50 protein-coding genes and 1 riboswitch are annotated in these 57,024 nt (G+C 63.0%); of the genes, 21 read left to right on the plus strand and 29 right to left on the minus strand.

What is annotated here, in order from left to right; genetic code table 11:
- Positions 1–472: 472 nt before the first annotated feature.
- The 5 genes from FCL40_RS15725 to efpL all read right to left on the minus strand — a co-directional run bounded on the left by FCL40_RS15725 (position 473) and on the right by efpL (position 3,238).
- The gene (locus FCL40_RS15725; protein ID WP_136854255.1) at positions 473–760 is read right to left on the minus strand and encodes an encapsulin-associated ferritin-like protein; all 288 of its coding nucleotides are present in this window, start codon (positions 758–760) and stop codon (positions 473–475) included.
- Positions 761–937: 177 nt separating this feature from the next.
- Positions 938–1,315, minus strand: a complete 378-nt coding sequence (locus FCL40_RS15730; RefSeq protein ID WP_136854256.1) for a TonB-dependent receptor — start codon at positions 1,313–1,315, stop codon at positions 938–940.
- Positions 1,316–1,409: 94 nt separating this feature from the next.
- The gene (locus tag FCL40_RS15735) at positions 1,410–1,688 is read right to left on the minus strand and encodes a hypothetical protein (protein WP_136854257.1); all 279 of its coding nucleotides are present in this window, start codon (positions 1,686–1,688) and stop codon (positions 1,410–1,412) included.
- Positions 1,689–1,798: 110 nt separating this feature from the next.
- Complete coding sequence (locus FCL40_RS15740) at positions 1,799–2,176, minus strand: cupin domain-containing protein (RefSeq protein WP_136854258.1); 378 nt, start codon at positions 2,174–2,176, stop codon at positions 1,799–1,801.
- 486 nt (positions 2,177–2,662) lie between these two features.
- Positions 2,663–3,238, minus strand: coding sequence for an elongation factor P-like protein EfpL (gene efpL / locus FCL40_RS15745; RefSeq protein WP_136854259.1), 576 nt, complete (start codon positions 3,236–3,238; stop codon positions 2,663–2,665).
- A gap of 357 nt (positions 3,239–3,595) precedes the next feature.
- Between efpL and FCL40_RS15750 the strand changes: the two genes are divergently transcribed.
- The 6 genes from FCL40_RS15750 (at position 3,596) to FCL40_RS15775 (ending at position 12,866) form a co-directional block, all read left to right on the plus strand.
- Entirely contained in the window at positions 3,596–5,191 is a 1,596-nt protein-coding gene (locus FCL40_RS15750) for an FAD-binding oxidoreductase (RefSeq protein WP_136854260.1), read from the plus strand.
- The gene (locus FCL40_RS15755; protein ID WP_136854261.1) at positions 5,188–6,675 is read left to right on the plus strand and encodes an FAD-dependent oxidoreductase; all 1,488 of its coding nucleotides are present in this window, start codon (positions 5,188–5,190) and stop codon (positions 6,673–6,675) included. The genes FCL40_RS15750 and FCL40_RS15755 overlap by 4 nt, the downstream gene beginning before the upstream one ends.
- On the plus strand, positions 6,668–8,221 hold the full coding sequence (locus FCL40_RS15760; protein ID WP_136854262.1) for an FGGY-family carbohydrate kinase: 1,554 nt from the start codon (positions 6,668–6,670) through the stop codon (positions 8,219–8,221). Before FCL40_RS15755 ends, FCL40_RS15760 begins: the two co-directional genes overlap by 8 nt.
- A gap of 161 nt (positions 8,222–8,382) precedes the next feature.
- Entirely contained in the window at positions 8,383–8,940 is a 558-nt protein-coding gene (locus tag FCL40_RS15765; protein ID WP_136854263.1) for a porin family protein, read from the plus strand.
- Between the two features lie 119 nt (positions 8,941–9,059).
- Complete coding sequence (locus FCL40_RS15770) at positions 9,060–9,617, plus strand: histidine phosphatase family protein (RefSeq protein ID WP_169307160.1); 558 nt, start codon at positions 9,060–9,062, stop codon at positions 9,615–9,617.
- Positions 9,618–10,052: 435 nt separating this feature from the next.
- Positions 10,053–12,866: an FAD-binding and (Fe-S)-binding domain-containing protein gene (locus FCL40_RS15775; protein ID WP_136854265.1), complete on the plus strand. Its 2,814-nt coding sequence runs from the start codon at positions 10,053–10,055 to the stop codon at positions 12,864–12,866.
- 56 nt (positions 12,867–12,922) lie between these two features.
- Here the strand turns inward: FCL40_RS15775 and FCL40_RS15780 are convergent, their stop codons facing one another.
- From FCL40_RS15780 to FCL40_RS15790, 3 genes are all read right to left on the minus strand, one after another.
- Positions 12,923–13,300, minus strand: coding sequence for a hypothetical protein (locus FCL40_RS15780; RefSeq protein WP_136854266.1), 378 nt, complete (start codon positions 13,298–13,300; stop codon positions 12,923–12,925).
- A 7-nt stretch (positions 13,301–13,307) separates the two neighbouring features.
- Positions 13,308–14,477: a Na+/H+ antiporter NhaA gene (gene nhaA / locus FCL40_RS15785; RefSeq protein WP_136854267.1), complete on the minus strand. Its 1,170-nt coding sequence runs from the start codon at positions 14,475–14,477 to the stop codon at positions 13,308–13,310.
- Positions 14,478–14,703: 226 nt separating this feature from the next.
- On the minus strand, positions 14,704–15,843 hold the full coding sequence (locus FCL40_RS15790; RefSeq protein ID WP_136854268.1) for a hypothetical protein: 1,140 nt from the start codon (positions 15,841–15,843) through the stop codon (positions 14,704–14,706).
- A 243-nt stretch (positions 15,844–16,086) separates the two neighbouring features.
- Between FCL40_RS15790 and FCL40_RS15795 the strand changes: the two genes are divergently transcribed.
- The gene (locus FCL40_RS15795; RefSeq protein ID WP_205729150.1) at positions 16,087–16,293 is read left to right on the plus strand and encodes a DUF3955 domain-containing protein; all 207 of its coding nucleotides are present in this window, start codon (positions 16,087–16,089) and stop codon (positions 16,291–16,293) included.
- Positions 16,294–16,335: 42 nt separating this feature from the next.
- On the opposite strand, the gene FCL40_RS15800 is transcribed toward FCL40_RS15795, so the two are convergent.
- From FCL40_RS15800 to recC, 9 genes are all read right to left on the minus strand, one after another.
- Positions 16,336–17,571, minus strand: coding sequence for an ABC transporter permease (locus FCL40_RS15800; protein ID WP_136854269.1), 1,236 nt, complete (start codon positions 17,569–17,571; stop codon positions 16,336–16,338).
- Positions 17,568–18,755 carry an efflux RND transporter periplasmic adaptor subunit gene (locus FCL40_RS15805; protein ID WP_136854270.1) on the minus strand — a complete coding sequence of 396 codons (1,188 nt, stop codon included), beginning with the start codon at positions 18,753–18,755 and terminating at the stop codon, positions 17,568–17,570. The genes FCL40_RS15800 and FCL40_RS15805 overlap by 4 nt, the downstream gene beginning before the upstream one ends.
- Positions 18,752–19,729, minus strand: coding sequence for an HlyD family secretion protein (locus FCL40_RS15810; protein ID WP_136854271.1), 978 nt, complete (start codon positions 19,727–19,729; stop codon positions 18,752–18,754). Before FCL40_RS15810 ends, FCL40_RS15805 begins: the two co-directional genes overlap by 4 nt.
- Complete coding sequence (locus FCL40_RS15815; RefSeq protein WP_136854272.1) at positions 19,726–20,682, minus strand: HlyD family secretion protein; 957 nt, start codon at positions 20,680–20,682, stop codon at positions 19,726–19,728. Before FCL40_RS15815 ends, FCL40_RS15810 begins: the two co-directional genes overlap by 4 nt.
- A complete protein-coding gene (locus tag FCL40_RS15820; protein WP_136854273.1) occupies positions 20,672–21,367 on the minus strand; it encodes an ABC transporter ATP-binding protein in 696 nt (231 codons plus the stop codon). Before FCL40_RS15820 ends, FCL40_RS15815 begins: the two co-directional genes overlap by 11 nt.
- Positions 21,368–21,530: 163 nt before the next feature.
- Complete coding sequence (locus FCL40_RS15825; protein WP_136854274.1) at positions 21,531–21,935, minus strand: VanZ family protein; 405 nt, start codon at positions 21,933–21,935, stop codon at positions 21,531–21,533.
- A complete protein-coding gene (gene recD, locus FCL40_RS15830; RefSeq protein ID WP_136854275.1) occupies positions 21,932–23,980 on the minus strand; it encodes an exodeoxyribonuclease V subunit alpha in 2,049 nt (682 codons plus the stop codon). Before recD ends, FCL40_RS15825 begins: the two co-directional genes overlap by 4 nt.
- Complete coding sequence (gene recB, locus FCL40_RS15835) at positions 23,977–27,564, minus strand: exodeoxyribonuclease V subunit beta (protein WP_136854276.1); 3,588 nt, start codon at positions 27,562–27,564, stop codon at positions 23,977–23,979. The genes recD and recB overlap by 4 nt, the downstream gene beginning before the upstream one ends.
- Positions 27,565–30,969: an exodeoxyribonuclease V subunit gamma gene (gene recC / locus FCL40_RS15840; RefSeq protein ID WP_136854277.1), complete on the minus strand. Its 3,405-nt coding sequence runs from the start codon at positions 30,967–30,969 to the stop codon at positions 27,565–27,567.
- 179 nt (positions 30,970–31,148) lie between these two features.
- Between recC and FCL40_RS15845 the strand changes: the two genes are divergently transcribed.
- The 9 genes from FCL40_RS15845 to FCL40_RS15885 all read left to right on the plus strand — a co-directional run bounded on the left by FCL40_RS15845 (position 31,149) and on the right by FCL40_RS15885 (position 38,098).
- Positions 31,149–31,877 carry a hypothetical protein gene (locus FCL40_RS15845; RefSeq protein ID WP_136854278.1) on the plus strand — a complete coding sequence of 243 codons (729 nt, stop codon included), beginning with the start codon at positions 31,149–31,151 and terminating at the stop codon, positions 31,875–31,877.
- Positions 31,874–32,518 carry a glutathione S-transferase gene (locus FCL40_RS15850; protein WP_136854279.1) on the plus strand — a complete coding sequence of 215 codons (645 nt, stop codon included), beginning with the start codon at positions 31,874–31,876 and terminating at the stop codon, positions 32,516–32,518. Before FCL40_RS15845 ends, FCL40_RS15850 begins: the two co-directional genes overlap by 4 nt.
- 98 nt (positions 32,519–32,616) lie before the next feature.
- Positions 32,617–33,465 (plus strand): putative selenate ABC transporter substrate-binding protein, encoded by an 849-nt coding sequence (locus tag FCL40_RS15855; RefSeq protein ID WP_136854280.1) that lies wholly within the window; start codon positions 32,617–32,619, stop codon positions 33,463–33,465.
- Positions 33,466–33,472: 7 nt separating this feature from the next.
- On the plus strand, positions 33,473–34,159 hold the full coding sequence (locus tag FCL40_RS15860) for an ATP-binding cassette domain-containing protein (protein WP_136854281.1): 687 nt from the start codon (positions 33,473–33,475) through the stop codon (positions 34,157–34,159).
- Positions 34,152–35,669 (plus strand): PhnE/PtxC family ABC transporter permease, encoded by a 1,518-nt coding sequence (locus FCL40_RS15865; RefSeq protein ID WP_229360356.1) that lies wholly within the window; start codon positions 34,152–34,154, stop codon positions 35,667–35,669. Before FCL40_RS15860 ends, FCL40_RS15865 begins: the two co-directional genes overlap by 8 nt.
- A gap of 300 nt (positions 35,670–35,969) precedes the next feature.
- On the plus strand, positions 35,970–36,551 hold the full coding sequence (locus FCL40_RS15870; RefSeq protein ID WP_136854282.1) for a DUF2589 domain-containing protein: 582 nt from the start codon (positions 35,970–35,972) through the stop codon (positions 36,549–36,551).
- Between the two features lie 3 nt (positions 36,552–36,554).
- Positions 36,555–37,091 (plus strand): DUF2589 domain-containing protein, encoded by a 537-nt coding sequence (locus FCL40_RS15875; RefSeq protein WP_136854283.1) that lies wholly within the window; start codon positions 36,555–36,557, stop codon positions 37,089–37,091.
- 21 nt (positions 37,092–37,112) lie between these two features.
- Positions 37,113–37,721, plus strand: coding sequence for a DUF2589 domain-containing protein (locus FCL40_RS15880; protein WP_136854284.1), 609 nt, complete (start codon positions 37,113–37,115; stop codon positions 37,719–37,721).
- Between the two features lie 20 nt (positions 37,722–37,741).
- Positions 37,742–38,098, plus strand: coding sequence for a hypothetical protein (locus tag FCL40_RS15885; protein WP_205729151.1), 357 nt, complete (start codon positions 37,742–37,744; stop codon positions 38,096–38,098).
- Here FCL40_RS15885 and FCL40_RS15890 read toward each other — a convergent pair.
- The 4 genes from FCL40_RS15890 to FCL40_RS15905 form a co-directional block, all read right to left on the minus strand.
- Complete coding sequence (locus FCL40_RS15890; protein WP_136854285.1) at positions 38,095–38,400, minus strand: hypothetical protein; 306 nt, start codon at positions 38,398–38,400, stop codon at positions 38,095–38,097. The genes FCL40_RS15885 and FCL40_RS15890 overlap by 4 nt on opposite strands.
- Before the next feature lie 432 nt (positions 38,401–38,832).
- On the minus strand, positions 38,833–41,877 hold the full coding sequence (locus FCL40_RS15895) for a molybdopterin dinucleotide binding domain-containing protein (RefSeq protein WP_136854286.1): 3,045 nt from the start codon (positions 41,875–41,877) through the stop codon (positions 38,833–38,835).
- The gene (locus tag FCL40_RS15900) at positions 41,865–42,560 is read right to left on the minus strand and encodes a 4Fe-4S dicluster domain-containing protein (protein ID WP_136854287.1); all 696 of its coding nucleotides are present in this window, start codon (positions 42,558–42,560) and stop codon (positions 41,865–41,867) included. Before FCL40_RS15900 ends, FCL40_RS15895 begins: the two co-directional genes overlap by 13 nt.
- 523 nt (positions 42,561–43,083) lie before the next feature.
- Positions 43,084–43,431: a hypothetical protein gene (locus FCL40_RS15905; protein WP_136854288.1), complete on the minus strand. Its 348-nt coding sequence runs from the start codon at positions 43,429–43,431 to the stop codon at positions 43,084–43,086.
- A 262-nt stretch (positions 43,432–43,693) separates the two neighbouring features.
- Here FCL40_RS15905 and FCL40_RS15910 point away from each other — a divergent pair, with 262 nt between their 5' ends.
- On the plus strand, positions 43,694–44,944 hold the full coding sequence (locus FCL40_RS15910) for a YeeE/YedE family protein (RefSeq protein WP_136854289.1): 1,251 nt from the start codon (positions 43,694–43,696) through the stop codon (positions 44,942–44,944).
- A gap of 24 nt (positions 44,945–44,968) precedes the next feature.
- On the opposite strand, the gene FCL40_RS15915 is transcribed toward FCL40_RS15910, so the two are convergent.
- The 3 genes from FCL40_RS15915 to FCL40_RS15925 are packed head-to-tail and all read right to left on the minus strand — an operon-like array spanning position 44,969 to position 48,282.
- Positions 44,969–46,081: an AI-2E family transporter gene (locus FCL40_RS15915; RefSeq protein WP_136854290.1), complete on the minus strand. Its 1,113-nt coding sequence runs from the start codon at positions 46,079–46,081 to the stop codon at positions 44,969–44,971.
- Between the two features lie 55 nt (positions 46,082–46,136).
- Positions 46,137–47,165, minus strand: a complete 1,029-nt coding sequence (locus FCL40_RS15920) for a DUF2955 domain-containing protein (RefSeq protein WP_136854291.1) — start codon at positions 47,163–47,165, stop codon at positions 46,137–46,139.
- Positions 47,155–48,282, minus strand: a complete 1,128-nt coding sequence (locus tag FCL40_RS15925) for an HlyD family secretion protein (RefSeq protein WP_136854292.1) — start codon at positions 48,280–48,282, stop codon at positions 47,155–47,157. The genes FCL40_RS15920 and FCL40_RS15925 overlap by 11 nt, the downstream gene beginning before the upstream one ends.
- 156 nt (positions 48,283–48,438) lie before the next feature.
- Between FCL40_RS15925 and FCL40_RS15930 the strand changes: the two genes are divergently transcribed.
- Entirely contained in the window at positions 48,439–49,545 is a 1,107-nt protein-coding gene (locus tag FCL40_RS15930) for a M20/M25/M40 family metallo-hydrolase (RefSeq protein WP_136854293.1), read from the plus strand.
- A 204-nt stretch (positions 49,546–49,749) separates the two neighbouring features.
- Here FCL40_RS15930 and FCL40_RS15935 read toward each other — a convergent pair whose 3' ends face one another.
- The 3 genes from FCL40_RS15935 to FCL40_RS15945 form a co-directional block, all read right to left on the minus strand.
- Entirely contained in the window at positions 49,750–50,154 is a 405-nt protein-coding gene (locus tag FCL40_RS15935) for a GFA family protein (protein WP_136854294.1), read from the minus strand.
- A 79-nt stretch (positions 50,155–50,233) separates the two neighbouring features.
- Entirely contained in the window at positions 50,234–50,596 is a 363-nt protein-coding gene (locus FCL40_RS15940) for a nuclear transport factor 2 family protein (protein ID WP_136854295.1), read from the minus strand.
- Between the two features lie 99 nt (positions 50,597–50,695).
- Positions 50,696–51,163: a hypothetical protein gene (locus tag FCL40_RS15945; RefSeq protein WP_136854296.1), complete on the minus strand. Its 468-nt coding sequence runs from the start codon at positions 51,161–51,163 to the stop codon at positions 50,696–50,698.
- A gap of 275 nt (positions 51,164–51,438) precedes the next feature.
- Here FCL40_RS15945 and FCL40_RS18620 point away from each other — a divergent pair, with 275 nt between their 5' ends.
- Positions 51,439–51,600, plus strand: coding sequence for a hypothetical protein (locus FCL40_RS18620; RefSeq protein ID WP_169307161.1), 162 nt, complete (start codon positions 51,439–51,441; stop codon positions 51,598–51,600).
- Between the two features lie 21 nt (positions 51,601–51,621).
- Here FCL40_RS18620 and FCL40_RS15950 read toward each other — a convergent pair whose 3' ends face one another.
- The gene (locus FCL40_RS15950; RefSeq protein WP_136854297.1) at positions 51,622–52,230 is read right to left on the minus strand and encodes a LysE/ArgO family amino acid transporter; all 609 of its coding nucleotides are present in this window, start codon (positions 52,228–52,230) and stop codon (positions 51,622–51,624) included.
- Positions 52,231–52,567: 337 nt separating this feature from the next.
- On the opposite strand from FCL40_RS15950, the gene FCL40_RS15955 reads away from it, so the two are divergent.
- Positions 52,568–53,800 (plus strand): HD domain-containing phosphohydrolase, encoded by a 1,233-nt coding sequence (locus FCL40_RS15955; protein WP_229360358.1) that lies wholly within the window; start codon positions 52,568–52,570, stop codon positions 53,798–53,800.
- 106 nt (positions 53,801–53,906) lie between these two features.
- Here the strand turns inward: FCL40_RS15955 and FCL40_RS15960 are convergent, their stop codons facing one another.
- Positions 53,907–55,325 carry an MFS transporter gene (locus tag FCL40_RS15960; RefSeq protein ID WP_229360359.1) on the minus strand — a complete coding sequence of 473 codons (1,419 nt, stop codon included), beginning with the start codon at positions 55,323–55,325 and terminating at the stop codon, positions 53,907–53,909.
- A 286-nt stretch (positions 55,326–55,611) separates the two neighbouring features.
- A riboswitch (purine riboswitch) is annotated at positions 55,612–55,711 on the plus strand.
- 23 nt (positions 55,712–55,734) lie between these two features.
- Between FCL40_RS15960 and add the strand changes: the two genes are divergently transcribed.
- Entirely contained in the window at positions 55,735–56,730 is a 996-nt protein-coding gene (gene add, locus FCL40_RS15965) for an adenosine deaminase (protein ID WP_136854300.1), read from the plus strand.
- Positions 56,731–57,024 lie beyond the last annotated feature (294 nt).

Here is a 57,024-nt window from a genome sequence, read left to right on the forward strand (position 1 = left end):
ACCAGGCATGCGGCTTCCAGTTTGAACTCCGCAGTGAATGAGCGACGCTTTCTTGTCATTGAACACCTCTTGTTACGGTGGCGACTTTACCACCTAAAGCGGTGTCCGGGATCATTAAACCACCACATCGCCAAGGCAATATCATAAATGATGGTGGCCGAGCCGCACACCGGCCCCAGGTTCAGTATGACCTCCTCCCCCTTAAGTTCTGCATTCACACCTCGACCGTTCAAGCTCTTAACTATTGTCTCCAATATCGTCCCCTCCTAGACCTTCTCTACAGACATTCTGGCCATAGAAATAATTGTGCTTCGAAGGGGAACATCACTCGCTCCCCTTTACCTGTTTCTGCCGCGCTCCGATGACTCCCTGACTCACCCTTAACCTCGCGACTGTCATCGAATGCCCGGGCTGACCGGCACAGGCAACGGCCCGGCCTAAGCCGGACCGTTGCCTGTTGAATCGGAAATGGTCAGCTATGGGCTATGGGTTTGTCGGAGAAAAGGTACTCCTTGAGCTCCTTGTCGAAGCTGGGATCCCGACGTCGAATCCACTCCAACACCATGGCGGCATGCTCCTTCTCCTCGTCACGATTGTGTTGGAGTATTGCCTTTAACTCCTTGTCTTTACAGGCATCTACACGCTGATTATACCAATCGACCGCCTCGAGTTCCTCCATCAGGGAAACGATGGCCCTGTGCATGTCGCGGGTCTCATCCGTCAATTCGCCGATCGGCTCATGGTACCCTTCGTTTGACATCGTCATCTCCTCATCGTGTGTCAATGTGTCCGTCGTCAATCGCTCCGTGGTGCATCCAATATCCTCATGGTGTTCCCCTTGGTCGGCACTTATTCCCCCGGAGACAAGTCAAAAAAGCGACTCTGGCTGAGCCGGTGGTGTGAGGGGGCCGGCAGCCGTTGATGATCTGGGGCAGGGTTATTTTCTCTTCGAGCTGATGACAAATTCAATGTTCATCAACATCACGCCGATCAGCACGGTCACCGAGGCCGAGGCAAGCACCGGATCGATGGTTTCCAGTGTTACAAATTTCCCGTAAAACAGGAACAACCCCAGCAGCAGTACCGCCGCCCCGAGTTGATGGACATAAAACTGCACCCTTGCCAATGTCGAGGTGGAGTTATTCAGCCACAGCCTGTGGCACAGTCCATAGACAAACGAAAGCAGAAACCCCACCAACATGATGTGCGCATGGGTCACATACTGGCCTTTATCCTTGGTGGCCGCCATGAATATGCCCAGAATCAAGCCGAGTATCGCGTAGCCAAAAGCGGTCAGTATGAATTTGCGATCCATAGACTCCCCCTCCGAATGCAGATGGCTCCAGAGAGTGTAGACCAGATACCTGCGCGTCCAGTCCGATGGCAGACGCCTGATAGCTGTGTTGCCATCATCTCCTTGATCGCGCCTTTGCCTGTCGCAGCGCCTTACGCTCTTTCTTGTTCGCTATGTTTTCTCGGGTATCCAACACGGCCTTGAGGTCACCGTATGCCCGTTTCCATTCAGGCGTGTCCTTGTACTGGATCACACCCGCTTTAGGGAGTGCGGCGTCGCCAGACGGCTCGAAGGATTCAGCACACTTGAGTAACGCCCTTCTTCGACTCATCAACGAGCCTGTGTGCATGGCTTCCAACTCGGCCAAGGTTTTGGGCTCTACCCTGTTTGCCATACCCCAGCCTCCATACCCAGCGCCTGGCATCCTCGGCCAACGGCGCCTGAAGCGCGCCTTGGTCCGGCCGCATCCGCGTCCCAGGCCGGGTCCGGACAGCCGCTAAACGTCTAAGACTCTTTATCCCACTCGATGTTGGCCTTGGTGCGATCAAAGTGGGGGGCGAACACCGAAAGGGCCGCGAAGCTTTGCCCCTGCTTTAACATGGGGCCGTGAAGAGTCGCTTTGGGAATGAACACCAGATCCCCCCTTTTTACCCTCTTTATCTCCTCACCAACCTTAAACTCCACATCGCCTTCAATAATGACCAGCAGTTCATCATGAGCTTTCTGTATGTGGAGGGCATTGCCACTGTCGCTGACCACCCCAACATTCGCTGTCAGGTGCTCTCCGTCGAACACAAACGTTCTCTTGATGGGATCGCCCTTGGTAGATTCATCGGCCTCCAGGGATGCAACGATTTGATCCAGGTTGTGAAAATGGGTCATGCTTGATTACCTCATCGCTGCGAGGATCTATTTCACTGCCTAACCCATAAGTATGGGGCAGGTCGCCGCATTCCACTAAAAAATCGTTGCCCTCCCTTGCACGCCTGACTCGATACCAACCCATATTCCCTGACCAATTCCACGAGTTGACCAACCATGGATAGCGTTGATCTATCAAAAAAGCGAGGGAGTGGCGGCACCGGCATCGGCGGAGATCTGCCCGGTTGATTTGCATCTGCTCCACCGGAAGATGTAAGTGAACGCTCTCGCGTAACGCCATGACCTGATTGAGATTAATCTTAATGATGATGACCAGCAACGCAGGCTCCGCCCTCGGCGCCAGCCGCTGATCACCGAGATCCACCTATCAGGCTGATTGATGGCTTTTTCTAACCTAACGACTTTTTCTGTCCATGGGTAGCGATTCATGCCGCCGCCACAAAAAAGCCCGGCATCTGTGCCGGGCTTGATAAGGCAGTGGCTGACCTACTTACCGTCGGCACGGCTCATAAACTTGCCTTCGGCGGTGTTCACCTTGATCTTTTCACCGCTGCTGATGTACTCGGGCACCTGCACCACCAGGCCGGTGGTCAGCTTGGCGGGCTTGGTGCGTGAGGTGGCCGAGGCCCCCTTGATGGAGGGATCGGTCTCCACGATCTCCAGGTCAACACTGGTGGGCAGCTCCAGGGCGACCGGGTTGCCGTCTACCGCCAGCACCTGCAGACCCTGAGTCTCCTCGTTGAAGTAGAGCAGCTCCTCTTCAATGGTTTCCTTGCGGAAGTTGAAGGGGGTGTAGTCTTCGTTGTCCATGAAGACATACTCGTCACCGTCGATGTAGGAGAAACTCACCTGATGACGGCTGAAGTCGGCCAGGTTCAGGATCTCGTCGGCCTTGAAGCTCTCATCGATCTTGGCGCCGGTGGCCACATCGTACATGCGCATGCGGTACAGGCTGTTGCCTGCACGGCCGCTGGGGGTCAGCTTGGCAATCTCTTTTACGGAATACACCTTGCCGTTGTATTCAACCACGGCATTTTTCTTGATTTCACTGGCCTTTGGCATTGTTACAAGTCTCTATTAACGTGCGTGGGTGCAAATTACCATCTAGGGAATATTAGGCAAGCTTTTACACCGGGTCAGGCACGGTTTCATGGCGTTCACGGCCATTTTTGCCAGGGCACTTCCCGGTAGGCTATCGAACCGCGATGCGCCGCCACCTGGGCCATTCAGGCTGGCCGGAATGTCAGTGTTCCCTGCCGGTAAGACGTCTACCGGCCCGCTATTAGCCTGGTAAACTCGGCTCGGACCAGCATTCCTCGCCGTTCATCCGCCAATGCATTTCAAACACTTGTATAAACAGAGAAAATCCGTGACCCTAGGACGACAAACAAAAATTTAACAACATGAACAGGATGTCTCATGGAAAAGGTATGGAACAGTTGGGGAGACGAGGCGAAGCAACGCCCCCTGCCCGAAGTCGCCAAGACGGTGCTGACCTCACTCCTTGGCCCGGGTAACCCGCTGGGTGAAGCCACACTGGAGCAGACCGCCAGTCAACTGCCTCCAAGCCGGTTGGGTTCCCACGACCTCTACTGTGTCGAACCCGGGGTTCGGGCCCGCTATGCCCGGGGCCAGAGCCTGGCGGACTGGCTGGCGTTCAAACAGGGAAAGCTGGGCTGCGCCCCGGATGCGGTCGCCTTCCCCGAAAGCCGTGATCAGCTTGAGGCGCTGCTGAACCTTGCCCGGGAACACAACTGGGTGGTGATCCCATACGGGGGCGGCACCAGCGTAGCGGGCCACATCAACCCGCGCGAGGGTGAACGCCCGGTGATCACCCTGTCGATGGAGCGGATGAACCGGTTGTTGCACCTGGATCCCATCAGTCAGTTGGCCCGTTTCGAAGCCGGTGTCCGCGGTCCGGACCTGGAAGCCCAGTTGAACGCCCGTGGCTACACCCTGGGCCACTTCCCCCAATCCTTCGAGTACTCCACTCTGGGAGGCTGGATCGCCAGCCGCAGTTCCGGCCAACAATCCCTGCGCTACGGTCGTATAGAGCAACTGTTTGCCGGTGGCCTGGTGCACACCCCCAGGGGGGAGATCAGCCTGCCGGCACTGCCCGCCAGCGCCGCCGGCCCGGACTGGCGCGAGGTGATCCTCGGCTCCGAGGGACGCATCGGCATCATCAGCGAGGCGGAGATGCGGGTGCAGCCCCTGCCGCAGAAGGAGCAGTTCTATGTCTCCTTCTTTCCGGGCTGGCAGCAGGGGCTGGAGGCGGTGCGCGCCATCGCCCAGGCTGGGATCCCCGCCAGCATGATGCGCCTGAGCCACCCCACCGAAACCAACACTCAGCTGCAGCTGGCGCTTTCGCAAGAGAAGCATCGCAGACTGGTGAAGCTGTTCCGTCTGCTCGGCGTCGGCGATTCCCCCGCCATGCTCACCTGGGGCGTCACCGGCGACCGCGGCCAGGTACGTCACAGCACCCGGGCCATTCGCCGCCTGCTCCACAGCCACGACGGCAGGCTGGCGCTCAAGGGTCTGGGCCAGCACTGGAAGCAGAACCGCTACGGTGCCCCCTACCTACGTCAGAGCCTGTGGGAGCACGGTTACCTGGTGGACACCTTTGAAACTGCGGCCAACTGGGACCGCATCGAGGCGCTGCAACAGCAGATGGAGCTCAGCCTCAAAGCGGTGGCAGGTGATACCCCGCTGCTGAGCTATACCCACCTTAGTCACGTCTACAAACAGGGCTGCAGCCTCTACACCACCTATCTGTTCCCGGCCAAGGAGGGGTTTGACGCCAGCCTGGCACAGTGGCGCAAATTCAAGGACGCCGCCAGTCGCGCGGTCGTGGAGGGCGGCGGCACCATCAGCCACCAGCACGGCGTCGGCGAAGACCACCGCCCCTACCTGTCGGTGGAGAAGGACGCCCTGACCCGCTCCGGCATCCAGGCGGTGCTGGAACACTACGATCCACAGGGACAGATGAATCCGGGTAAGTTGCTGGAGACGCCATGACGGATCTGACCACCAGGGTGGCGGACAGCCGCGCCCGCCTCAACCGGGGAGAGCGGGCCTACGACATCATCGTCGTGGGCGGTGGCATCAACGGCGCCGCCGTGGCCTGGCTGGCCTGTCACAACGGGCTCAAGACCCTGCTGCTGGAGGCGGAGGACTTCAGCTCCGGCACCTCCAGCCGCTCCTCCAAGATGATCCATGGCGGCCTGCGCTACCTGGCCAAGGGTGACTGGCGCCTGACCCGCGAGGCGGCCCGCGCCCGTGACGCCCTGATGGCCCACCACCCCGACCTGGTGCAGCCGCTGCCGTTCTGGTTTATGCACCCGCCCGCCAGCAAGCCCAAACCCTGGCAGGTGCAGGTGGCGCTGCAGATCTACCGCGCCTTTGCACCGGGATGCCGTCCCGGCTGGCTCTCCCCTGAGCAGTTGCACGACGCGCTGCCCTATCCCCTTCATGACATCCAGGGAGCCAGCTGCTACTTCGATGCGATCAGCGACGACTGCGGCCTGATCACCTGGCTGCTGCAGGAGGCGGTGCGGGAGGGGCTGGACCTGTGCCACTACAGCCCGGTGGACAGCCTGCTGGAGAAGCATGGCCGCTGCACCGGTGTCCAGGCCCGCATCGACGGCTGTAGCACCCCCATTCACGCCGCCTGCGTCATCAACTGCGCCGGGGCCTGGTGCGATCGGCTAACCCCGCTGCCGGGAAACCAGGTGATCCGCCCGCTCAGGGGCAGCCACTTGGTGCTGCCCGCCTGGCGCTATCCGGCTCCGGCGGCCCTCACCTTCGCCCACCCGGAAGATGGCCGACCGGTGTACCTCTATCCCTGGATGGGTACCTCCATCATGGGTACCACCGATCTGGATCACCAGGCGCCCCTGAAGCAGGATGTGGCCATGAGCCGGGAGGAGTTTGACTACCTGTGGCAGGCACTCCACACCCTGGATCCCGACGCCCGCGAGGAGGATATCATCGCCAGTTGGAGCGGGGTGCGGCCGGTGGTCTGCTCCGCCGCGGAGCACTCCGCGCCGTCCGACGCCAGCCGGGAACACCTCATCTGGCAGGAGCCTGGTCTGGTCAACCTCACCGGCGGCAAATTGACCACTTTCCTGGAGACCGGCCAGCAAGTGCTGGAATACGCCGCCGCCATGATCGACGCACCGCTGCGCAAGCCGGAGCTGCCGCCGGTCAGCCACGCTCCCCACAATGACCAACCCATCGGCGCGGCAGTGATCGGCTGGCACCGCTTGGAGGACGCCATAGCCCACCAGGCGATCACCCACCTGGATGACCTGCTGCTGAGGCGCACCCGCCTGGGCCTGCTGCTCGGGCGCACCCTGCACCACTATCAGGCGCCCATCGACCTTCTGTGCCGGCGGCACCTCGGGTGGAGCGAGGCGCAGTGCCAGCAGGAGTGGGACAGGTACTGGCGCATCTGGGAGCGGTTCTACAGCCCGCAGCCCTTCAGGAGTCGCCATGACTGACGCCATCCTTGCCATCGACAACGGAACCCAGAGCCTGCGCGCCCTGCTGTTCGACGCCGAGGGCACCTTGCTGGATAAGAGCCAGGTGCACTTCTCTCCGCCCTACCACAGCCCCCAGCCCGGGGCCGCCGAGATGGATGCGGAGATCTACTGGCAGGCGCTGGTAGACGCAGTCAAACGGTTGGGTGACCAGGGCAACACGCTGACCCGGGTGAAGGCGGTCACGGTCACCGCTCAGCGCACCTCGCTGGTGTTTCTCGACCGCCATGGCGTGCCGCTGCGTCCGGCGGTACTGTGGACCGATCAGCGCCAGTGCCGCGACCTGCCGCCACTGCCCTGGTACCTGCGCCCCTTGGGCTGGTTGCCCTACATCGGCCACAGTTTCAACACCCTGCGCCGGCGCGCGTTCAGCAACATGCTGGCCAGTTACGAGCCCAGGCTGTGGCAGCGCTGCGCCAAGGTGGTTCAGGTTGGCGGTTACCTCAGCTACCGGCTGACCGGCCTGTATCGGGACAGCACCGCCGGCCAGGTGGGTTACCTGCCCTTTGACTACAAAAGGCAGCGCTGGGCCCCGCAAGGCAACTGGCGTTGGCATGCCCTCAGCCTGACCCCGTCTCAGATGCCGCAACTGGTAGCGCCCGGCGAGCTGCTGGGGCACCTTGCCGACGAGGTCGCCGAACGGCTGGGGCTGCCCGCGCAGCTGCCGGTGGTGGCCGCCGGGGGAGACAAGGCCTGCGAGATCCTCGGCAGCGGCGGTCACCAGGAGGGAGTGGCCAGCCTCAGTTTCGGCACCACCGCCACCGTCAATGTGGTCAGTTCCCGCTACCGGGAGATTGTACCGCTGATGCCCGCCTACCCGGCCGCCGTGGCCGGCGAATACCTGTGTGAGGTGATGCTGTTCCGCGGCTTCTGGATGGTCAGCTGGTTTAAGGAGCAGTTTGGCCAGCTGGAGCAATTGTTGGCGGAGGAGCAGAACACCGTGGCCGAAAAGCTGCTGGACCAACTGATCAACGCCGCCGAGCCCGGCAGCGAGGGGCTGATCCTGCAACCCTACTGGGGCGCCGGAGTGCGCCAGCCCGGCCCCGAGGCTCGGGGCGCCATCATCGGCTTCGGCGATCATCACACCCGTGCCCACCTCTACCGCGCCATCATCGAGGGGCTGTGCTACGGCCTGAAAGAGGGGCTGGACAGGGTGGAGAAGCGCTGCGGTAGCCATACCCGCCTGCTCAGGGTGTCCGGCGGCGGCGCCCAGAGTGACGCCATCCTGCAGCTGACCGCCGACCTGTTTGGCCTGCCGGTAGAGCGGGCTCACACCACCGAGACCTCGGGCCTGGGTGCCGCCCTGTGCGCCGCCCTGCACCTGGGCTGGTACCCGGATGTGGCCCAGGCTACCCGGGGAATGATCCGTGTCGGCAAAAGATTTGAGCCCAACCCGCTTCATCACCAGAGATACCGCACCCTCTACCGGGAGGTGTACCTGAAACTCTATGGCCGGTTGCACCCCCTCTACCACCGGCTGGCCCGGCTCAATCGGAACCAGGGCTGAGATCAGCCTCCGGTTAAACGTTCGGCTCAAAGGGGTGTTTATATTTTTTAAGTAGTTGATTAAGTCATGGTTAAGTTTGGCCCCTATCGGTTCAGAGTGGGTTCAATTTGGGCGCGTATGGTAGGACCCATCGACAGAGATAACGTCAATGGAGCAATACCATGAAGAAACTGACCGCGACCCTTATCGCCACCGCCCTGATCTCCACCTCCGCCTTGGCCAGCGATGTCCAGTGGTTCGCCGGCGCCGGTGCGGGCTGGCAGCAGGACAGCATCAAGGGCGACGCCCACAAAGACAGCGATGATGTAACCTGGCAGCTGCGCGGCGGTGCCATCCTCAACGATCACCATCGCTTCGCCGGTACCTACGGTTACAAAGAGGACAAGTTCAATGTGCGGGGTGACTCCGTCAAGCAGGAGCAGCACCTGTTCCTGGCCTCCTACGACTACCTGTTCCCCGTAGGCAACTCCGGAAAGTTCAACCTGTTCGCCGGTCTGTCCGCCGGTGTGGCCGACAACAAGATTGCCGGTGACTCCCAGAGCGATTTCGTCTGGGGCGGCCAGGTGGGCGCCGAATACCGCCTGACCCAAAACTGGAGCACCGAGCTGGGCTACCGCTACCTGGACCAGGATTATGAGAACAGCGGCAAGAGCATCGGCCAGAACTTCTCTCTGGACGATACCCAGCAGCTGTACCTGTCCATCGACTACCGTTTTTAAGCGACGCTGAGAGTTAACGCCTGAGCTGTTGGCGCGGTACCCTCCCCCAGGGCCGCGCCCTTTTTTCATCCATTGGTGGTATACTGCTCGCCCGTTCAGTTGTTCAAACCACACCCGCCGTGACCCAGTTTTACTTGATTCGCCATGGGGAAACCCTGTGGAACCGCCAGCGTCGCCTTCAGGGCAGCCAGAACAGTCCCCTCACCGAGGCGGGCCTGGCCCAGGCCGAAGCCCTCTCCCGGGAACTGGCCACCCTCGAGTTCGACGCCATCTACGCCAGTCCGCTGGAGCGTGCCCGCATCACCGCCGAGATCATCAACCAGCCCCATGGCCTGCCTCTGCAGCTGGATGACGGACTGAAGGAGCGCGCCTTTGGGGTACTGGAGGGGTGTCACCGGGAAGAGCAGGCAGAGCTGTGGCAAGCCCTGTCCCTGCGCTTTAGCCAGAACCGCGTCGACGTCCCGGGGTTTGAACCAGCCGATCAGTTGCAATCCCGCGCCCTGGATGCCCTTCAGCGCATCCACCTGGCTCATCCACAGGGGCGGGTTGCCATCGTCAGCCACGGAGAGTGGCTGCGCAGTGTCGGCAACGCCCAGGCGGGACACCCCGCCTGGTCCGACAAAACCGAGCTGCAGGGCAACGCCTCCTTCATCACCCTGACCTGGCCCATTGGCTAACCTTCACCAAAAAAAATGGGGGCGGGCCCGACTCCACCGGCCACCTGCCTGGTGGCCGGCACCAGACAGGGCATTCCTGCACCCCGTAATCTGGACGCCCCTTGCGAACTCTCCGTAACCGCAGGCATCACCCCGGACAACCATTGCCACTATGCCGAAGCCGGGCTCAGGCTGTTTATCCCCTCCGCTCTCCCTCACCCCCAGCCGCGGGAGATCATGGCCCAGATTCTCGCGACTTGACCCAGCTCGCACCGAACAGCTTTTCCACAACTTAAGTCACACTTTCATTGTGATGAAAGTCACTCTATCCGCCGCAGGTAGCACAATATTATTCGCTTTGAAAATAAGCGACTAAGCTTTAGAACAGTCAGAGCACTCATCCATAACAACAGATAAATCGGGCCCCTTCCTCGGGTCCGCGCCGGAGGGTACGCAATGAGCATCGACTATTCTCAGGTTCACAGAGAGCTTCTTTCCCGTCTGGGTCCCAAAGCGGTCACGGACGATCCTGTGCGCCGCTTCGCCTGGTCCACCGACGGCAGCTATTTTCGCATCGTGCCGCAACTGGTGGTCACCGCCAATACCCTGAAGGAGGTGGAGGAGACCCTCGCCGTTGCCCGCCAGCATAACGCCCCGGTGACCTTCCGTGCCGCCGGCACCAGCCTATCGGGTCAGGCGGTGGGCGAAGGTATCCTGCTGCGACTGGGTTACGACGGTTTCCGCAACATCGACATCAGCGACGATCACCGCCGGGTGACCCTGGGAGCGGCGGTGATCGGCTCCGACGCCAATGCCAAACTCAAGCCCTTCGACCGGAAGATCGGCCCGGATCCGGCCACCCTGGCCTCCTGCATGGTCGGCGGTATCGTAGCCAACAACGCCTCAGGCATGTGCTGCGGAACCACGGAGAACAGCTACAAAACCATTGCCAGTGCCAAGCTGCTGTTTGCCGATGGCACCTACCTGGATACCGGTGATGAGGCTTCCAGGCGTGCCTTCGCCGAAAAACGTCCGGAGCTGATCAGCACCCTGGCGGAGCTGGGTGAGCAGACCCGCTCCAACGAGGTGCTGAGCAACCGAATCCGTCACAAGTTCTCCATTAAGAACACCACTGGCTACAGTCTCAACGCCCTGGTGGACTACATTGACCCCTTCGATCTGATCAACCACCTGATCGTCGGCTCCGAAGGCACCTTCGCCTTCGTTGAGGAGGTCACCTACCACACCGTGGAGGAGGCCAAGTTCAAAGCCTCAGCCATGGCCGTGTTCTTCAACATGGTGGACGCCGCCTCCGCCATTCCGCCACTGCAGATGGACGCCGTCGCCGCCGGCGAGCTGCTGGACTGGGCCTCCATCAAGGCGGTGACCGGTAAGCCCGGCATGCCCGAATGGCTGTCCGATCTGCCTGAGGGCGCCGCCATCCTGCTGATCGAGTGCCGGGCCAACGATCTGGAGACCCTGGAGGACTACACCCGGCAGACCATCGATGCCATCAAGCACATCGACACCGAACGTCCCATCGAGTTCAGCACCGAACCCGCCGTCTATGGCCAGTACTGGGCGATGCGCTCTGGCCTGTTCCCCATCATCGGCGGCGAGCGCCCCAAGGGTACCTCGGTGATCATCGAGGATGTGGCGTTCCGGGTGGAAGATCTGGCCTCGGCCGCCGCCGACCTTACCGAACTGTTCCACAAGCACGGCTATCCTGAGGGGGTGATCTACGGTCACGCCCTGGACGGCAACTTCCACTTCATCATTACGCCGCACTTCAAGCGTCAGCAGGACATCGACCAGTTCGACCGCTTCATGCAGGACGTGGCCAAGCTGGTGATCGACAAGTACGACGGCTCCATGAAGGCGGAGCACGGTACCGGGCGGGCCGTGGCGCCCTTCGTCGAGATGGAGTGGGGCGTTCAGGCCTACGAGATGATGAAGAAGCTCAAGGCCGCCTTCGATCCCCAGGGGATCCTCAATCCCGGCGTGGTCCTGAACGACGACAAGGAGATCCACGTCAAGGCGATCAAGCAGGCCGCGGTGGTGGACGACTGGGTGGACCGCTGCATCGAATGCGGCTTCTGTGAAAAGACCTGCCCCACCTCGGAGCTGAACATGTCACCCCGCCAGCGGATCACCACCCTGAGGGAGATCGCCCGGCTGGAGCAAGAGGGCGATCAACATGGGGCGGCCAAGCTGCGGGCCGATGCCCAGTACGACGTCATTGACACCTGTACCGCCTGTCAGTTGTGTACCATCTCCTGCCCGGTGGACAACAATATGGGGATGCTGGTGCGCCAGTTGCGTACCGACCTCATCGATTCTACCGCGCAGAAGGTGCTGGATTTTCAGGCTAATCACTTCGGTAAAGTCAACGCGGTGCTCTCCACCGGCTTCAACGTGCTGCACGGCATCCACAAGCTCACCGGCAGCACCGTCACCGGCAAGATCATGGATCTCGGCCGCAAGGTGTCCAAGGAGGTGCCCTACTGGGATCCCAGCTTCCCCAAGGGCAGTAACCTGCCCAGCCCCCAGGCCGCCGTCGGCAACGACAAGCCCAGGGTGGTCTACTTCCCGGCCTGCGGCGGGCGCACCTTTGGTGCCACCCCGGAGGACCCCGATGACACCACCCTGCCCGACGTGATGGTGGCCCTGCTGGAGCGCGCCGGCTACCAGGTGCTGGTACCGGGCAACACCCGCCAGCTGTGCTGTGGTCAGATGTGGGAGTCGAAAGGGGACTACAAGAACGCCGACTTCAAACGCAACGAGATGGTCCAGGCGCTCAAGGAGATGACCGATGACGGCCGTATCCCGGTGATCATCGATGCCCTCTCCTGCACCAAGCGCACCCTGCAGGACAGCGACATCGACTTCAAGATCCTCGATGCGGTCGATTTCATCCACGACGAGTTGATGGACAGGCTGCCGCCGTCGCGCAAGAAGGGCGCTGTGGCCCTGCACGTCGGCTGCTCCGCCACCCACATGGGCGCCGGTGCCAAGATGGAGGCGATCGTCAACCGCTACGCCGAGGAGATTGTTCGGCCCGAGGGGATCATCTGCTGTGGCTTCGCCGGTGAAAAGGGGCTGTACAAGCCAGAGATCAACGCCTCTGCACTGCGTCATCTCAAGGAGCGTCTGCCCTCTGAAATCAGTGAAGGCTACTACGCCAACCGCATGTGTGAGATGGGACTGACCCGTCAGAGTGGCATCTCCTACCGCCACCTGGCCTACCTGGTGGAGGAGTGCACCCGCTAGGGTTGTGCGCACACACAAAAAAGAGGGCTCGAATGAGCCCTCTTTCCGTTATTGGGTCAGTTGGGACAGGTGAGCAGTTCACTCAATGCCTGGGATAACTCCTCCTGTGAGGTGATCATCCCCTCGGCGGCCAGATCATCCAGTGCCAGCACCATCTGATCCCGCTGGGGGGTGTTCTGCCGGCAGATGGCATCATTGGCCTGCTTGAACCGCTTGCCACCACGGTATTTCAGCGCCCGCTCACTGAAGGTCCCCGCAGGCAGGCTGGTGGCTCCCCGGCTGGCGCTCAGGGCCAGGGCGCCATCGACGGCCCCCTGCAGGTAGTAGAGGCAGGCATCACTGCGGGGCGCCTCCTGACACTGGGCCAGGTTAATATCATTGGCCCACAGGGCCGGGCTGACCATCAGTGCCGCAATCGCCACTATCCTTCTCATGATTACCTCACTTGTTCTCAGTTAACGTTCTATTCAACACCAGGTAGCCGCCGATGGCCGACAGCCCCGATCCCAGCAGGATCCCCAACCTGGACATGTCATCGTAGTTCATCATGCCCGCCTCGAAGGCCAGGGACGCCACGAACATCGCCATGGTGAAGCCGATGCCGCACAGCAGCGCCACGCCGAGCAACTGGCTCCAGCGAACACCCTCGGGCAAACTGGCCAGCTTCAACTGGACCGCCAGGTAGCTCATGCCCAGGATCCCCAGTGGCTTACCAATCAGCAACCCCAGGGCAATGCCCATGGGCAGAGGGGACACCAGGTCGGACAGAGACAACCCATCAAAACTCACCCCGGCGTTGGCGAAGGCGAACACCGGCAGAATCATGTAGGTGCTCCATGGGTGCAGATTGTGCTCCAGGAACTCACTGGGGCAATCGCCATCCTCATCCTTGCCAAGGGGAATGGTAAACGCCAGCACAACGCCCGCCAGGGTGGCGTGTACGCCGGACTTCAGCACCGCCACCCAGAGCACCAGGCCCAGCAGCAGGTAAGGCATCAGGCTGCGGATGCCCAGGCGATTGATCGTCAACAGGGCCAGGACGGCGCCGGCGGCAATCACCAGGCTGACGGTGGACAGGTCCCCACTGTAGAACAGGGCGATGATGACGATGGCCAGCAGATCATCAATGATCGCCAGGGCCAGCAGGAACACCTTCAGCGCCAGGGGGACACGACTGCCCAACAGCGCCAGGATACCCAGCGCAAAGGCGATGTCGGTGGCCGCCGGAATCGCCCAGCCGCTGGCCGCCAGGGGATCCCCATGGTTGAACGCCAGGAAGATGGCCGCGGGTGCCACCATGCCACCGATGGCGGCAAAACTGGGCAATGACGCCTGGCTGATGCTCGATAGGGTGCCGTGCAACAGCTCCCGCTTCACTTCGAGTCCGATCAACAGGAAAAAGAAGGCCATCAGCAGGTCGTTGATCCACAGCAGCATCGGCTTGTGCAGATCCAATGCCCCCACCCGGATCTGTACCGGCGTGTTCAGAAAGGCATCGTAGAACCGGTCCAGCGGGGTATTGGCCATCAGCATGGCCAGTGCCACCATCACCATCAGGATGATGCCCCCGGACGATTCCTGGTTGAAAAAATTCTTAATGACGGTCTTCATCTAGTCGCTCCAAAAACAGGTGGGAGAAGTGTAGCCGCAAACAACACTTCCGTAAAATCGATTCTTTTGGGCTCTTTGCTCGGAATAGCCGTGCATTTAGAGGCGTGTGAGCGACAAGGCCTCACTGCTACCCCCCACCCTACGATCTGATGCCATGGCTGAGGGGCAACTTGGACATTGTCCAATCCACGCGTTTAATTTAATCGTTTTTACTGAGCGGACCCGGTTAGCTCTGGTTCATCGGCTGCACCGAAGGGACCTCCCGCCTGGCCAGGATGGGGGTGACTTTGGGGTCGGCCGTTGGCGGGGTGTCCTGGCGTACCCGCTTCAGCTGCTGACGGGCAATCTGCAGTTCGGCCCGCATCTGACAGGCATCGTCGATCACCCCGTTGAGATGATGAATCATGGTGTCCAGCTCATCCTGATCGCCGGCGGCCAGCCTGAGGTGGTAGGCTCGCTGCTGATCCAGGGCGCGCACGGCCAGGGAGAGGCCGGTGATGCGCCTGCGCAGGTTGCCGGTGAGACGGTGACACCAACGCCAGGCCACGCCGGTTAACAGCAGCGGCAGTATCATCCAGCCCAGCGTTAACAGAGAGCCGCGCCAGAACGCCTGTAGCTGCTGCACCATCCACTGGCTCTGCTGGGTCAGGTGATCAGACAGCCCGGCTCTCCCCGCCAGCGGCAGCGACCGAGACAGGGGCGTTTCCCCGAGCCCGGTGGACTTGGCATTCAGGTGGCCTCGATACTGGTCCAGATAGAGGTTGAACTCACGACGCAGACGCTGTTCGCGCCCCGCTGACGGCGCCAGCTGCAACAGGGAAAGACGCTCCTGGGCCCTGGCCACCGCGCCCAGGGCCTGGGCGCCATCGGCCAGCCAGGCGTGGGGAAGCCCTGTCAGCATCCTGGACTCGAAGTCGATCAGGGCCGCGACGCTCTGCTCGTAGTGACCCAGCAGGTGCTCCCTGGGCAGCTCCCCGTTCAGCCAGGCGCTGCGCATCCAGGCCAGACGCGCCAGCAAACCGTTGACCATCAACAGCTCCGGGGCCTGCACCTCGCGCTCACCCAGCCATCGCCCCTGGGCGGCCAGGAAGCCGGTCATGGCCAGGTCAGACGCCATGGTTAGACTCATCGCCTGGTCACCCTGGCCGTCTTTGGTCAGCAGGCCCTGGCGCTCTTGCTGCAGGGCCAGCACCAACCTGCGGCCATCGGCCACCAGCTGGGCGGTCTTGGGCAAGTGGCGCTGTTGCCACACCGCCACCCCCTGCTTTCCGATGATCGACGCCGCCGCCAGCAGCAGCAGGCCGAAGGGCAACCACAGCAGCAGCGAGAACTTGGTCGCGATTGAGCAGCGATCTATCCAGGCCATAGTCGGCTCGACTCCTTTTGCACTTAAGCCAAGCTTAGACGCTGTTTTTGAACTTAGCGCAATTGTTGCTACTAAAAATGCCTCTTGATCAGCAGCTTCGCCCCTTGATGAGTGAAAAAACATTTCCCTGCCAACCCGACCAAAACCCTGACCTTTCCCTGCACTCCCTTGGGATGCCCTTGAAAATCGCCAACCCTGCCCCATCTAATAAGAGATGAAGGGCTCGAGTAAGAAGGAGAGAGCGTGAGTGTCAGGATCTTGAGGTTACCCCTGTTGCTGCTGGGGATGAGTCTGCTGTGCATGATGGGTTACCACCTGATCGGCTCCAGCGTCGACGACCGTGGCGTGCTTATCGAACCCTTCGCCCTGATCCCGCTAGGCTGGGGGCTGCTGTTGCTGAGCCTGGTGGTGCAGTGGTTCCGGCTGCTACGGGCCAACGCCCTGGGGTAGCGGCCAGCCCGGGACCCGGTGGACGGGGGCCCGGGGCGTGTGTCAGTCGCGCTGCAGGGCGATGATGGGGTCGAGCTCCGCCGCCTTGCGGGCCGGGTACCAACCGAAAGCCACCCCCACCACCATACATACTCCCACCGACAGCAGCAGCGACAGCGGCGACCAGGCCACCTGCCAGTCGGCGTAGGCACCGATCACCAACGACAGCAATATCCCCGCCAGGATGCCAATCAGACCGCCACAGGCGGCGATCACCAGGGACTCGGTGATAAACTGGCGGGCGATATCGCGCTTGGTGGCGCCCAGGGCACGCAGCAGGCCAATCTCGCCGGTGCGCTCCATCACCGTGGCCAGCATGATGTTCATGATGCCGATCCCCCCCACCAGCAGGGAGATCCCCGCCACACAGGCCATCACGATATTGAAGATGCGCTGGGTCTGCTGGTACTGGGCCAGCAGGTCCGCCGGCACCACCACCTGGAAATCGAACTCGCCGCCGTGACGCCGGCTCAGCAGGTGATCGATGGAGGCCGCCGCCAGCGGCGGCGCTACCCCCTCGGCCAACTGCAGCTTGATGCGATCGAGCTGATCCTCCAGGGGCTTGAACGCCAGCTTCTTGAGGGCGGTGTTCAGGGGAACAAACACCTGGTTGCGCTCCCCTCCGAGTTTCACCCCTTCGATCTTGGACCTGACCTGCTCCCCGGAGGCCAGCACGCCCACCACCCGGAACCACTGATGGTTCACCTTGATGCTCTGGCCGAGGGGATCGCCACCGCCAAACAGGGCGTCGGCGGCTTCCGCTCCCAAAACGGCCACCTGCCGGTAGAGACGGTTGTCCCGGTCATCAAAAAATCGCCCGGCGGAGAGGTGCAAGTTGCTCAGCGGAAAATGGCTCGGGGTCACCGCGGCCACCTTGGCATCACTGCGTCCATCGGCGCTGAACAGGTTGTGCACCCGCACCTCCTTGACCGCACTCCACTGCTGAATGAATGGCAGGGTCTCCATGGCGCTGCGGACATCCCCGAGGCTAAGGCCCACGCTGTGCTCTCGCACCGTCTGCAACGCCTCTCCCTCGCTGGGCCGCGACTCCACCACCACGTTGCGCAACCCCATGGACTCGATCATCGACAGCGCTTCCCGTTCGGCACCCTCACCGATGGAGAGCATGGCGATCACCGCCCCCACGCCGAAGATCATCCCCAGCAGGGTCAACCCGGTGCGCAGTTTGTGATGGGCCATCTCCCCCAGGGCCTGGCGGATCTCATTCAGTTGGTTCATGCCTTGACCTCCTTAGGCCTGGCCAGGGCCACCACGTCTCCGGCCGCTACCCCTGAGGTGATCACCGTGCGGTTCAGGCTGCGGGCCCCCAGGGTGACCATCCGCTTGACGAAGCCATCGCCCTGCTTCAGGTAGACCCAGGCCTGCCCCTCCTTCTGGAACAGGGCCTGGTTGGGAATGGCCAGCACCCCCTCCTGATGACCCACCCGTACCCGGGCACTGACCTCCCTGCCTGGGAACATCACCTTGGTATCGGTGCTGTCGAGGGCAACGGTAAAGCCAAAGTAGTTGACCGGGGAGTTGCTGCTCCTGGGCTTGGCCAGGGCTTCGACCCGACTGACTGTTCCGGCGATGGCATGGTCTGGGTAGGCATCGAGTCTCAGTTCCACCGGCAGATCCACCGTCAGTCCCGCCGCCTCGGATTCGAGCACCCACAGTCTCGCCTCCATCTCGCTGACATCAGGAATGTTGCCAATGGCCATGCCGGACCACACCATGTCACCGCTGATCACCGGCCTCCCCTGGAAGCCATCCACCAACACGAACAGACCGTCGGCCGGAGCCAACACCTCCATCTGCCTGAGGTTCTGCCTGGCGGTCTGCACCTTGGACTTGTGTCCCTGCTGCTTCAACTCGATCAGTTGCTGTTCTGCGTCGGAGCGGTTCCGCTGCTCGCCCTCATCCCACCCCAGGTAACCCAGTTTGGCGTCCAGATACTCCTTGTTGCGCATGTTGTCGATGATCTCGATACGGGAGTAGACCCGGGGATCGTCGCTGTAGAAACGGTCGGCCAGCCCCCGCTCCTCACGGGTTACCTGCTGGCCGCTGAGGATCTCGTTCAGCTGTACCTGGTCCCGGCCCAGCTGCAGCCTGCCATCAAGCACCAGTTTGTCGATCTCAAACTGGGCCAGGGCCGCATCCAGCTGCTGGCGCTGGCCATCGAGCCGCGCCACCACCTGCCCCCTGCTGACCGGGGTGAAGTTGTCCGCCACCCAGGAGAGGCTCTGGGGCCCCCGCAGGGCGCCGGGGACCGACACGGTCTCCGCCCGTGCCGGCTCCAGCTTTCCCCGGGCATCGATAACATGGGAGAAGGTGCCCGGCTTCAGGGTCACCGTCAGCACCGATTCACCGGGCGCCTGGGTGCAGCCGGTCAGCAGCACCAGCAGTAATATCATCCGCGTCATAGCAGGACCTCCACCTTGGCAGTCATGCCCGGGCGCATCAGCCGGGCATCGGCGTCCTCGATGGTCGCCACCGCATCAAACACCACCACAGGTACCGACTGGTTCTTGCGCCGAAACACCGGGCTGATCTCGGTCAGCACACCGTGAAACTCCTTCTCTGGCGCTGCATCCAGACGCAGCACCACCCGCTGTCCCAGGTTCACCTTGCGGGCCTCCACCTCGGGAATGACCAGGTTGACCACCATCCTGGACAGGTCCGGCAGCCTCACCAGATCATCCCCGGCAAACACCGTGGCGCCCTCCTTGATCTTGTTGCCATCGAAGGTGGTGCCGATCACCACCATGCCGTCCCGCGGGGCGGTGATGGTCATCTTGCCGATGTCCGCCTGCAGTTGCGCCACCCTGGATTGCCAACGGCGGCGATCCCCCTGCAGCATCACCAGCCTCTGGGCGGCGCCTTCACGCTCCAGCTCGATCTGCTGTTCAATCAGCGACACCCTCGCCTCGGCGATCGCCGCGTCCCGGGCGTACTTCTCCCGCTCCAGCCGGGCCACCGAGTCATCCTGGATCGCGAACTTGCGCCTGGCTTTCTCCCGGTTCATCCGCGCCTCCGCCAGGTTCAGCTTCAGCTCCTCCAGCTTCTTCTCGTTGCGCATCCCGGAGGTCTGGATATCCTGCTCCACCGCAGCCAGGTCCGCCTGGCGCAGTTGCAGACGCTGGCGCAGATCCGAGGTATCCAGCCGCACCAGCAGCTCCCCCTGGCTGACCTTCACCCCTTCCGGGGCCAGGTACTTCACCTGGTACTGCCACTGGCGACGCACCGGCGGCGGAGAGATCCCCAGCGAGTCCGCCGAGGCCAGTTCACCGCTGACCTGGACCCGGTTCGGTGTCTGTGGCTGGTCCGGCTGCCGCGGTCCCGCCTCCTGGGTGCAGGCGCTCAGCAACAACGCCGCCACGACGAATACGGTTCTCATCCCTGCCCCTCCAGACTCACCCGAACGCTCATTCCCGGGGTCAGGCTGGTCGCCTCCCCCTGGTTGAGATCGATCGCCACCTGAAACCAGGTGCTCTCACCCCAGCCGTGGCGCCGCTCGCCGTTGAGGGCCACCGCTGTCACCAGGCCCGTCAGGCTGGCGGCGGGATCGGCGTCCAGGGTCAGGGAGACGCTCATCCCCGGACGGATGCCATCGATGTCCACTTCGTTGGCCCAGGCCCGTACCTGAAGGGCATCGAATCTGGGGATGGAGGCCACCTGAGTGCCCACCTGCACCGTGTCACCAATCTCGGTTTTCACCCCGTCCCATGGACGCCGGGCGTAGATCATCGGGCCGTCATGGGCGGCGATCAGCTCCAGCCCCGCCATCAGTTGACGGGCACTCTCCAGCTCCATCTCCACCCTGGCCTTATCCAGGTCCAGCTTGGCCTGCTCCCTCTGGGCGCTGATCCGGGCCTGCTCCAGGGCTTGCTCCGCCTTCTCCAGCTCCGACTGTGCCTTAAGCAGTTCAAACTGCTTATCGGCATACTCCTTGGGGCTCTGGAAGTCCGGCGGCACCGACGCGTCCAGTTGCGCCTTCTCCAGCTGCAGGGACCTCTCCTTCAGGCTGAACCTGGCCTGGAGGATGCTTAGTTGCACCTCCACCCGCTTGGCCTGGCGCGAGGCCTCCACCTGGATCAGTCGGCCCTCCAGTTGATCCAGTTCGGTGCTGGCCGAGGACTTGTCGAACACCACTACGGTGTCACCGGCCCTGACCATGCTCCCCTCCGGCGCCATCCACTGAATCTGGTAGCGCCAGGCCCTGCCCGCCCGCGGCACCGTCAGGCTCTGCGCCTGGGCGGAGGCCACTTCTCCGGTCAACAGCAGGCTCTGCGCCAGCACGGGGGCGCCCATGGCCACGGAGAGGATGAACAATACTGCGCTAAGCCGCATGACTGGCCGCCTCCTCGATGCGGTCGATGACGCCGTCGCGCATCCACAGGATGCGGCGGGCGTTGCGGGCCACCTCCTCCTCGTGGGTAACCAGCACTATGGTCTGGCCCTGGGCATTGAGCTCCCGGAACAGCCCCATGATCTCCACCGAGGTGGTGCTGTCCAGCGCCCCGGTCGGTTCGTCCGCCAACAAGATTGCCGGGGTGTTGATCAGCGCGCGGGCAATGGCCACCCGTTGACGCTGACCGCCGGAGAGCTGGTTGGGCCGATGGCCCATGCGTCCCCCCAGCCCCACCCGCTCCAGCAGCTGCTGCGCCCGCTCATGATCGTGGACACTGCCGGCCTCACCGCGCCGGTATCGCAGCGGCAACAGCACATTCTCCAGCGCCGACAGCCTGGGCAGCAGGTGGAAGCTCTGAAACACGAAGCCGATGCGCTCGTTGCGAACCCGTGACAGGGTGTCGTCGTCCAGCGACGCCACCGACTGGCCATCCAGGCAGTAACTGCCGCCGCTCGGCCTGTCCAGGCAGCCGATGAGATTCATCAGGGTGGATTTTCCGGAGCCCGAAGGCCCCATGATGGCGACGAACTCTCCGGGCTCGATGCCCAGGCTGACGCCCTTGAGGGCGGCTACCTGGCTCTCCCCCATCTGATAGTGTTTGGATAGGTTTTCAATGGTGATCATGGTGACCTGCTTACTGCTCCTCCGTGAGCGCTGAACTGGCGACCTGTCGTGGATCTGACGCTAACAGTAAACACAGCGGCCGCCCATGACTTTATGGCAACAATTTGTAACTCAATACATTGATTTGACGAATAAAAATAAGTTCCTGACCGATTACTTGGTGTTACCCGGGATCAGCCCGGGTAACACCAAGCAGGTAACGGGTTACCAGGGAGAACAGCAGGATCCCCGCCAGGTCCGCGGCCAGATCGGTGATGTCCAGGGTGCGGCTGGGGAACCAGGCCTGGCTGAGCTCCTCCAGGCTGGCCAGCAAACCCACCGCGGTGGCGCCCCAATAGATCCGCAGCGAACCGCAGCGCCAGACACGGCCGCCGCTGACCAGGTTGGCCCCCAGGGTCAGCAGGCCATACAGGCAGAAGTGTCCCAGCTTGTCGCCGTAGGGCAGCGCCCGCACCAGTTGGAAGAAGACGCTGGACTGACCGGTGTCCGCCAGGTAGATCACCCAGGCGATGAGGGTGGCCAGTGCCAGGGTGCCGGCCCAGGCCACGACTTTCAGGGTGCGACTCATGGGGTCACCTCCAGTGACCCCAGCCGCGTCGCCAGCCCCGAGGCGCGCACCGTGCGTCGGGCGGTGGCGCTGGCCACCAACTGCGGCCTGGGCAGCAGCAGGCTGAACCAGGTCTTGGCCCGGGTGATGCCGGTGTAGAGCAGCTCGCGGGTGAGGATGGGGCTGTCCGCGGCGGGCAGCACCATGGCGGTGTGGGCGAACTCCGATCCCTGGGACTTGTGCACCGTCATGGCGAACACCGTGTCCACGTCACTCAGGCGGCTGGGCTGTACCGACTTGAGCCCGCCGTCTGGGGTGGGGAAGGCCACCCTGAGGCTGCGCTGCCCCAGCTCGTCGTACAGCGGCAGGCACAGGCCGATGTCGCCGTTCATCAGCTTGAGGCTGTAGTCGTTGCGGGTGAGGATCACCGGCCGTCCCGGGTACCAGCCCTGGTCCCGCTCGATCAGCCCCGCCCCCTTCAGCGCTTGGGCAATGCGGCGGTTGAGGCCGGCGACGCCGAACTCGCCGTCGCGCACCGCGCACAGCAGTTGGAAGGCGCCGAAGGCACGATGGAGATCCAGCGCCCACTGCTGCTGCGCCTGGACCAGCGCCAGCCACTGTGCCGGCACGCTGCATTGGGCCGCCTGCTGCTCCAGCCGATCCAGCCCCTGGCGCATCCGTTCCAGGTAGTGGCGATAGCCCAGGGGCTGGCCGCCATCGATGGTCCGGGCGGGAGAGGCATCCCCCTCGATGCAGAGCCGCTCCAGGGCCCGGTCCTGCTCGCCACCGAGAGAGGCGCTGAGCAGATCCGGCCAGGGCTGGCCAAACAGCCTGGCCACATCGCGGCTGTCGCCGATGTTGACCGCCGCCGCCAGCCGGCCAATGCCGCTGTTGGCGTCGAAGCGGTGGCTCTTGCGCAGCAGGGCGATCTGCTGATCCAGGGCAGTTCCCTGCCCCTGCCAGGGGGCCAGATCATAGCCGCTGGCCCGAGCAAGGTAGGCCAGGGTGGCGTCGTGGTAGTTGGCCTCATCGGCATTGCGGCACAGATCCCCCAGGACGGCGCCGGCCTCCACCGACGCCAGCTGATCCTTGTCTCCCAGCAGGATGAGGGAGGCGTGCTCCGGCAGCGCCTGCAACAGCGCCGCCATCATCTCCAGGTCCACCATGGAGGCCTCATCCACCACCAGCAGATCCAGGTGCAGCGGATTGCCGCGGTGGTGGCGGAAGTGGCGGCTGTCCGGACGGGAGCCCAGCAGCCGGTGCAGTGTGGTCACCTGGGTGGGGATGCTGCCCCGCACGCCCTCCGGCAGCTGGTTGAGCGCCCCCGACAGCGACTCGGACAGCCGGGCCGCCGCCTTGCCTGTGGGGGCCGCCAAGCGGATGCGCAGCGGCTCCCCCTGCGCCAGCCTGGGTCCCTGCAACGCCGCCAGCAGCCGCACCACCGTGGTGGTCTTGCCGGTGCCGGGGCCGCCGGAGATCACCGTGAAGCGGCTGCGGCAGGCCAGGGCCGCCGCCACGCTTTGCCAGTGCACCGAGTCGCCCCTGGCCTCGTCGGCGGACTTCAGCGGTGCGAACAGCTGCGCCAGCTGGGTACGGGTAGACTCTGGCTCGACCGGCAGCGGCCTCAGCCGGTCGTGGATCTGTTGCGCCACCTGGCACTCATATCGGTAGTAACGGCGCAGGTAGAGCCGTCCCTGGCTTAGCACCAGAGGCTCGCAGCCCTCCCCCTCGACGCTGGCCACCAGGGGCGAGGCGCCGAGCGCCTGGATCAGGCCCGGCTCGCTCCAGGACGCCATCAGTTCGCCGGGATGGGGCAGCTGCGCCGGTTTGCGCCCCTCCGGGGGCAGCGCCAGCACCTCCCCCGGGCGCTGCAGCAGCAGGCTCAACTCCAGGCACAGGTGGCCCCGTCCCAGCTGGTGGCTGGTCCACACCGCCGCCAGCACCACCTGTGCCGGGGTGTCCGGCTGCTGCTCCAGCAGCAGCTTGGCCAGGGCCAGGTCCAGCGGCCGCAGCCACCCCTCTGCCAGGTAGGCCTTCAGTTGCTGCATCAGTTCATTCAGGCTCATGCCGTTGCCCCCTCAAACGCCAAATCCATCGCCTCAATCAGCGCCCGCTCCGGACGCAGGCTCACCACCCCCTGGCACGCCTGGCCCATGCCACGCAGGAACAGGTAGAGGCCGCCGCCCATATGGCGATCATAATCGTAATCCTCGATGCGGCTTGCCAGCAGCCGGTGCAGGGCCAGGGTGTAGAGAGCCAGCTGCAGATCGTATCTGTGGGAGAGCATGCCCGCCTTCATCGCCTCCAGATCGTAGGCCTGGGCGTCCGCTCCCAGGTAGTTGGACTTGTAGTCGGCCACGTAAAACCGCCCCCGGTGCTCGAAGGTGAGATCGATAAACCCCTTGAGCATGCCGTCCAGCAGCTGGGGCCTGAGACGGGGCCGGGGCTCGCCGGGCCAGATGTGGCGGCGCACCAGCTCATCCAGGTGCTGCACATCCAGCCGGTGGGCGGCAAACCAGAACTCCATCTCCGCCACCACCGTGGTGAGGTCCGCGAGGGCCGCCGGGCCATCGATCAGGGCCATGGGCTGACGGAGCATCTCGGTCAACCACAGCTCCAGGGTGGGCTGCCACTCCTCCAGCCCCTTGTGCTCACAGCGGCGGGCGATCTCCTCGGACAGTGCCTGGGGGGCCACGGTACCGAAGCCCTGGTCCGCTACCCACTCCAGCAGATCGTGCAGGAAGGTGCCCGGCGCCGCCCCCCGGGGGAAGGCGTGGATGGTGCCCGCCTGAGGCTCGCGCTCCAACGGCAACTGGGCATCGGCCATCAGCTCCTCGATCCTGGCCAGGGCGCCGCTGGTGCTGGTGTCACTCTCATCCAGCTGGTGGCTCATGCCGGTGAGCAGGCCGGAGTAGGACCCGACCCGCCAGCCAGAGGGCACCGGGCGCAACGCCTGGCGTGCCGCCATCCGGGCGGGATCGGCCTCCTCGGCCACATAGCGGTTATCCAGCACCTCGGGCAGGGGCAGCAGTTCGGTGCCCGGATCCTGGGCCAACCGCGACAGGGCGTGCTCCAGCTCGCCTCGGGTCATCGGGGCGCCGCCGCCGAGCAGGTACCCCAGGGCCCCCAGGTGCAGGTCGCTCATGTCGCGCCTGCCACTGCGTCCCAACTTCACCGGCGCCAGCCCCAGGAAGCAGGCGTACACCGGCCGGGTCAGGGCTACGTACAGCAGGCGCAGGTCCTCGGCCAGTCGCTCATGCTCCGCCTCTTCCAGCGCCTCGGCGGCCGGGTTGAAGGCCACCTTGCTGCCATCGGCGCCGCGATAGGTGAGCAGGCCGTCCCGGGCCGCCGCCTGGCGGAAGCCAAGGATAAAGGGCAGGAACACCAGCGGGTACTCCAGCCCCTTGGACTTGTGGATAGTCACCACCTGCACCAGTTCGGCGTCACTCTCAAGTCGCAGCACCTGGTCATCGTCCCCCTGGCCGGACTCGATCTGCTCCGCCAGCAGCCTGAGCAGGGCCAGCTCGCCATCCAGGGTGGCGGAGGCGGCCTGTAGCAGCTCCGCCAGGTGCAGCAGGTTGGTGAGGCTACGCTCGCCGCCCCCCTGATGCATCAGCCGGGTGGCGACCCCGAAGCGGACCATCAGCGCCCGGATCATGGAGAGTACCCCCTTGCTCTGCCAGTGGTGCTGCAGCTCGCGGAAGGCGTCCACCATCTCATCCCAGGCGCGCTCATCGCGGTTGAGGGCATCGAGCTGGCCCCAGCCGTGGCCCAGGGTGGCGCAGGCCAGGGCGGCGCGGATCCCCGACTCACGCTCCGGGGCCGCTACCGCCTGCAGGATCAGCAGCAGGTCCTGGGCCTCGGCGCTGGCATAGACCGAGTCCTTGTCGGACAGGTAGACACTGCGCACCCCGCGGCTGTCGAGGGCGGCGCGGATCGCCCGCGCCTCGGTGAAATCGCGCACCAGTACCGCCATGTGGGCGGCCCGCAGCGGCTCGAGCCCCTTGTCGGAGCGGAACCCCGCCCGCCCCTCTTTGGCCAGGTTGAGGTAGCGGCAGATCTCGCTGGCGGCGGAGTGGGCCTGGCGCTCCAGGTAGCTGCCCTTGTTGATGGGGCCCTCGTCGGGGTCCAGCCACAGCTGCAGGGCCGAGACCGCCTCGCCGTCGATCTCCAGGTGGTCGGCGCGGCCGTTGGCGGCCACCGACTCGAAGGGGATCTGCTCGCCAAACAGGAAGGCGCCCTGGCCGTAGTCGTCCGCCAGGCGGAACACGCCGTTGACCGCCGCCACCATCGCCTCGGTGGAGCGGTAGTTGGTGCTCAGGGTGTAGTGGTTGGGGGCGGTGTCGCTGCGCGCCTGCAGGTAGGTGTGGATGTCGGCGCCGCGGAAGGCGTAGATCGCCTGCTTGGGATCGCCGATCATCAGCAGCGCCTGCTCCGGACTCCCCTTGTAGAGGCGCTGGAACAGCCGGTACTGCACCGGATCGGTGTCCTGGAACTCGTCGATCAGCGCCACCGGGAACTGGCTGCGGATGGTGGCCGCCAGGGCGTCGCCCCCCGGCCCCTGCAGCGCCCCATCCAGCCGGCGCATCAGGTCATCAAATCCCAGCACCGCCTGGCGCCGCTTCTCCACCTCCATCCGTTCGCCCACCCAGTTGGCGGCGTGGCACAGCAGGTTGCGCTTGAGATCCAGCCGCTCCAACTCCGCCACCAGGGTCTGCATGGCGTCGAAGGCGCGGTTGTGCTCCACCTGCTTGCCCTTGTTGCAGGCGGCCTGGATGCCGTCGGTGGTGAAGTGATCGCACGCCTTGGAGCGCTTGCCGCCGCTCATCGGCAGCAGCTGGCCCTCATCCTCCAGCCAGGCTGCCACCTCATCCAGCAGCGCCGGCTTGATCTTGGCCTTGGAGACCAACTTGGCCGCCAGCGCCTGGTGCACCAGCTCGCTGACCGCGGTCAGCTCACCGCGCCACACCGATTTGGCCCGGGCCACCGCCGCCATCTGCTGCGCCGCCACCTCGGCGGGGTTCTGCCCCTCCAGCTTGCGCCCCAGCAGCGGCATCAGCGCCCGCTCCAGCTCCGCCGGGGTGGCGTAGAGGCGGTGGATGGGACGCAGCGCCTCGGTAGGCAGGGGGTAAAAATGCAGCCGCCAGTAGTCTCGCACCGCCTCCTGGCGCAGGGCGCTGAGATCGGTCTCCAGCTGCAGGTTGAACAGGGAGCCGGAGTCGAAGGCGTGCTCCCGCAGCATCCGCTGGCACCAGGCGTGGATGGTGTGGATGGCCGCCAGATCCATCATCTGCGCCGCCAGCTCCAGCTTGAGGGCACAGGTCGGGTGCTGCTCCTCGGGAAAATCCGCCAACAGCCGGGTCAGGGTGGGATCGCCCCCCTCCAGCTGGCCGCGGAACGCCCTGGCCCCCTCCACCAGCCGGCGGCGGATGCGATCGCGCAGCTCCTCGGTGGCGGCATTGGTGAAGGTCACCACCAGGATCTCCGGCGGTAGCAGCGCCCCGGCCGGGTGGCCGTGGTCGCCGCCGTGGCCCAGCACCAGCCTCAGGTAGAGCGCGGCGATGGTGTAGGTCTTGCCGGTGCCGGCGCTGGCCTCGATCAGCCGGGTGCCCTGCAGCGGGAACTGGATGGGGTTGAGTCTTTGGGTCATCTAGGCCTCCAGCCGGGTGGGCAGCACCAGCAGCGGCTGGTAGAGATCCTCGGCCAGCGCCATGAAGCGCTGGGGATCCAGTTGGGAGAATTCGGGGTACTGGCGCGCCAGGTAGGGGCTGTAGCCCAGGTCGCCGCCGCCGAAGAAGCCGGGCTCGTAGGCAGCGCGGGCCCGCTCCAGCCGTTCCGGCTCGTCGCCGTCGCTGGCCAGGAACGCCAGTCCGGCCCTGGGGGCCACCGGCAGCGGCGCGGTCATCGCCTCCAGGTAGCGGGCCATCAGCCGCTGCAGCTGGTGGTGGGCGGCCTCCTGGGCCATGGGCGCCAGGCTCCAGATGCTGTCGGCGCCAATCAGCACCGAGGTCAGGGTGTGGCCGCAGGCGCTGCCGGCCAGGTGGCCCAGGTAGAGCCGGGCCAGGTGCAGCGGGTTCTTCAGCCCCGTGTCGCTGGCCAGCGCCGCCGGGCGCACCTCCACCTGGTGCCAGTGGCCGTCGCCGCGTCGATAGAGCCGGCTCAGCCAGTCCTCCAGGGCGAGCCCGGGAATCGCCGCCCGCAGCTCCAGCGAGGTCTCCACCAGCTCAAGATCGGCGGTGTAGCGGTTGAACGCCTCGAAGGCGTCCACCGCCGGCCTGGTGAGATCGTCGCCAGCCAGGGCGGCAAACCCCTTCATCGGCAGCTGGCCACGGCCGGTGAGCCGGGCCAGGGTATGATCGACGGCGCTCCGGGCCTGGTCTGGGGTCCCCTGGTAGAGCTCACCCAGCAGCTCGGCCCGCAGCAGGTAGCGCTGCAGGTGATCCAGGGCGAAGGGCTCCAGATCCTCGCTGGCGGCCACCTCCTGGTTGAACCACACCCCCAGACGCTGGTTCATGAAACAACCCACCGGATCCCTGAGCAGCCCCACCAGGGCGCGCAGTTCGATGGGGTCCTCCCCCTGCCAGGATTCCATGGCCGGCTCTTGGCCTGCGTCCGGCGGCGTGTGCACCTGGCACCACTCCTGGCCGTAGGAGAACAGTTCCCCTGACCGGGCATCAAAATAGCGACTGGAGAAGGGCTGCAGCGGGTGGACCCAGGTCAGTCCCGCGACCAGGGTGTCGCCGCCGGCGAAGGCGCTGGCCACGTAATCGCGCAGCTGGCCCACCAGCACCGAGGGGGTACGCTCGGTGTTGTCGCGCACGTTGCGCCCCACATAACTGATGTAGAGCTCATTGCGGGCCGCCAGCAGCGCCTCCAGAAACAGGTAGCGGTCATCCTCGCGGCGGGAGCGGTCCCCCGGCCGGTACTGGCCGCGCAGGGCCATCAGGTCGAAGTCCAGCGGCGGCCGGCTCCTGGGGTAGTCGCCGTCGTTCATCCCCAGCAGGCACACCTGCTTGAAGGGGATGGCGCGCATCGGCATCAGGGTGCAGAAGTTTACCTTGCCCGCCAGGAAGCGCTGGGACACCCCCTCCTCGCCGAAGGGGGCCAGGGCCACCTCGCGCACCACGGTGATGGGCAGCGCCTCGGACAGCTCCGCCTCGTCGCACGCCTCCAGCCAGCTGGCCATGGTGTCCTGCAGCCGGGTCAGCAGCAGGGTCTCCTGCTCATCCTGGGGCTCGAACAGGGCCTCGGTCATCTGCCGCAGCAGCTGGTGCCACTGGGCCGGGGTGTGGCTCTGGCCCAGTTGCTGCCACAGCTGCCCCAGCTCGTCGATCAGCAGGCTCAGCTTGCCCACCAGGGCCGCGTCCAGGCCGCCCACCTCGTCCAGGGGCTCGATGCCGCGCCAGGCGTCGCCGTCGCCGACGGCGTAACCCAGCAGCATCCGTTTCAGGCCGAAGCGCCAGGTGTTCTGCTCCAGCTGCTGCGGCAGCTCCAGGGCGTGCCGCTGGTTACCGTCCAGGCCCCAGCGGATCCCCGCCTGCTCCACCCAGCGTCCCAGCAGCGCCAGCTCCGCCTCGTCGATGCCAAACCTGGCCCGCAGCGCCGGCACCGACAGCAGCTCCATCAGCTCGGAGACGGCGAAGCGGGAGCGCGGCAGGTGCAGCAGCTTCTCCAGGGCCAGCACCACCACCTGGTGGCCGCGTTCGGGACGATCGGCAATGGTGTAGGGGATGTATCTGTTGTCGTCCCGCTCCAGGTGGCCGAACACCGCCTCGATGTGGGGGGCGTAGAGATCCACGTCGGGCATCATCACGATCACCTCCGACGGGCTCAGCTGCGGATCCTGCTGGAACCGCTGCAGCAGCTGATCGTGGAGGATCTCCACCTCCCGCTGGCGGCTGTGGGCCAGGTGGAACACCAGGCTGCTGTCCCCCTCGGCCACCGGCCAGGGCTCGTCGGGCAAGGGATCGAGATCGAAGATCCCCTGCTGCATCCGCCGCAGCAGCGAACCCTGCCCCTGCTCCAGGGGGGAACGCCACAGATCGATGCTGTGGAAGTGGGTCCGATACTGGTCCGGGTCGTCGATGCCGTAGAGCAGACCGATGTAGTCCCGCCCCTGCTTGCCCCAGGCGGCCAGCAGCGGGTTGGCGTGCTGGTGCATCTGCTCCAGGGAGAGCAGCTCCGGAGTGCCGGGCTTGCGGTTGTGCCTGGCCCGCGCCAGCTCCCGGCGCAGCAGCTCCCGGTCCTCGACGATGTCCGCCCAGAAGTGCTGGCAGGGGTTCTGCACGCACAGCAGGATCTGGCAGTGCTTGGCCAGGGCCTTGAGGGCCTCCACCGCCTGCTGCGGCAGGGTGCTGATGCCAAACACCAGCAGCCGCCGCGGCAGCCCCGGCGGCCGCTGCTCTGCCCGCTCCAGCGCCTGGATAAAGTGATGGTGCAGGGCGGCGCGGCTGCTGCCCCGCCAGCACGGCGCCACATCGGCGATCAGGGCCCGCCACAGCCTCGGCTGCCAGCGCAGCTCGTCAGCCAGGGGCACCGCCCTGCCCTCGCCATCGCAGATCTCATCCCGGCCTGCCGCCCAGCCATCGAGCCAGTCGGCCCGGTACACCTGGTACTGGTCAAACAGGTCTGCCAGTTGCTCCGCCAGCTGGTCGCGCTTGCGCAGATCGTCATCCTCCTCGAGGAAGCGGCGCAGGGGGGCGAACTCCTCCTGGGACAGCAACTGCGGCAGCAGCTTCAGCAACCGCCAGCGCAGCCGGGGCTTGTCGAAGGGGGAGTCCTTGGGCACCGCCGTTTCGCCCAGCACGGTCCGGTAGCTCTCCCACAGGAAGCGCGAGGGCAGCTGCATCTCCTGGGCGGCGGCGATCTTCAGCTGGGGATCGGCGGCGAAGGCCAGCTTCAACCATTGGGCCATGCCATTGCTCTGGACCAGGAACAGCTCGCGCTCCAGCGGACCCAGGGGGTGCAGACGCACCCACTGCACCAGCAGATCGCGCAGATCCTCCATCTGGTTGGCGTGGATGATGGAAAGACCGGGTTGTAGTTGAGCGGACATCGGAGCATCCATTGCTAGGCTAAGTCTGCCAATCATAACGAGTTTTCGACCATTGCTCTATGGCGCCAACCCCGAGGCGACGCGACGGCTGATAAATCCGCCGGCACAGCCGAATTTGTCGCCCCCAGGCCTTTTGGTTTATGGTGATCCGGTTCACACATTTCCGGAACTGTTGCAACATGTCACTGCTGAAACCCGCACGAAAGATTCACAAAATCCTGAGCTATATCGTCTTCATCCAGGTCACCCTGTGGATTGCCGGCGGCGCCTACTTCGCCCTGGTGCCCTTCCAGTCCCTGGTAAAGAGCCGGGCCTATTACCAGCCTTCCATCGCCGAAGCCTCGCCGTCTCATCTGGCCCAGGCGCTGATGTCGCTGGAGACCCAATCCCTGTCCGGGCTCTCCCTGGTCGCGTCGGCACAGGGACCGCTGCTCGAGGCCGGCAGCCAAACCCTGTCTGTCGAGCTCGGAAGGGACGCCAGCGTCGTGTCCGCCGACGGCGTCGCCCGCTTCGCCCGGGCCCTGTATACCGGCCCCGGCACCCTGAGCCAGCCCAAGTTTGTCTCCCGGGTCGAAGCCCGAATCGGCGGCCTTGTGGACGAGGTGTCCGGCCGGGGCAACCTGTGGCTGGTGGCCGCCGACGACGCCCCGGGCACCCGGCTCTACTTCGATGAGATGGGGCGCCTGGTCACCGTTCGCAACGACGCCTGGGTCTGGTTCGATGCCCTGTGGCGGCTGCACATCATGGACTACGGCGAGGGGGAGGAGTTCAACAACCCACTGCTGATGGCATTCTCCGTCGCCGCCCTGCTGTTCGCCCTCTCCGGCTCGGTTCTGGCCGTCAACGCCCTGGGTCAGAGCCTGAGCCGGCGACTGCGCCGGCGCCGGCGAATCAGAACAGCGGCATGAGCCACGCCATCCTCTACAGCTTCCGCCGCTGCCCCTACGCCATGCGGGCCAGGATCGCCCTGGACTACCTGGGCCGGCCGCTGCAACTTCGGGAGGTGGTGCTGAGGGACAAGCCGGCGCCGCTGCTGGCGCTCTCCCCAAAGGGCACGGTGCCAGTGCTGCAGCTGCCTGACGGGCGGGTACTGGAGGAGAGCCTGGATATCATGCTCTGGACCCTGGGCGAGTCGGATCCTCAGTACTGGTGGCCGCGGCGAGCCGCCGCGCAGAGGCTAACCCTGGATCTAATTCAGCGTAACGACGGCGCCTTCAAGCACTGGCTGGACAGGTACAAATACGCCGATCGTCACCCCCGTTCGCAACAGTGGTACCGTGCCAAGGCCGAGCCCTGGCTCGACCGTCTCGAGTCGATGCTTATCCACAGCGGCTGGCTGCTGGGCGCGACCTTCTCCCTGGCCGATGCCGCCCTGCTGCCCTTCGTGCGTCAGTTCGCCATGGTGGACCGCCCCTGGTTCGACGGTCACTACCCGGCCCTGGCCCAGTGGCTGAACCGGTGGATGGTGAGCGAGCCCTATGGCCGCATCATGACCAGGTTTGCCCCCTGGCAGCCGGGCGGGGCGGTCACCCTGTGGCCAAATGGCTGAACCGCACTTACCAAGTCACTCAAATCCGCGTAAAATAACCTCCCTTTGTCACTTTATCACCGGCCCCAGGGCCACAACCCATTAGGAATCATAGAGCCATGCGTCGACTGATTGCCCTGCTGACCCTGGCGGTAGCCCCCTGGGTGTCCGCCCAAACCTTCACCTTTACCGCCATCCCCGACCAGGACGAGTCCAAGCTGCGCAGCCGCTTCGACCAGGTGGCCGACTACCTCTCTGGCGAGCTGGGCGTCGAGGTCAAGTACATCCCGGTGAAATCCTACGCCGCTTCCATCACCGCCTTTCGCAACAACCAGGTTCAGCTGGCCTGGTTCGGCGGCCTCTCCGGTGTGCAGGCCCGCACCCGGGTACCCGGCAGCGAGGCGATCGCCCAGGGCTACGAGGATCAGTTCTTCAAGTCCTACTTCATCGCCCACACCAGCACCGGCCTGGAGGCTGCCGCCTCCCTGCAGGAGGCCCTCAAGGGGATGACCTTCACCTTCGGCTCCAAGGGCTCCACCTCCGGCCGGCTGATGCCCGAGTTCTACCTGAGAGAGGCGTTCAACCAGGCCCCCGACGAAACCTTCCGCAAGGTGGGCTTCAGCGGTGATCACAGCCGCACCATCGCCCTGGTTCAGGCGGGAAGCTACCAGGTGGGCGCGGTCAACTACAAGGTGTGGGAGTCTGAGCTGGCCGCCGGCAAGGTCGACACCAGCAAGGTCAAGGTAATCTGGGAAACCCCCACCTACCCCGACTACCAGTGGACCATCCGCGGTGACGTTGACGCCCACTACGGCGAGGGCTTCAAGGCCAAGGTGACCAAGGCGCTGCTGGCGATGAAGGATGAGACGCTGCTCGGCGCCTTCCCCCGCTCCAGCTTCGTACCGGCCACCAACGCCGATTACGCGCCCATCGAGAAAACCGCCCAGTCCATCGGACTGATGGACTGACAGCGGGATGAGTGCTGAGCTGGCCCTGAATGGGGCCTCCCTGAAGGTCCGTAACCAGTGGATTGTCAAACCCCTGTCCCTCACCATCGACGCCGGCCAGACGGTGGCCCTGGTGGGGGAGAGCGGCGCCGGTAAATCCTCGCTGCTGGAGCTGCTGCGCCAGGCGCACGCCGACAGGGTGGCCTGGTGCCCGCAGCAACCGGCCCTGGTGCCCATGCTCAGCCTCTACCTCAACGTCTACATGGGCCGGCTGCATGAGTTTGGCCTGTGGCAGAACCTCAGCAACCTGCTGCGTGCCGATCCTGACCAGTGGCGTTCGGTGCAGGCCCTGGCCGATGAGCTGGGCCTGCTCAACGGCAGCGGCGCCAAGCGCATGAGCCAATCGGCGGAGCGCTTCTCCGGCGGCGAGCAGCAGAGGATCAACATCGCCCGGGCCCTGTTTCAGCAGCGCCCCATCTTCCTCGGCGATGAGCCGGTGTCGGCGGTGGACGAGGTGCAGGCGCGGCGCATCATCGAACGGGTCAAGGCCCACCACCAGACCACTGTGCTGGCGCTGCACGATGTCGATCTGGCGCTGGCGTGCGCCGACCGCATCATCGGCATGAGCCAGGGTGAGGTGGTGCTGGATCGGCCGGCCAGGGCGTTGGACGCCGAGACCCTGCTGGCACTCTATCCCAGTCAGCGGCATGGCTAACGCCGCCACCGGCGCCCCGAACAACCGGGCCGCCGAGTTCCGCCGCATCACCCTGCTGCTGGCCCTGGCGGCCCTCGTCTGCCTGCCCTGGGCGGACCTGGAGATCACCCAGCTTTCCCCCGGCGCCGAGCTCGGGCGACTGCTGGCCGGAGCGCTGAGTCCGGACTTCTTCGCCACCGAATACCTGATGGAGGCCATCGCCACCACCCTGGCCTTCGCCCTGCAGGGGATCGCCCTGGCGGCGGTAACCGGCCTGCTGCTCTCCCTGCTCTACCGCTACCGCCCCATCCGGGTAATGGCGGCCCTGCTGCGATCGGTGCATGAACTGTTCTGGGCACTGCTGTTCCTGCAGCTGTTTGGGCTCTCCTCCCTCACCGGGGTGTTGGCCCTGTGGATCCCCTACACCGGCATCTTTACCAAGGTCTACGGCGAGATCCTCGAGGAGGTGGACCCGGCCGCCGAGCTCGCCCTCCCCCACGACCACAGCCTGGGCAACGCCGTCAGCCGGCTGCTCTACGCCCGGCTGCCCCTGGCCTGGCCCCATATCCGCCACTACACCAAGTACCGGCTGGAGTGTGGCCTGCGCTCCTCGGTGGTGCTCGGCTTCGTCGGGCTGCCCACCCTGGGTTATCACCTGGAGACCGCGTTTCGCCAGGGACTCTACGGCGAGGCGGCGGCCCTGCTCTATCTGTTCTACCTGATCATCGCCACCATGAAGTGGTGGTGCCGGGCAGCGCTGCTGCCCCTCTACCTGGCCGTGGCCCTGTGGTATCTGCCGCCGCTGGCCCAGATCAACGGCGAGCTGATCCTGCAGTTCCTCACCCAGGACATCGTCCCCGCCCCCTTGAAAAGCGGCGGTGAGTTGTGGCCCTGGTTCCTGCGGCTGTGGCAGGGGCAGATCCTGCCGGGGCTGACCGACACCCTGCTCCTGAGCCAGATGGCGCTGCTGCTCACCGCCCTGTTGACCCTGGCCTGGTTTCCCCTGCGCAGCCACTGGTTCTTCTCCCGTCCCAGCCGGGCCCTGGGCCAGCTGTTCCTGATCATCACCCGCTCCACGCCGGAGTTTGTACTGGCGTTTGTCGGGCTGCTGGTGTTCGGTCCCAGCCTACTGCCGGCCCTGCTGGCGCTGGGAATCCACAACGGCGCCATCATCGGCCACCTGGTGGGCGGCTTTGCCCAGGGGCTGAGACTCAGGCCGGACGACACCCCGGCAGGGTACAGCCGTGCCGGTCTCTATTTCTACCAGGTGCTGCCCCGGGTCTACCCCCAGCTGATCACCTGGCTGCTCTACCGCTGGGAGATCATCCAGCGCGAAACCGCCATCCTCGGGGTACTGGGGATCACCACCCTGGGCTTCTACATCGACTCCGCCTTCGAGGAGTTTCGCTTCGACCGGGCCATGGTGCTGATCGGGGCCGCCGCCCTGCTCAACGTCGCCGTTGACGCCGTGGCACGAGCCCTGCGTGCCCGACTGCAGCAGGGCGACCGGTTGGCTCGCCGCGACGCCTGACCACGCCCTCGACGACGACGGGCAATCTCCCCTCTCCTCTGCCGTCTCCCCCGTTGCCGACTGTCCTCCATTCGCCCGTTCCCGGGCCGGAGATGACCCTGCCGGCGCGCCATCCTCAGCCCCAGACCCCGCTGCGGGGCCCGTGGCCCCGGGCAGCCGGCGCCATCACCCTAAAGAGCTCCACCCCGCCTCCCCCGGCGGGCCGACGCCAGGCCGTTACCGGGTGATCGCCTGTAACCGCCTACACTGAACCAGCCGGATCCACGCCGGCTTGAGGGATCACCCAGGCAAGGAGGGCCGATGAGCGTATCCAAGATCAATGACCAGTTGCAGGGCCTGCCACTTTCTCACCTGATCGGCGGACCGCTGGCGGCACTGTGCGAAGGCCAGGCCCAGCTGGCCCACACCACCGAGGAGTTCATCCAGCAGGTGGGCTTCACCGAGGACCATCGGGTTCGGGTGGTGGAGTTTCATTTCGATCGCCCGCTGGAGCACACCAACGACGACGGCAGTGTCGAGGTCAGGCTGCAGCAGTACCGGGTGCAACTGCCCTTCCTGTCGGTGATCTCGGTCCCCAACCTGGCGGTCGAACATGCCGACATCAGGTTCACCATGGAGGTGAAATCCAGCCACTACCGGCACCGCCAGGGCGGCGCCCCCGCCCTCAAGAGCGGACTGCCGAAGGAGAAGCAGGCGGTCCTGCGGGGCAGCGTCACCAGCCGCCACCCCAGCCACTCCGGCGCCACACTCGAGGTTAACGTCAATGCCCGCCAACAGGGCACTCCGGAGGGCCTCTCCCGCATCTTGGATCTACTGCACAAGTCCATCGTCCCGGTGGAGGTGGGGGAGCCCCGCCCCCTGCCCCAACCGTCCGAGGAGTAAGCCATGAAACTGCATGATCTGGTGGAGGCGATCATGGATTCGGTCACCGAAGCCCAGCAGCGCGTCGAACGGCAGAACATCAGCAACCTGCTGCAGTATTTCGATCACGACCCGGAACGAAACAGCTTCAGCCCCAAATCGGTGGAGCTGGTGATCCCCCAGCACGCCACCGATGACCAGGGTGAGGTGATCATGGATGAGCAAGGCGCCCAGACCGAAGAGAACCGGGTCCAGGTGCCGCTGATCGCCCTGTTGCAACTCAACCCCATCAAGATTCGGGATATGGCGATCAAGTTCGATGTCGGCCTGGGGGAGGTGGAAACCCTAAAGAGCGCCGCAGGCAGCGGCGTGGAGCATAAGCTGGCGTCGATGATGGCGCAGGATCCCTGCCGCAAGGTGATGAACACCGATCTTGGCGGCCGTGCCGGTTTCGGCCTCAGTAGGAAGGGGCGAAATGCGGAGGTGACCATCACCTTCGAAAGTGGCGAGCTTCCAGAAGGCTACCTCAAGGTCAACAGCCATCTGATGAAGCTGTTCTAATTCAATGGAAGGAGTGTAATTATGTCCGAATTGGTGAAGATCTCCGATCAGTTCCAGGGACTGCCCATGGCTGATCTTATCGGTGGCCCCCTCGGCGCCGCCTGTGACTCCCAAGTGTCCCTGGCCCGAGCAACCTCAGACTTTATCGACGCCGTGGGCATGGAAGCCGATGACCAGGGCAACCGACAGGTTCGCATGGTCAACTTCGCCTTCTCCCGCCCGGAGGAGATTGTTCAGGCGGACGGGTCGGTAAAACTGGAAAAGGTGGATTACGACCTGCAGGTCCCCTTTATCTCCATCGTCTCCGTGCCCAACCTACAGGTGGACAACGTGGACGTGACCTTCAACATGGAGGTGAAGTCCTCCTTCTCACAGGCCTCTCAGGAGGATATGAAGGCCTCCCTGGACGCACAAACCAGCTTCAGCGCCGGTCTGTTCAAGATCAAGGCCAGGGTGCAGGGTTCGGTCTCCTCCTCCAAGAGTTCCCAGCGCGCCAGCGACAACTCGGCCAAGTATGAGGTGGCGGTGAGCGCCAAGCAGGCGGATACCCCTGAGGGACTGTCGCGAGTGCTCGACATTCTGCAGCAGAGCATCGCGCCCACCCCGACCACCGCCGTGACAACCAGCTAGGTTAACCCGAGGAGACTGCGATGATCACCAGCCAGGGCAGCAGCAACACCTTCGATCTCACCAATGTGAGTTATGTCCACCGGGTGATTGTGGGCAGCGTGGACCCGCAGTCTCTTCCCTCCGAGGAGAAGAAACAGCAGCAGATGGCCGAGGTCAACCGCTGTCTCAATGAACCGCCCAAAGGCAAGATCCTCGGAATGGAGCGCAGCTTTTCCATCCTGAGGATCGGCGAGCACCAGGTGGTACTTGAGGCGGTGGCCTACCACATCGGCTTCCAGCGAACCCCCTACTGGCTGACCCAGCCAAAGCCGCAAGCCAAACCCAAGTTCGAGATAGACCCGGACAAGGTGGAGCAGATGATCGGCGGCGCCCCCTAGTTTGCTCTGCCGGGCGAGCCCAGCCGGGTGGCGGCCATCTCGCCGTCGGCCTCCAGCAGGTAGTGGTAGTGACACAGGTGGCCACAGCGCAGGCAGTAGGCCTGGGCGATCAGGATACAGCGGTTTCCAGGCAGGGGGTGGACGCTGCCGGTCATCTGGTCAACGCCGATGGGCCCGGCGCAGGCGTCGCATTGGGCGGTAAACCCATGGAAGATGGCACCATTGTCGAAGTGGTGGGGCAAGCTGTCGCTAAGTGGGGTGGTCGGCATCCCTTCCGTCTGACCACTGGCTTCTGTGTTCATAAGACACCGTCCAGTTTCGCAAACAGAAACCTTTAGCCTAGCATAGGCGTCAGAGGTGGGGACGGCATCATAGACCCTGGGCCGTCACCGCTCGATGGCCTTGGCATGACATTCACAACAGGCGGTGGCGCAGATGAGCAGCGACCACGGCTGGTTGGCTCTCCCGAGCGTATCCAACCGGAACGCGGCCATCTCCCCACTCAGTTCAGGAGTTCAGCAAACGACAAGCGGTGACCTGACCCAGCCAACAGTACTGAGACCGATTGCCAGTCGTCCCTCATGAACGAGGGTGCTTGGCGCCGCAGCTCGCAGCGCCGGCTTGTGAGGCGAGGAGTAAAAAGCGGCTGGCGGTTGTCTGCCCTTTCGAATTGGCAGGCACAGCGCCCGCCAGCCGTTGTTCATGTGACAGTGGTTAATAGTACAGCCTGGTCGCTAGGCCTTTTCTACCTTTACCGGTACTCCGTGCCGACAGGTGCAGTAGGTATGGACATCGACCAGAGGGGCCGGACCGTTCCGGGTAGGATCCGTCGGAATGATGGGGTTAACCGATATACCGGCCCCGCGACGAGGATCGCCAGCCTGTTTTTGGCCATCAATCCACAGATCGTTGGCACCATAGGCACTGTGACCGAAACCGGTGGCAATGGAGATAGCGCCGGGCACAATGTCATCCACCAACTTCAGGATACCGGTAGCGGGCCTGTTGATGGCCGATCGAACAGTAACGGTATCACCGTCTTTCAGCCCTAACTCGCGTCCCGTTTGTTGATGCATATAGACAAAGTTCGTCGGCGAAAACTCAACGGTTCGATCATAGGACACCGACCAGGGCGATCTCAGGGTCGATTTGTAGGAACTCATTAATACTGGGTAGTCTGGTTTTGGCCAGTGTTCCTCCCACAGGTCGCCATTCCAGAACGCATTGGGCGCATAGGTCGGATACCCCTTCAGCGGCTGTCCCGAGTAGCAGTTTATCGCTTTGGTAAGTCCCTCGTTATAAACGTTCAGGCACAACCTGGGTTTACCGGACTGAAACTCACCGTCATAACGAGGAGACTGGTCGAAGTAGCCCCCCCGGGAAAGCAGCCTCTCTACCAGCTTTGCCTCACTGGCGTCGATATGGGGATAGAGGTTGCGCATACCATATTTGGCGCCGGACAACTCCAGATCCCGTGCCGTGGCCCGGGGCAGATCATCGCCAATGTTGGCGGCGCAGTTGGCCAGCATATACGCCCCCCACTGGTGCTCGCTGTGCAGATCCACGTAGGCACCATCCTCTTTCCTGATCGCCTTTGCTCCAAACCCCTTGAGCTTTAAAGTCTTGGCAACGTCAATGAGGAACTGCTCCATGCAGATATGCTGACCGGCCTGGTTCTTGTCGGTCTTGGGTTCCAGCAGGTGACCGGAGGCGCTGATCCCCTTGCGCTCACTGCCCCAGTGGCGATCGATGGCCAGTTCCTCCATATGGACAAAATCGGGAATGATGTAGTCCGCATATTCGGCCGTGGTGCTGATCTGATCCGCTATGGCGATAATCAGGGGAATCCCATGTTCTCCGTGGGGATCTTTAAAGGCATCAAACACTTCGCTGGGCAACCCGGAAGCCCCATAGAGCACATTGGCCCGCCAGCTGATGAAGGCCTTCAACGAGTACGGACGCCGGTTAATGTGGCTGGTCAGCATCTCTGCGGTATTCTGAACCGGCGCCGTCTGAGGCCATGGGTCTTGGGCGGGATAGGGCGTAAGCCCCTGCTTCAGCTTGGCGTGGTACTCCTGGGACTGTTCGTACTTACCCTCCCGGTTCAGCGACACACCCTGGTCGGCCTTGCCATAGCCCCCTTCTACGCTGTTGAGGATATAGGGGCCTTTGAGGCCACTGACTGGCCCATGCCAATAGCAGGCGCCGCCCTTGGCATTATGGCTTCCGATCAACAGGTTGAGCATGGCCGTCGCCCAGCCGGTGATGGTACCGTCGGCACTGTTGGACGCCGTGGACAGCATCACTGCCGCCTTGCGGCCATGGCTGGTAAAGCGGTTGGCGATGTCGCGAATCTTCTGTTCCGGTATGCCCGTAACGGCGGCATACTCAGACATCGGAGTCTTGTAGACCTCTTGACGCATCAGCTCCAGGGAACTGATGAGATGCAGCTTCTCATTGCGGTAGGTGATCTCCTGATCGACAAACAGTTCACCATGGGGAGCGACGGTCACCGGTTTCAACTGGCCGTCCACCATCACCATGGGCTCACCGTCACCCTCTCTCAGGAACTGATTCTGCAGCGGATGTCCGACATTTTGGACGACCAGGTAGGAGGCGTTGGTATGGTGCAACTCGCCATCCTGCCGGGCGGCAGCATCGGTAGTGTTTTCCAGATGCTTTTTGTTGTATCGCCGATTCTCAAAGATGTGGCGCATCAAGCCAAAAAGGAAGGGGGTATCGCGGCCAGGCAGTATGGGTAACCACTCGCCACCTGTTGCATGGGTGGTCGCATTCCTCAGTATGGGATCGACGCACACATAGTCGTACCCGTACTCCGTACGCGCCTGGGCCAGCTGTGCACCCAGGGTATTCAGCGAGTTTCCTGAGTTCGAGGGAGATGTACCGATATAGAGCCCAAACTTACAGCCATCGTTGCCCGCCTCGAAGTCGATATCCGGGTGAGCATGGGCAGCACCGCCAAAAATGGCAGACTTGAACACCCGTTTAATGCCGATACGTTGTTGTGCCCCGCAATAGGCGGACTTTTTACCAATCGAGGCGCGAAACTGGCCAGCAAACCGGCGCAGCAGCGACGTCCGCACCTGCACCTCAGAGTTATAGGAGATGAGGAGCTGTTTTGATGCAGGCCCAAACAGGGGATCCTGAGGATTGGCCAACTTATCCGGTTGGTGGATGGCGGCCAACCCCTCAACCTTGCCCTCTCCAAACAGATCGCCGCCCTGGATGATCTCCCGCAATGCCTGTTCGTAAGGGATCGATTTCCATCTCCTTTCACCGCGTTTGCCAACCCGTTTTAATACCTGGGTGACCCGTTGCTTGCTGTTAACCGCATCTCCCGCTGCGGTTCCCCGACCGCAAGTGGTGGCACGGTTATCCAGCGAGTCTTGCTCGGTCAGTTTGACCAGAGCCTCCTCCACCGAAGTAGAGAGAGATTCGGGGCGATACCTGTTATTGGGACAAAACGGATTACCGGAGACCCGCTGTACTTCTCCACTCTGTTTGTCGATACGAACCCGCACCGAGCAGTTGTCATAACACCCCCAGCATCGGGCAAAGCCCAGCCTGACGTCAGGGTTGTCCACCACCCTGCCGTTTTTAATGGTAAATTCCGGCGGCAGACTTTCGCCACTCAAATTACCAAGTGTCCTTTTTTCATGACCCGCGGAGAGTGCAGTGACCGGTAAAGCCGCCGCGGTGAACATACCCGACCTGATGAACTTTCTTTTCTTTAAATCGACCATTTTTACCTCTGCCAATCCATTTCGTTCATTGTGATAATTGCTTGCTCATCCAAGGCATCAGGAAGCCCAATAAAGAATATATTGGGCTGAGTGTCCTCTTGTTTCAGCAGGGTGTATATTTTGTTGTTTTTAAGAAGGTCATTTATTTTACTGAATGGATTATTTAAGTCTCCGAATACCCGGGCTGAACCTATACAGGATTCGACACAAGCGGGCAGCAACCCGGCCTCTACTCTATGTAGGCAGAAGTTGCACTTTTCCGGGGGGGCTTCAAAGTCCGGGTCGGCGACCCGAGCTTGGTAGGGACAGGCATCCACGCAGGACTGACAACCGATACAGGCATCGTAGTCAATGTAAACGATGCCACTCTCCAATTTCCCGGTCGCGTCGACGGGACACACCTCGACACAAGCTGGCCGGTCACACTGGGCACACTGGATCGGTACCGTCAGAGAGGCCAGGTGAGAGTCCTGCCGGACACTCATGCGCTTCAGCGAGCCCCGGCAACGTCCCTGTGGCACGCCGTTCTCTATGGAGCAGGATACCAGGCAGGATTGGCAGTTGGTGCAGCGACGCACATCTATCACCATACCGTATTTGGTGCCATCGCCGTGACTTGCGGCGATGGACGAGTAGGAGACACAACTGAGGGCAAAGCCGGCTCCCAGGTGTTGAAGCAGTTGACGTCTATTTAACATGGGTACCTCTGTGGGTAAGAACAGTCGTCCCTATGCTAGGGAGGAAGGTACCTTTAAATTGCGGTGTCAGGCACAAACTAGAAATCTAACAATGACAAGCTTCAATAATGCGATTTAAACATCCTAAACAGACCATGATTAAGTAAAAATTGTTCGATTTTTATATAAATAATACTATTACTCATCATCTAGGCGGGGCGATTTCATAAGGGTTGATGACAACAAATACGTCTCCGCGAACCCTTTCTTACTTATCTTACCTTCATGGTTCCGGAACATGTTTGACTATTAGTCGCCACTGCATTTTCTTGCATTGCACTATATCACTCCTAAATATGGCATTCGAATCCACCTTCAGATTCTCTAGTAAAAATAACTCAAAGACTAATCCTTGCCGTATATTCACTATTGCACCGATTTCTTAGCGTCGAATGTCACCTTACCTGGTGCTAATCATGTCCCACCTGTGGATCCCGGTGTGACACCCGACACCCGGTTAGACCGGCCAGCAGCAGTGCTTTGGCTAATCGGCAAGTGATCCCGAGGCTGGCTCACCTCCATCTGAGGTATCAGTGACGAGCGTCTGAACACCCCCTGCCCGTTCCAACTGCTGGCGCTCAAACCCATCCACCAGGGCCTCAATCTCGGTGCAGACACTCTCCTGGGCATCGACCTCGAGATGCCAACATCCGCCAATGCCGCGCCGCTGCTGCTGGATCAGCGTGACCCAAACGGAATGGCCGCCACGCCGGTAGCTGTCGAGCCTCTCCAGCAGTTCGATCAGGGCCGGTGCCGCGGGCTCGCCAATTTCCAACCTGGTATTGGCAAGCAGTTCTGCCAGGTGACTTAAGCTTGGGTGACCGGATTGCATCTGCTGACTCCCTCGTTAGACACGCCCATACCGGTCACAGCTTACCGGCAGAGCGCGGGCATTAATACCCTGGATTGGCCAACGGCAGTAAAGGGGGAGTGTCGGCAGGATCTCCTCTGGCATAGAGCGCAACGCAACAACATATAACCAATGGATATATCAATATCTCGACATATATCCCTAAAGCCTGGACAATCCCCCTCCCATTTGTCGTCTTCAACCAGGATGCGCACCCGCCTCCGATCACGAACCTATCACCGATATGACCACAGCGACCTCCAACAACACCCCTCAGGCCCTGGCGGCCACCGCGCTCCTTGGCCTGACACTGCTGCTCGGTGCCGTGCAGCTGACCGAGCCCGCGCTCTTTTTGCGCCTGCTGCTGGGACTGAGCCTGGGCTTTGTCCTGGTCAAGGGGGCCATCGGCTTTGCCGGCAGCGTCAACCGGGCCTACCGCCGGGGCTCCACCCAGCTGCTGCAGACCCTGATGCTGATGTTTGTGGTGACCGCCATCATCAACGCCGGCATCCTGGTCAATGCCAGCCCCCAACAGTTTGACCTGTGGGTGAACCCCATCAACCTGGGGCTGATGGTCGGCGGCCTGATGTTCGGTTTCGGCATGAGCCTGTCCAGCTGTTGCGCCACCGGGGTAATGGTGGAGATGGTGAACGATCTGCCCCGCGCCCTGGTTACCCTGCTGTTCTTTGGCGCCGGCGTCTTCCTCGGTTTTCCGCTGCAGGCGACCCAGCCCTGGATCACCAACACCCTGATCTCGTCGGCCAGTTTTGCCGACCAGGGGGTGTTCCTGCCGGATCTGTTCAGGTGGGGACCGCTCAACGGCTACTTCATGGCGATTCTGCTCACCATCGCCTTGGCCCTGACCGTGGTCTACCTCGCCAGGCGTTACGAGCAGCACCGCCGGGACAGCGGCAACTACCTGGGCGTCGATGGTGAGATGGCGCGCCAGACTCTGGCCTCTCAGCCCATCCCGGAGTCAGGCTACCGCCGCTGGCTGGGCAACCTATGGCAGATGCGCACCGCGGCGCTGGTGATCGCCCTGATAGTTGGCATCATGACGATCGCCACCGGCGCCGGCTGGGGCGCCTCCACCCCCTTCGGCATCTGGTTTGGTAAAATTCTGCTCTCTGTGGGGGTCAGTGCCGACGCCTTGGCCCACTTCACCCATCGACCGGCCGCCCTGTTCAGCCAGCCCTTTTTCGAGCACGGCATCTCGGTGCAGAACCTGGCCATCCTGCTGGGCGCATTGATTGCGGTGCTGCTTCTGGGCCAATTCTCCCTCAGCCTGAAGCCGACCCACACACCACGCCAGTTTGCCCTGTTCGCCCTGGGTGGCTTGACGATGGGGCTGGGCACCCGCTTCGCCAATGGCTGCAACGTCGGCGCCCTGTTTACCCCCATTGCCAACCTGTCTCTCTCCGGCTGGATCTACCTGGCGTTCCTGATCGCCGGCGGTGTCGCCGGCAACCGGTTTCACCACAGGGTCAACCGCTAGTAGCCAAGGCTGCGCCGGACCGCGTCAGGGCCGGTTCCGGGCCTGCCCCTGCGACGCCTGCGGCCGGGGCTGGCCCTCACTCTCCATCCAGGCGATAAACAGCTTGAACCCGAGGGCCAGTACCACGGCGCCGACAAACAGGCCGACGATCCCAGACAGCAACATGCCGCCGATGGCCCCCATCAGGATCACCAGCATGGGTATGTCCACCCCCCGCCCCATCAGCATCGGCTTAAGCACCGCATCACTGGCGCTGACCAGCAGCCCCCACACCAGGAACACCACCGCGACCGTGGTGGTCTGTACCGAGAACAGGTAGATCATTACCGGAGCCAGTACCAGCAGCGGCGGCAGCTGCACGATGGCGACGATCAGCACCAGCAGCATCCACAGACCGGTACCGGGCACCCCGGCCAGCCCCATGCCTACCCCCGACAGCAGCGACTGGATCAGGGCGACCCCAATCACCCCCTGGGTCACACTGCGAATGGTGGCCACCGACAGCGCGGTAAACTCCTCTCCCTGCGGCCCCGCCAGTCTCAGGGCAACGGCATGGAACAGCCGCCGCGCCGGTTCGGCATTGCTCATGAACACGCCGGCGATGATCACCGACACCACAAACTGCAGCAATCCCAGCCCCACCCCGCCCAAGGTGGAGGCCAGGAGCGAGAGCCCCTCCCGGATCTGCGACCCATAGCTCTCCAGGGCAGCCTCCAGGTTGGAGGAGAACCGCTGCCACAGGGCATACAGATCCTCCCCCACCAGAGGCCATTGGGCCACCGACTCGGGGGGCGGCGAGATCACCAGGGTTCCCGCCTTCACCTCCCCCAGTAAACTCTGGGTTTCCTGGAACAGGGCGCCGGAGAACAGTAAGGTGGGCACCAGCAGCAGCACTAGGACGACCAGGGTCACCAGGGTGCTGACCAGGCTTAACTTCAGGCCAGAGCGCTCGGACAGCCCCCGCGTCACAGGGAACAGGGCCACGGCGATGATGCCCCCCCACAGAATGAGAACCAGGAAGGGCCGGAGAATCTGGAAACACCAACTCAGCAGGATGACCATGGCCCCGATCTTTACCGCGGCCTCCACTGCCGCGGCGGTGAGCAGTTGATGATTCTGTTGGGTGGGTTGATTCATGCTGGCTCCTGGGCCGTCGGTTGCGGCTATCTGAGGGCACTTGGGCCCCGACTGTTCACCCTGGCTCGCGGAGCCTGGATCTGGAACGGCTCTCCAAAAAGTAGGAGATAAACACCATGTACGCCCCCACCATCAGGATCTGCAGCAGTCGGAAGTAGAAGCTGCTCAGCACCTCACTCCCCGCCGAGGCGGCGCTGGAACCCACCACCACCAGCAGCGCGGTGAGTACGCCGGCAAAAATCGGCTCCTTCGCCGGCTCGGCCACCATCTTCCGGGCCAGGGCCAGCGTCACCAGGGCAACCAGTGCCACGTAAAACCACAGTTGCGGCAGGATGGTCAGCAACTGGTAGACCCCCACCGCCAGGGCACCGCCGGCGGCGTTGGTCAACAGCAGGAACCGGCTCAACTGGACGCTCTTGATCCCCGAGGCCTGCAACGACAGGATGGCGACGAAGATCATGATCAGTAGGGCATCATTTACCTGAACCAGGTAGAAGAAGCAGACCAGCGGGAAGGCCAGCATCAGGGCGCGCAGAGCCTCGTCGACCCGCTCGCTGCTCGAGGGCAAGGCGGCGGGGCGCGGCGCCTGGGCGGTCCGCACCGGGATCAGCAGGTGCATCAGGGCAAACACCAGCACCGCCACCACCGAGGAGGCCACCAGTCCGGCGGCAATCGCCAGGGTCAGACCCGGATGCTGGATCCCCATGTAGGGCAACAGCAGCGAGGCGATCAGCAGCAGGGTGGCGAAGACACTCCAGCGGGGATCAGGCAGCAGGTAGTAGCTCCACAGCATCAATCCGGCCAGCAGCGGCAGGAACACCAGCGGATACTGGGTCGGGCCAAAGCTGACGACCAGGGCGATGCCGACGGTGGCCAGCCCCCCCGCCAGCAACTGGACCGGCGTGCTGGGCCCGGGCTGGCGCACCTCGATGAGGAACTTGGCGGCGAGCACCGGTGCCAGGTGAGCCAGGGGCCAGCTCAGGGCGGCGGAGAGCGCCACCGTCAGCCCCACCCCCAGGGTCAGTCGCCACAGCCGTCGCTGGGACTCGACGGCCATCACCGCGGCGCCGGGATCAGCGCACATAGGAGAACCAGCTGGTCACCCGAATCCACAGCCAGCCCAGGCCGTTGAGCAGGGCGTTGTCGCCGGTATAGACCACCACGTCCGCCTGTCCTCCGACCCGCAGCAGGCCCCGCGCCTGCTCCGGATCCAGCACCACGCTGACCGGAAACCTCTGGGTCTGCCGAAGCCAGCCGGTCTCGCCGGACACCTGGGCCAGCTTGCCACTCTGCTCCTGCTGTCCCCAGTTCACACCGTAATCGATGCCGCCGAGGCGGCCGGAGAACACCCGGCCCGGGGCGTAGTCCAGGGCAAACTCCACCCGGTCCCCCGGCTGCATGTTGCCCAGGCTGTTTTCGCGGAAGTAGGCCTCGATCCACACGTCATCGGAGGAGATGAAGGTCATCAGCGGCTGACCGGCGCTGGCATAGATCCCCTCCTTCAACCGGAAATTGGAAGCCACGCCGTTGGAAGGCGCCAGGATCTCGGTGCGGGACAGGTTCAACTGCGCCTGTTCCAAGGCCACCAGGGCGCTGCGCACCTGGGTGTTGTCCTCCCCCTCCATCCCCAGCCGCTCCTTGGCCTTGGCCAGATCCGCCTGAGCGCTGGCCAGGGCCGCCTCGGCGCTGGTGAGCGAGGCCTCGGCGTTGTCGGCTTCGGCCTGGGACATCACCCCGCGATCGACCATGGCAAACACCCGTTTGGACTGGACCCTGGCGTTCTGCAGGTTGGCTTCCGCATTGGTCACCCTGGCCTGGGCCGCCGCCACATTGGCGGTTTGTACTCCCAGGCTCTGTCCGGCTCGCCTCAGATTCTGCCGGGCCTGCTCCAGCGCCAGCTCGTAATCCTTGGCGTTGATGCGTGCCAGCAGCTCACCACGGGCCACCGGCTGGTTGGGCGTCACCAGAATCTCATCGATTACCCCGGAGACCTGAGGGGTCACCGGCACCACGAAGGCGCGCACCCGTCCCAGGTCGGTGGAGGGAACGAACCGATCGGCGATAAGGTGCGCCAGGAACAGGATCGCCACCGCCACCACGATGCCATTGGTCAATCGGCGCATCCTCTGCTGCCCCTGGGCGCCGTCATCGGATTCGGGGCTGTCCGCCGCGGTGTTGTTGGGATGGCTTGGCTCGCTCATAGTCTCATCTCTGTCCGCAAGTTTGTTATCGTTCCCTTACTTTAGAGCAACTTATAAGAATAATTCGAGACCCAGTTCCGTTTTTGCCGTTCAGGCCCTGCGCTTCGCAGTCCAGATTCGCTAGAGTGACGGGTTTCGACACTGAGGGAACCCGTCATGACCATGATCAACCAACAACGCCTGGTTCAGCACTTCCTGGAGCTGGTGCGCATCGACAGCGAATCCGGTAACGAGGCGGCCATCGCCGCCACCCTGGCTGAGCAGCTGGGTCAGCTTGGATTCGACGTGCAGCGCCTGACGGTTCCTGAAGCGCTCTCCAACGGCTTTAACCTCTACGCCCGCCTGGAAGGGCGCGCCGAAGGCAGCATTCTGCTGAGCTGTCACATGGACACGGTCACGCCCGGCAACGGCATCGAGCCGGTGATCGAGGCGGGGATCATCCGCTCCAAAGGCGACACCATCCTCGGCGGCGACGACAAGTCCGGCATCGCCGCCATCATGGAGGCGGTGCGTGTCCTCAGGGAGCAGCAAACGCCCCACCCCACCATCGAGCTGGCGTTTACCGTGTATGAGGAGGGGGGGCTGCACGGCTCCAAGCACTTTGACATGACCCCGATCCAGTCCAACCAGGCAATCGTTCTCGACTCCGGCGGCCCCATCGGCACCATCATTACCGTGGCGCCGGGCCAGCAGAACCTCAAGATCACCCTCTCCGGCAAACCTGCCCACGCCGGCCTGGCGCCGGAGAGCGGCATCAACGCCCTGACCGTGGCCGCCGAGGCGATCACCCGCATGCGCCTGTCCCGCATCGACGAGGAGACCACCGCCAACATCGGCGTGGTGCGCGGTGGCGCGGCCACCAACATCGTGATGCCGGAGCTGTACCTGGAAGCGGAGGCCCGCTCGCTGGATGATGCCAAGCTGGCCACCCAGACCCAGCATATGATCGACACCTTCGAGGCGGTTGCGTCCGAGCATGGTGCCCAGGTCGCCATCGACACCACCCGGGCCTACAACGCCTACCGCATCGGCGATGACCACCCCCTGGTGGCGTCGGTCAAGGCGGGATTCGAGGCCATCGGCGTCACCCCACACACCCGCGCCACTGGCGGAGGCAGCGACGCCAACATCTTCAATGAGAGGGGGCTGACCACGGTCAACCTCTCCACCGGCATGGCCAAGGTGCACACCACCGAGGAGGAGATCGCCATGGCCGATCTGGTGGCGATCAGCCGGTTCCTGGTGGCCTACCTCTCCCGCTGAGCCCGGACTGCCAGCACTGGCACCGAGCCACGCCCCCCACAGGGCGCTGGTCTCTTTCACTCCAAGCCGGCGCCCCAGGCTGCGGGCGGCGATGCCCTCCAGGTGAACATCGACGCCGGGTGATCGCTGCCCCTCCCAGCTTTCCCGGCTGGCAGGCGTTCCTCGGGGCGATCGAAACCGCAAGGATTTTGCCGCCAAGCGCCGTCAGCCGCTGCCGAACGCCTCGGGGTGACGCTGGCCCCCGTCCCCGATCTCATCCCAAGCGGCCATGGAGTCGACCCAGATATGGTGCGCCACCCTGAGGGACTCCGCGCCGGTGTCGAACAGCCCGGCGGGAATGTAGGTGGTGGTGGCATCGTTCTCCCCCGGCAGCGGCGAGCCACAGGTGGAGCAAAATCCCATCTGCCAGTCGGCGCCCGGCTTCCTCCAGGTGGCGATCGCCTGCTCCCCCCGGAGCCAGCGAAATGCCGCGTTATCGACCACCACCACCGCGATGCCGTTGGCGCCGGTGGCCCGGCGACAGATGGAGCAGTGACACAGATAGACCTGCTCAACAGGGCAATCCACCTCGAAGGCTACCCTACCGCAATTGCATTGACCCGAAGCCATCGGCTCCCTCCCCAACAATAGAAAACCCTGGTGGCCGGCAGAGGCACCGCGCCAGGGCCGGAGCACCCAGCCCTGGGGCTCAGAATGCCCGCCGCCACTGCTCGGTGTCCACAAACCACCGCTCTTCGACGATCTTGTCACCCCGGAACTTGAACAACACCGACAGCTGGGACGCCTTCACCTTGGCCGAGCGCCACTCGACGATGGAGACCACCTCGCCCTCCCCCTCCAGTTGCCTCAGTCCAAGGATCTCGAAACCGGGCGGCAAGGTCTCCGTCAGCCCCTCCAGGGCCTGGCGAAATCGCCCCCGGCCCTCCAGCCGATCCTCCTGACCCGGCATAATGAAGCTCATCTGTTCGGCATAGTCCTCCACCAACTGGTCGAACTGACCTGCACCAACCGCCTGCCAACCCCGTTCCACGATGCTTGCCAACGAATCCATAACCGCCTCCACGACTGCTACTAGGAGATCGCCCACCCAGACGGACCATCTCCCCAAGTCTAATCCAGTTTCAGCTGCGGCAGGGGAAGCCGTTGACGACTACTCCTGGCCATGGACCAGCAGCATCCGGTGCATCCTCCTCCCCTGCTCCAGCGCCTGCTGAACCAGGGGATGACCGTCCTCCAGCCCCCGGAACCTGAGCTCCATCATCATCTGCTCAATCAGCTCCTTGGTGCGGCGATACGCCTCGGGGCTCATGGCCAGCATTGTGTTCTCCACCTTGTGTTCTCCCCCGGCCTCATAGCCGACAAACTTGACATGGGTGCACTGGCCATTGCGGTCACTCTTGGCACACTGCCAGAAGCGGCCTTGATACACCTTGTAGGTTTCCGCCCTGGGGTTGTTAAACACGGCCGGGGGCAAAATCCCACGACTGAACTCCGGGTGTTCCGCAAAGCTGCTGACCTTATCCTCCCAGCTGTAGGGATGATTGGGCTGCAACTGCTTGGCCTGCGCCGCACCGACCAGCAGCATGCAGGCCATCAGCCCGAACGTGAAATAACGCATCAAACCTCCCCTATGGTGTCGAGAAACACCCAGTATGCCCCAGTTAGGTGAGCTGGATCTTGGCGAAGATCAACCCCCTATATCCGGATGTCACCCAGTCGCGACGCGTCCAGGCAGGCTCCCGCTAACCGAACGGGAGTAAAGATCCTGCCCTGATAACGCCAACGGTGAGACCTCCCTCAAAAGGCCGGTATAAAACCACTGAAAGCGCATATTCATTCAAAAATGCCGTGATAAGGTCGACAGTTCGGAGTAATGAGACGGGGAGTTCAACCATGAATCGATGTGGACAATGTCGACAGTTTATCCGTCGACCCGACAACCAGCGCGATCTGTGCGGCGCCTGGGAGCAGCCCACCAGCGCGGCCCGGCAGGCCTGCGACTTCTTCGCGCCATTGAAGCCCCTGAGAAACAACGACGACCAGGAGTCCTGCTGACGAGCAGAGCCGGTTAAAGGCTCAGCCCAGGTTGGCGAACACCAACTGTGACGCCAGCAGCAGCATCACCAGGCCGATGATCCCGTCCAGCCACTGCCAGGCGCGGGCCCGGCAGAACAGAGGCGTCAGCATCCGCGCGCCAAATCCCAGGGCGTAGAAGAACAGGAAGGAGCCGCCAATGGCCCCCAGGGCAAAGGCCTCTTTGGCTTGGTAGCCAGTAGAGACCGACCCCAGCAGCACTACGGTGTCCAGATAGACATGGGGGTTCAACCAGGTGATGGCCAGGCAGGCCAGGGCGGCGCCGATGGCGGACTGCTCCCCTCCTCCCATGCCACCGAGGGCGTGGCGGGGCGTCAGGGCTGAGCGCAGACTGGCAGCTCCGTAAACACTCAGGAACAGAGCGCCCCCCCAGCGAGCCCAGCGGGCCACCTCCGGATGAGACAGCAGAAGCTCTCCGAAACCGAATACCCCGGCGCTGATCAGCACCGCATCCGAGAGGGCGCAGAGGCTGCAGATCAGCAGCACGTTCTGCTGAGCCACCCCCTGACGAAGCACGAAGGCGTTCTGTGCGCCAATGGGCAGGATAAGGGATAAGCCGAGGCTGAAACCGGCAAAGGCGGCCTGGAACATGGCGAGTCGGATCCATCGGGGTGGCGGATTGGGCAGGTTCCTACCTTAGCACCGGCGCCAGGCGCAAACCAGCCCGCCGCCACCGAGCCACTCCCCACATTGGTCAGCACAAAATCACATATTCATCACTCTGGACGGATATTTAACGCGCCCATGCTGATTCAGGAAAACAACACCACCATGCATAAAATTCATACGGCTGATTTCTTGCGCTATTCCAGCCAACACTCTAACTTCATTAATATAATTTCAGGATTTATCTGCTCATGATGAGCAGAGTTTATCAGGGCCGATAGAGATGAACGGACTCTCGACATTTTCAGTAAACCTCAGGCAGATGGTTATCGCCATTGAAACCGCCGCCTCCTTGGTGGGGCTCAATGACACCCAACATGGAAAGCGAGTGGCCTATATTGCCGTCCAAATTGGCCGACAACTGGGATTTAGCGACCACGACGTTCAGTTCTGCTTTGATCTTGGCCTGCTTCACGACTGCGGTGTTTCGACTCAGAAGATGCACGCCAACCTGGTAAAGACATTCTTTTGGAATGACGCCTACATCCATTGTGAAACCGGCTTTAACCTGTTGAAGAATTTTGCCCCCCTGTCTCAGTACGCCATACCGATTCTTTATCACCACACCCCCTGGGTTCAGTTGAAACAACTTGATATCAGCCCCCACGATGCCCTGATGGCCAACTTGATATTTCTGGCGGACAGAGTGGATGTCCTGGCGGCGACCAGCCAGCAGAACCTGATATTAGCCAGGCATGAGATTGTCGATGCCATCGGTAAGTACGCTGGTGAATATTTTGCTCCCCATATAGTTTCCGCCTTTGAAAGGGCCCAACGTTCCGAGGCGTTTTGGATCGCCCAGGAGGAGAGACATATATCCAGGTTTGTCTCTCAAATGGAACGAATTCATGTCACCAGAGAGCTCTCTGTTGCCGACCTGAAAAGTCTGTCGCTGATCATGGCCGATATTGTCGATCGGAAAAGCCACTTTACCGCCAACCACTCCCTGCTGGTCTCCAAGTTGGCACGTCTCATCGGTGAAAAATATGGCCTGAACCAACACCAGTGCGACATGATCGAAATTGCAGGGTTGCTGCATGACCTGGGCAAACTGCGCGTTCCTGACCAGATCCTCGACAAACCCGGGCCACTGGCCAAAGAAGAGAAGGCGCTCATTCAGCGGCACAGCTTCGAAACCTATGAGATTCTGCAACAGGTCGACGGCCTCGAGGAGATCGCCAAGTGGGCCGCCTATCATCATGAAGGAATCAACGGTCAAGGCTACCCCTTCCGCCCCAATGAACAGGAGTTCAGCGTCGAGGCTCGAATCATCGCCCTGGCTGACGTCTACCAGGCCGTTGTCCAGGATAGGCCCTACCGGAAGGGGATGTGCCGGCAGGAGGCGATGAGTGTGGTCGAGGAGATGGCGCGGGACGGCAAACTGGACCCACAGCTCTTAGAGATCCTGGCAGCCCATGAGCAGATATGCTTCGAGCTGGCCAGGGGGGTCGGGGTAGCCACCATCCGCAGCCGCAGGACGCCGTCCACCGTCTGACCGGACAGGGCTCTGGCCCGACCCCAAAAAACAAAAAGTACACGCCCCAACTAGGGCGTGTACTTCTTGGCGGGCTCAGCCCGGCTGCGACCTCGACGGTCGGTTATCAGGCTTCGGCGGTGGCTGGCTCCGTCTGGGCCTTGTTGCGGTCCATCGCGGCGATCGCCTTGCCGTAGATGATCAGCGAGACCGCGGACACGGCGGCGATTCCAGCGAAGAAGTACCAGATGTAGTGGGCGTTAACGGCCGCCGCCGCCCACTCTGCCTGGGAGGCAAACAGGCGCGGATCCGGACAGTAGGCTTCCAGCAGGTAACCGGAGAGACCGAAGCCCAGCAGGGAACTGATGAAGGAGTGCAGATGGGAGAAGCCCAGGTAGAGCCCCTCCTCCCCCTTGGGAGCCTGCAGCGAGAAATACTCCAGGAAGCGGGGAGAGATAAAGGACTCGGCCAGGCCCTGGAGCACGATCCCCATGATCATCATGAAGGCCACCGGGTGCATCTCCATAAAGCCCAGGTCCACATTGCCATCCAGCAGGTTGCCGGAGGCCATTGCCAGGGCGGACAGGGGCATGATGAACATCCCCACGGTCATGGACTGCAGCGCGGTGCGGCCACGCATCATGGAGGTTACGATGCCTACGGTCATCACCACCACGAAGGGGTTGACGTTGGCGTACCAGGAGGGAGAAGCGCCCTCGCCCGCCATGCGCAGCACGTACTTGGGCATGGTGGCATACAGCTGATGCTGCACCATCCAGAAGCCGGTGATGATCAGGGTCAGAGTGATCAACCGGCCGTTGGAGACCACCTTGATCAGCGCCGCCCAGGTGTCGGCCATGGAGCGTTTCTCATCGGCGGACTCCGTGGTCTTGAAGAACAGGAAGATGCTGACAAAGGCGATGGCGGTCATGGCAGCGGCAAAGTAGTTCAGGTTCACCAGGCCAAGATCCCCCATGGACTCACGCAGCGGCTTAACTACCGTCTTACCGGAGAAGGCGCCGATGTTGACCATCATGTAGAAGATGGAGAAGCCCTTGGCGCGGGTCTCTGTGGTGGTGGACTTGGCGACGGTGGCGGTGATCACCGCCTTGATGAAGGAGCCACCGATCATGATGACCACCATCACCGGCACGATGGCCCAACGCACATCCGCTTCACGCAGACCGTGGTAGACCACCTGACGCCCGTACTCCACCAGGCCCTGTGCCTCCAGGGCCGCCGGCAGAAACGCCAGGCTGGCGTAACCTATGGTCAACAGGCCGAACGCCAGCATCAGGGAGTTTCTGAAGCCGATGCGGTCTGCAATGGCACCGGAGAAGGTGGGCAGGAAATAGAGGCCTGCAGAGAAGGAGCCGGAGATCCAGGCCGCCTCCACGTCGCTGAAGCCCAGAATCCGGGAAAGATAGAGGGTGATGACGATGAACACCCCGTAGTAGGCGGCTCGCTCCAGCAGTTCAACGCCGTTGGCGATCCAGAAGTTCTTCGGGTAGCCCCTGTAGAGAGTCTCTGTTTTTGTTGAGTTCATTATAATTGTGTTCCATTTACATGGTGGCTTTCACAGGCCGGACACTCAGGTACAACCTTGTCCCTGAACATCGCACCGGCCCCGATGTGGCGGCCAGTGTACCCTATTTGCCCCAGGGTCGCGACGCAACAAAGGCGTCACAAAGAGCTCTACGGGGCCTGGATCACGTTGCATGAGGAGTCACTGCCAAACAGCACATCCACGGCACAGACAACCTGGGCGCAACAATAAGACAGCGAAAAAGCCCCATTCAATGGCGGTTGGCAACCTCATCAGGCCTGTGGTAGACTCGCGGCGAACTTTGCTTCATATAATCCCGATGATATGGTTCGGGAGTTTCTACCAAGAGCCGCAAATTCTTGATTATGAAGTCTTTAACTTTTTTATCCTTATAGAAAGGTAGAGACTCATGAATCACTTTGACTTGCCTAAGATCGATCTTCACTGCCATCTGGACGGGAGCGTTCGCCCCCAGACCATCATTGACCTTGCCCGTCGCCAGCAGTTGTCTCTGCCCAGTGAAGATGTCGAACAGATCAAGTCGCTGATGATCGCCCCTGAGACTTGCCAGAATCTGGATCAGTACCTGAGCCGCTTCGACCTGCCCCTGTCGGTGATGCAGACCGAGGAGGCCATCGAGCGCATCTCCTTCGAGCTGTTTGAAGACGCCGCCCTGGAGAACGTCAAATACCTCGAGGTACGCTTCGGTCCCCTGCTGCACATGCAGAAAGGGCTGGAGCTTGAGCAGATCATTGGCAGTGCCGTCAGGGGGATGCAGCGCGCCGAACAGCAGTACGACATTCGCGGAAACTACATCCTCTCCATACTGCGCACCATGCCCAAAGACCGAATCAATGACGTCATCGATGCCGGCACCCGCTACCTGGGCAAAGGGGTGGTGGCCTTCGATCTGGCGGGCAGTGAACGTTCCGGCTTCTGCCATGAGTTCATCCCCTACGCCCAGTACGCCCGAGACAAGGGTTTCAGGGTCACCATCCATGCCGGTGAGCAGGGGGATGGGCAGAATGTGCACGACGCGGTGGCACTGCTGGGGGCCGAACGCATCGGTCACGGCATCCACATCAAGGGGCATCCCGATGCCTACCATCTGGTGAAAGAGCAGTCGGTGGCCCTTGAGACCTGCCCCAGCAGCAACGTCCAGACCAAGGCGGTGACGTCCCTGGCGACTCACCCGGTCAAGGCGTTCCACAAGGACGGGGTACTGATCACCATCAACACCGACAACCGCACCGTCTCCAACACCACCATGACCGACGAGGTGCGCAAGGTGATGGCGGAGTTCGGACTGACCCTAGAGGAATACTTCGAGATCTACCGGGTCAGTGTGGACAACGCCTTCGCGTCTGATCAGGTGAAAACCGAGCTGCTGCGCCATCTGCCCTAAGGGCTTGTGAGCAACCATCAAGCCCCGCCAGTGCGGGGCTTGTCGTTATCAGGGGGAGGCTTGAAGGTAATCGCTGTGGTATGGGGAGGGAAACTGCGGGTCGCCCACCATCGCCAACAGTTTCCTGTCCGGAGGGCGGTCGGTAAGGCAGGGGTGGACGATATTGACACTCTCCCGGCTTAGCCTCTCGAGGCCCAGCTGCCAGACTGAGCATGGAGCCCGACAAACTGACTCACTGACGCAACTCAACCCATACCGACTGCATGCCACAGCCGGGCCCCATTTCTGTAAACC

Origin of the sequence: Ferrimonas sediminicola (assembly GCF_005116715.1) — a bacterium.
GTDB lineage: Bacteria > Pseudomonadota > Gammaproteobacteria > Enterobacterales > Shewanellaceae > Ferrimonas > Ferrimonas sediminicola.

Excerpts from the sequence above, each read along its gene's own strand:
- FCL40_RS15790 (WP_136854268.1), bottom strand. The coding sequence starts at position 15,843 with ATGGCCTGGATAGATCGCTGCTCAATCGCGACCAAGTTCTCGCTGCTG.
- FCL40_RS15890 (WP_136854285.1), bottom strand. The coding sequence starts at position 38,400 with ATGAACACAGAAGCCAGTGGTCAGACGGAAGGGATGCCGACCACCCCA.
- FCL40_RS15930 (WP_136854293.1), top strand. The coding sequence starts at position 48,439 with ATGACCATGATCAACCAACAACGCCTGGTTCAGCACTTCCTGGAGCTG.
- FCL40_RS15815 (WP_136854272.1), bottom strand. The coding sequence starts at position 20,682 with ATGCGGCTTAGCGCAGTATTGTTCATCCTCTCCGTGGCCATGGGCGCC.
- FCL40_RS15960 (WP_229360359.1), bottom strand. The coding sequence starts at position 55,325 with ATGAACTCAACAAAAACAGAGACTCTCTACAGGGGCTACCCGAAGAAC.
- FCL40_RS15730 (WP_136854256.1), bottom strand. The coding sequence starts at position 1,315 with ATGGATCGCAAATTCATACTGACCGCTTTTGGCTACGCGATACTCGGC.
- FCL40_RS15850 (WP_136854279.1), top strand. The coding sequence starts at position 31,874 with ATGAGCCACGCCATCCTCTACAGCTTCCGCCGCTGCCCCTACGCCATG.
- FCL40_RS15875 (WP_136854283.1), top strand. The coding sequence starts at position 36,555 with ATGAAACTGCATGATCTGGTGGAGGCGATCATGGATTCGGTCACCGAA.
- FCL40_RS15955 (WP_229360358.1), top strand. The coding sequence starts at position 52,568 with ATGGTTATCGCCATTGAAACCGCCGCCTCCTTGGTGGGGCTCAATGAC.
- FCL40_RS15765 (WP_136854263.1), top strand. The coding sequence starts at position 8,383 with ATGAAGAAACTGACCGCGACCCTTATCGCCACCGCCCTGATCTCCACC.
- FCL40_RS15905 (WP_136854288.1), bottom strand. The coding sequence starts at position 43,431 with ATGCAATCCGGTCACCCAAGCTTAAGTCACCTGGCAGAACTGCTTGCC.
- FCL40_RS15750 (WP_136854260.1), top strand. The coding sequence starts at position 3,596 with ATGGAAAAGGTATGGAACAGTTGGGGAGACGAGGCGAAGCAACGCCCC.
- FCL40_RS15920 (WP_136854291.1), bottom strand. The coding sequence starts at position 47,165 with ATGTGCGCTGATCCCGGCGCCGCGGTGATGGCCGTCGAGTCCCAGCGA.
- nhaA (WP_136854267.1), bottom strand. The coding sequence starts at position 14,477 with ATGAAGACCGTCATTAAGAATTTTTTCAACCAGGAATCGTCCGGGGGC.
- FCL40_RS15755 (WP_136854261.1), top strand. The coding sequence starts at position 5,188 with ATGACGGATCTGACCACCAGGGTGGCGGACAGCCGCGCCCGCCTCAAC.
- FCL40_RS15925 (WP_136854292.1), bottom strand. The coding sequence starts at position 48,282 with ATGAGCGAGCCAAGCCATCCCAACAACACCGCGGCGGACAGCCCCGAA.
- FCL40_RS15935 (WP_136854294.1), bottom strand. The coding sequence starts at position 50,154 with ATGGCTTCGGGTCAATGCAATTGCGGTAGGGTAGCCTTCGAGGTGGAT.
- recD (WP_136854275.1), bottom strand. The coding sequence starts at position 23,980 with ATGAGCCTGAATGAACTGATGCAGCAACTGAAGGCCTACCTGGCAGAG.
- FCL40_RS15945 (WP_136854296.1), bottom strand. The coding sequence starts at position 51,163 with ATGCGTTATTTCACGTTCGGGCTGATGGCCTGCATGCTGCTGGTCGGT.
- FCL40_RS15915 (WP_136854290.1), bottom strand. The coding sequence starts at position 46,081 with ATGAATCAACCCACCCAACAGAATCATCAACTGCTCACCGCCGCGGCA.
- FCL40_RS15870 (WP_136854282.1), top strand. The coding sequence starts at position 35,970 with ATGAGCGTATCCAAGATCAATGACCAGTTGCAGGGCCTGCCACTTTCT.
- FCL40_RS15740 (WP_136854258.1), bottom strand. The coding sequence starts at position 2,176 with ATGACCCATTTTCACAACCTGGATCAAATCGTTGCATCCCTGGAGGCC.
- FCL40_RS15885 (WP_205729151.1), top strand. The coding sequence starts at position 37,742 with ATGATCACCAGCCAGGGCAGCAGCAACACCTTCGATCTCACCAATGTG.
- efpL (WP_136854259.1), bottom strand. The coding sequence starts at position 3,238 with ATGCCAAAGGCCAGTGAAATCAAGAAAAATGCCGTGGTTGAATACAAC.
- FCL40_RS15820 (WP_136854273.1), bottom strand. The coding sequence starts at position 21,367 with ATGATCACCATTGAAAACCTATCCAAACACTATCAGATGGGGGAGAGC.
- FCL40_RS18620 (WP_169307161.1), top strand. The coding sequence starts at position 51,439 with ATGAATCGATGTGGACAATGTCGACAGTTTATCCGTCGACCCGACAAC.
- FCL40_RS15735 (WP_136854257.1), bottom strand. The coding sequence starts at position 1,688 with ATGGCAAACAGGGTAGAGCCCAAAACCTTGGCCGAGTTGGAAGCCATG.
- FCL40_RS15910 (WP_136854289.1), top strand. The coding sequence starts at position 43,694 with ATGACCACAGCGACCTCCAACAACACCCCTCAGGCCCTGGCGGCCACC.
- FCL40_RS15725 (WP_136854255.1), bottom strand. The coding sequence starts at position 760 with ATGTCAAACGAAGGGTACCATGAGCCGATCGGCGAATTGACGGATGAG.
- FCL40_RS15775 (WP_136854265.1), top strand. The coding sequence starts at position 10,053 with ATGAGCATCGACTATTCTCAGGTTCACAGAGAGCTTCTTTCCCGTCTG.
- FCL40_RS15860 (WP_136854281.1), top strand. The coding sequence starts at position 33,473 with ATGAGTGCTGAGCTGGCCCTGAATGGGGCCTCCCTGAAGGTCCGTAAC.
- FCL40_RS15800 (WP_136854269.1), bottom strand. The coding sequence starts at position 17,571 with ATGAACCAACTGAATGAGATCCGCCAGGCCCTGGGGGAGATGGCCCAT.
- FCL40_RS15900 (WP_136854287.1), bottom strand. The coding sequence starts at position 42,560 with ATGTTAAATAGACGTCAACTGCTTCAACACCTGGGAGCCGGCTTTGCC.
- FCL40_RS15865 (WP_229360356.1), top strand. The coding sequence starts at position 34,152 with ATGGCTAACGCCGCCACCGGCGCCCCGAACAACCGGGCCGCCGAGTTC.
- FCL40_RS15940 (WP_136854295.1), bottom strand. The coding sequence starts at position 50,596 with ATGGATTCGTTGGCAAGCATCGTGGAACGGGGTTGGCAGGCGGTTGGT.
- FCL40_RS15810 (WP_136854271.1), bottom strand. The coding sequence starts at position 19,729 with ATGAGAACCGTATTCGTCGTGGCGGCGTTGTTGCTGAGCGCCTGCACC.
- FCL40_RS15855 (WP_136854280.1), top strand. The coding sequence starts at position 32,617 with ATGCGTCGACTGATTGCCCTGCTGACCCTGGCGGTAGCCCCCTGGGTG.
- FCL40_RS15805 (WP_136854270.1), bottom strand. The coding sequence starts at position 18,755 with ATGACGCGGATGATATTACTGCTGGTGCTGCTGACCGGCTGCACCCAG.
- FCL40_RS15760 (WP_136854262.1), top strand. The coding sequence starts at position 6,668 with ATGACTGACGCCATCCTTGCCATCGACAACGGAACCCAGAGCCTGCGC.
- FCL40_RS15780 (WP_136854266.1), bottom strand. The coding sequence starts at position 13,300 with ATGAGAAGGATAGTGGCGATTGCGGCACTGATGGTCAGCCCGGCCCTG.
- FCL40_RS15950 (WP_136854297.1), bottom strand. The coding sequence starts at position 52,230 with ATGTTCCAGGCCGCCTTTGCCGGTTTCAGCCTCGGCTTATCCCTTATC.
- add (WP_136854300.1), top strand. The coding sequence starts at position 55,735 with ATGAATCACTTTGACTTGCCTAAGATCGATCTTCACTGCCATCTGGAC.
- FCL40_RS15845 (WP_136854278.1), top strand. The coding sequence starts at position 31,149 with ATGTCACTGCTGAAACCCGCACGAAAGATTCACAAAATCCTGAGCTAT.
- recB (WP_136854276.1), bottom strand. The coding sequence starts at position 27,564 with ATGACCCAAAGACTCAACCCCATCCAGTTCCCGCTGCAGGGCACCCGG.
- FCL40_RS15825 (WP_136854274.1), bottom strand. The coding sequence starts at position 21,935 with ATGAGTCGCACCCTGAAAGTCGTGGCCTGGGCCGGCACCCTGGCACTG.
- recC (WP_136854277.1), bottom strand. The coding sequence starts at position 30,969 with ATGTCCGCTCAACTACAACCCGGTCTTTCCATCATCCACGCCAACCAG.
- FCL40_RS15880 (WP_136854284.1), top strand. The coding sequence starts at position 37,113 with ATGTCCGAATTGGTGAAGATCTCCGATCAGTTCCAGGGACTGCCCATG.